Source organism: Heliomarina baculiformis (assembly GCF_019966545.1).
Classification (GTDB): domain Bacteria; phylum Pseudomonadota; class Alphaproteobacteria; order Rhodobacterales; family Rhodobacteraceae; genus Heliomarina; species Heliomarina baculiformis.
In genome coordinates this window covers 1-55,988 of record NZ_JAIMIC010000007.1, presented here as the reverse complement: position 1 = coordinate 55,988, position 55,988 = coordinate 1, and the positions used below count along the sequence as shown (strand labels likewise).

Annotated in this window: 54 protein-coding genes and 1 tRNA gene (1 of these 55 running past the window's edge); 22 read left to right on the top strand and 33 right to left on the bottom strand. The window is 60.4% G+C overall.

What is annotated here, in order from left to right; translation table 11 throughout:
* Nucleotides 1-182 carry the 5' portion of a Rossmann-fold NAD(P)-binding domain-containing protein gene (locus tag MF268_RS16565; RefSeq protein ID WP_238371982.1) on the bottom strand. It extends 724 nt beyond the left edge of the window, so only the first 182 of its 906 coding nucleotides appear in the window; the start codon lies at nucleotides 180-182; the stop codon falls past the left edge of the window.
* A 130-nt stretch (nucleotides 183-312) separates the two neighbouring features.
* Here MF268_RS16565 and MF268_RS16560 point away from each other — a divergent pair, with 130 nt between their 5' ends.
* The 6 genes from MF268_RS16560 (at nucleotide 313) to MF268_RS16535 (ending at nucleotide 6,809) form a co-directional block, all read left to right on the top strand.
* Entirely contained in the window at nucleotides 313-1,176 is an 864-nt protein-coding gene (locus MF268_RS16560; RefSeq protein ID WP_337926812.1) for a LysR family transcriptional regulator, read from the top strand.
* Between the two features lie 76 nt (nucleotides 1,177-1,252).
* The gene (locus tag MF268_RS16555; RefSeq protein WP_238371980.1) at nucleotides 1,253-1,651 is read left to right on the top strand and encodes a hypothetical protein; all 399 of its coding nucleotides are present in this window, start codon (nucleotides 1,253-1,255) and stop codon (nucleotides 1,649-1,651) included.
* Nucleotides 1,652-1,746: 95 nt separating this feature from the next.
* The gene (gene leuB, locus MF268_RS16550) at nucleotides 1,747-2,853 is read left to right on the top strand and encodes a 3-isopropylmalate dehydrogenase (RefSeq protein WP_238371979.1); all 1,107 of its coding nucleotides are present in this window, start codon (nucleotides 1,747-1,749) and stop codon (nucleotides 2,851-2,853) included.
* Nucleotides 2,854-2,962: 109 nt separating this feature from the next.
* Complete coding sequence (locus MF268_RS16545) at nucleotides 2,963-3,916, top strand: DMT family transporter (protein ID WP_238371978.1); 954 nt, start codon at nucleotides 2,963-2,965, stop codon at nucleotides 3,914-3,916.
* 56 nt (nucleotides 3,917-3,972) lie between these two features.
* Nucleotides 3,973-4,049: transfer RNA gene (locus tag MF268_RS16540), tRNA-Pro, on the top strand.
* A 684-nt stretch (nucleotides 4,050-4,733) separates the two neighbouring features.
* Nucleotides 4,734-6,809: an ATP-binding protein gene (locus MF268_RS16535; RefSeq protein ID WP_238371977.1), complete on the top strand. Its 2,076-nt coding sequence runs from the start codon at nucleotides 4,734-4,736 to the stop codon at nucleotides 6,807-6,809.
* A gap of 84 nt (nucleotides 6,810-6,893) precedes the next feature.
* Here MF268_RS16535 and MF268_RS16530 read toward each other — a convergent pair whose 3' ends face one another.
* The 11 genes from MF268_RS16530 to MF268_RS16480 all read right to left on the bottom strand — a co-directional run bounded on the left by MF268_RS16530 (nucleotide 6,894) and on the right by MF268_RS16480 (nucleotide 15,756).
* On the bottom strand, nucleotides 6,894-7,364 hold the full coding sequence (locus MF268_RS16530; protein ID WP_238371976.1) for a DsrE family protein: 471 nt from the start codon (nucleotides 7,362-7,364) through the stop codon (nucleotides 6,894-6,896).
* Between the two features lie 46 nt (nucleotides 7,365-7,410).
* Nucleotides 7,411-7,836, bottom strand: coding sequence for a DUF302 domain-containing protein (locus tag MF268_RS16525; protein WP_238371975.1), 426 nt, complete (start codon nucleotides 7,834-7,836; stop codon nucleotides 7,411-7,413).
* 93 nt (nucleotides 7,837-7,929) lie between these two features.
* Nucleotides 7,930-9,075 (bottom strand): c-type cytochrome, encoded by a 1,146-nt coding sequence (locus MF268_RS16520; protein WP_238371974.1) that lies wholly within the window; start codon nucleotides 9,073-9,075, stop codon nucleotides 7,930-7,932.
* Complete coding sequence (soxC, locus tag MF268_RS16515) at nucleotides 9,059-10,339, bottom strand: sulfite dehydrogenase (protein WP_238371973.1); 1,281 nt, start codon at nucleotides 10,337-10,339, stop codon at nucleotides 9,059-9,061. The genes MF268_RS16520 and soxC overlap by 17 nt, the downstream gene beginning before the upstream one ends.
* A gap of 25 nt (nucleotides 10,340-10,364) precedes the next feature.
* On the bottom strand, nucleotides 10,365-12,062 hold the full coding sequence (soxB, locus tag MF268_RS16510; RefSeq protein WP_238371972.1) for a thiosulfohydrolase SoxB: 1,698 nt from the start codon (nucleotides 12,060-12,062) through the stop codon (nucleotides 10,365-10,367).
* A gap of 99 nt (nucleotides 12,063-12,161) precedes the next feature.
* A complete protein-coding gene (soxA, locus tag MF268_RS16505; protein WP_238371971.1) occupies nucleotides 12,162-13,016 on the bottom strand; it encodes a sulfur oxidation c-type cytochrome SoxA in 855 nt (284 codons plus the stop codon).
* 53 nt (nucleotides 13,017-13,069) lie between these two features.
* Nucleotides 13,070-13,399, bottom strand: a complete 330-nt coding sequence (soxZ, locus tag MF268_RS16500; protein ID WP_088631557.1) for a thiosulfate oxidation carrier complex protein SoxZ — start codon at nucleotides 13,397-13,399, stop codon at nucleotides 13,070-13,072.
* A 16-nt stretch (nucleotides 13,400-13,415) separates the two neighbouring features.
* On the bottom strand, nucleotides 13,416-13,835 hold the full coding sequence (gene soxY, locus MF268_RS16495; protein WP_238371970.1) for a thiosulfate oxidation carrier protein SoxY: 420 nt from the start codon (nucleotides 13,833-13,835) through the stop codon (nucleotides 13,416-13,418).
* A 22-nt stretch (nucleotides 13,836-13,857) separates the two neighbouring features.
* Entirely contained in the window at nucleotides 13,858-14,334 is a 477-nt protein-coding gene (gene soxX, locus MF268_RS16490; RefSeq protein ID WP_238371969.1) for a sulfur oxidation c-type cytochrome SoxX, read from the bottom strand.
* Between the two features lie 99 nt (nucleotides 14,335-14,433).
* Nucleotides 14,434-14,997 carry a thioredoxin family protein gene (locus MF268_RS16485; protein WP_238371968.1) on the bottom strand — a complete coding sequence of 188 codons (564 nt, stop codon included), beginning with the start codon at nucleotides 14,995-14,997 and terminating at the stop codon, nucleotides 14,434-14,436.
* Between the two features lie 18 nt (nucleotides 14,998-15,015).
* A complete protein-coding gene (locus MF268_RS16480; RefSeq protein WP_238371967.1) occupies nucleotides 15,016-15,756 on the bottom strand; it encodes a cytochrome c biogenesis CcdA family protein in 741 nt (246 codons plus the stop codon).
* Nucleotides 15,757-16,027: 271 nt separating this feature from the next.
* On the opposite strand from MF268_RS16480, the gene MF268_RS16475 reads away from it, so the two are divergent.
* Both MF268_RS16475 and MF268_RS16470 read left to right on the top strand, forming a co-directional pair.
* The gene (locus tag MF268_RS16475; protein WP_238371966.1) at nucleotides 16,028-16,414 is read left to right on the top strand and encodes an ArsR/SmtB family transcription factor; all 387 of its coding nucleotides are present in this window, start codon (nucleotides 16,028-16,030) and stop codon (nucleotides 16,412-16,414) included.
* A 40-nt stretch (nucleotides 16,415-16,454) separates the two neighbouring features.
* Nucleotides 16,455-17,501 (top strand): YeeE/YedE family protein, encoded by a 1,047-nt coding sequence (locus MF268_RS16470; protein WP_238371965.1) that lies wholly within the window; start codon nucleotides 16,455-16,457, stop codon nucleotides 17,499-17,501.
* Between the two features lie 4 nt (nucleotides 17,502-17,505).
* On the opposite strand, the gene MF268_RS16465 is transcribed toward MF268_RS16470, so the two are convergent.
* The 3 genes from MF268_RS16465 to MF268_RS16455 form a co-directional block, all read right to left on the bottom strand.
* Nucleotides 17,506-17,856, bottom strand: a complete 351-nt coding sequence (locus MF268_RS16465; RefSeq protein WP_238371964.1) for a MerR family transcriptional regulator — start codon at nucleotides 17,854-17,856, stop codon at nucleotides 17,506-17,508.
* Complete coding sequence (locus MF268_RS16460) at nucleotides 17,853-18,779, bottom strand: DnaJ C-terminal domain-containing protein (RefSeq protein ID WP_238371963.1); 927 nt, start codon at nucleotides 18,777-18,779, stop codon at nucleotides 17,853-17,855. The genes MF268_RS16465 and MF268_RS16460 overlap by 4 nt, the downstream gene beginning before the upstream one ends.
* A gap of 139 nt (nucleotides 18,780-18,918) precedes the next feature.
* Nucleotides 18,919-19,221 (bottom strand): phasin family protein, encoded by a 303-nt coding sequence (locus MF268_RS16455; RefSeq protein WP_238371962.1) that lies wholly within the window; start codon nucleotides 19,219-19,221, stop codon nucleotides 18,919-18,921.
* Nucleotides 19,222-19,396: 175 nt separating this feature from the next.
* Here MF268_RS16455 and MF268_RS16450 point away from each other — a divergent pair, with 175 nt between their 5' ends.
* The 3 genes from MF268_RS16450 (at nucleotide 19,397) to MF268_RS16440 (ending at nucleotide 22,508) form a co-directional block, all read left to right on the top strand.
* Nucleotides 19,397-20,911, top strand: coding sequence for a bifunctional aminoglycoside phosphotransferase/ATP-binding protein (locus tag MF268_RS16450; RefSeq protein ID WP_238371961.1), 1,515 nt, complete (start codon nucleotides 19,397-19,399; stop codon nucleotides 20,909-20,911).
* 297 nt (nucleotides 20,912-21,208) lie between these two features.
* A complete protein-coding gene (locus MF268_RS16445; RefSeq protein ID WP_238371960.1) occupies nucleotides 21,209-21,574 on the top strand; it encodes a DoxX family protein in 366 nt (121 codons plus the stop codon).
* Nucleotides 21,575-21,758: 184 nt separating this feature from the next.
* Nucleotides 21,759-22,508 (top strand): META domain-containing protein, encoded by a 750-nt coding sequence (locus tag MF268_RS16440; protein ID WP_238371959.1) that lies wholly within the window; start codon nucleotides 21,759-21,761, stop codon nucleotides 22,506-22,508.
* 8 nt (nucleotides 22,509-22,516) lie between these two features.
* Here the strand turns inward: MF268_RS16440 and MF268_RS16435 are convergent, their stop codons facing one another.
* The 4 genes from MF268_RS16435 to MF268_RS16420 all read right to left on the bottom strand — a co-directional run bounded on the left by MF268_RS16435 (nucleotide 22,517) and on the right by MF268_RS16420 (nucleotide 28,005).
* Nucleotides 22,517-23,470 carry an ABC transporter ATP-binding protein gene (locus tag MF268_RS16435; protein ID WP_238371958.1) on the bottom strand — a complete coding sequence of 318 codons (954 nt, stop codon included), beginning with the start codon at nucleotides 23,468-23,470 and terminating at the stop codon, nucleotides 22,517-22,519.
* Nucleotides 23,467-25,350: a dipeptide/oligopeptide/nickel ABC transporter permease/ATP-binding protein gene (locus tag MF268_RS16430; protein WP_238371957.1), complete on the bottom strand. Its 1,884-nt coding sequence runs from the start codon at nucleotides 25,348-25,350 to the stop codon at nucleotides 23,467-23,469. Before MF268_RS16430 ends, MF268_RS16435 begins: the two co-directional genes overlap by 4 nt.
* Entirely contained in the window at nucleotides 25,347-26,294 is a 948-nt protein-coding gene (locus tag MF268_RS16425; protein WP_238371956.1) for an ABC transporter permease, read from the bottom strand. The genes MF268_RS16430 and MF268_RS16425 overlap by 4 nt, the downstream gene beginning before the upstream one ends.
* 133 nt (nucleotides 26,295-26,427) lie before the next feature.
* The gene (locus tag MF268_RS16420) at nucleotides 26,428-28,005 is read right to left on the bottom strand and encodes an ABC transporter substrate-binding protein (RefSeq protein WP_238371955.1); all 1,578 of its coding nucleotides are present in this window, start codon (nucleotides 28,003-28,005) and stop codon (nucleotides 26,428-26,430) included.
* Between the two features lie 99 nt (nucleotides 28,006-28,104).
* On the opposite strand from MF268_RS16420, the gene MF268_RS16415 reads away from it, so the two are divergent.
* Nucleotides 28,105-28,806 carry a DUF1028 domain-containing protein gene (locus tag MF268_RS16415; protein ID WP_238371954.1) on the top strand — a complete coding sequence of 234 codons (702 nt, stop codon included), beginning with the start codon at nucleotides 28,105-28,107 and terminating at the stop codon, nucleotides 28,804-28,806.
* A gap of 3 nt (nucleotides 28,807-28,809) precedes the next feature.
* Here MF268_RS16415 and MF268_RS16410 read toward each other — a convergent pair whose 3' ends face one another.
* Complete coding sequence (locus MF268_RS16410; RefSeq protein WP_238371953.1) at nucleotides 28,810-29,568, bottom strand: FadR/GntR family transcriptional regulator; 759 nt, start codon at nucleotides 29,566-29,568, stop codon at nucleotides 28,810-28,812.
* Between the two features lie 171 nt (nucleotides 29,569-29,739).
* Here MF268_RS16410 and gpmI point away from each other — a divergent pair, with 171 nt between their 5' ends.
* The 4 genes from gpmI (at nucleotide 29,740) to MF268_RS16390 (ending at nucleotide 35,062) form a co-directional block, all read left to right on the top strand.
* A complete protein-coding gene (gpmI, locus tag MF268_RS16405) occupies nucleotides 29,740-31,254 on the top strand; it encodes a 2,3-bisphosphoglycerate-independent phosphoglycerate mutase (protein WP_238371952.1) in 1,515 nt (504 codons plus the stop codon).
* Nucleotides 31,251-32,384, top strand: coding sequence for a murein hydrolase activator EnvC family protein (locus MF268_RS16400; protein ID WP_238371951.1), 1,134 nt, complete (start codon nucleotides 31,251-31,253; stop codon nucleotides 32,382-32,384). The genes gpmI and MF268_RS16400 overlap by 4 nt, the downstream gene beginning before the upstream one ends.
* A gap of 6 nt (nucleotides 32,385-32,390) precedes the next feature.
* Nucleotides 32,391-33,734 (top strand): S41 family peptidase, encoded by a 1,344-nt coding sequence (locus MF268_RS16395; protein WP_238371950.1) that lies wholly within the window; start codon nucleotides 32,391-32,393, stop codon nucleotides 33,732-33,734.
* Nucleotides 33,735-33,877: 143 nt separating this feature from the next.
* Nucleotides 33,878-35,062 (top strand): oxidoreductase, encoded by a 1,185-nt coding sequence (locus tag MF268_RS16390; RefSeq protein WP_238371949.1) that lies wholly within the window; start codon nucleotides 33,878-33,880, stop codon nucleotides 35,060-35,062.
* 48 nt (nucleotides 35,063-35,110) lie between these two features.
* Here MF268_RS16390 and MF268_RS16385 read toward each other — a convergent pair whose 3' ends face one another.
* From MF268_RS16385 to ilvD, 4 genes are all read right to left on the bottom strand, one after another.
* Nucleotides 35,111-35,482, bottom strand: a complete 372-nt coding sequence (locus MF268_RS16385; RefSeq protein WP_238371948.1) for a hypothetical protein — start codon at nucleotides 35,480-35,482, stop codon at nucleotides 35,111-35,113.
* Nucleotides 35,483-35,491: 9 nt separating this feature from the next.
* Nucleotides 35,492-36,253, bottom strand: a complete 762-nt coding sequence (locus MF268_RS16380; RefSeq protein WP_238371947.1) for a DUF6478 family protein — start codon at nucleotides 36,251-36,253, stop codon at nucleotides 35,492-35,494.
* A 125-nt stretch (nucleotides 36,254-36,378) separates the two neighbouring features.
* Complete coding sequence (locus MF268_RS16375; RefSeq protein ID WP_238371946.1) at nucleotides 36,379-37,041, bottom strand: hypothetical protein; 663 nt, start codon at nucleotides 37,039-37,041, stop codon at nucleotides 36,379-36,381.
* Entirely contained in the window at nucleotides 37,022-38,785 is a 1,764-nt protein-coding gene (gene ilvD / locus MF268_RS16370) for a dihydroxy-acid dehydratase (RefSeq protein ID WP_238371945.1), read from the bottom strand. Before ilvD ends, MF268_RS16375 begins: the two co-directional genes overlap by 20 nt.
* Nucleotides 38,786-38,970: 185 nt before the next feature.
* Here ilvD and MF268_RS16365 point away from each other — a divergent pair, with 185 nt between their 5' ends.
* The 4 genes from MF268_RS16365 to MF268_RS16350 all read left to right on the top strand — a co-directional run bounded on the left by MF268_RS16365 (nucleotide 38,971) and on the right by MF268_RS16350 (nucleotide 45,309).
* Complete coding sequence (locus tag MF268_RS16365) at nucleotides 38,971-42,084, top strand: ABC transporter transmembrane domain-containing protein (protein WP_238371944.1); 3,114 nt, start codon at nucleotides 38,971-38,973, stop codon at nucleotides 42,082-42,084.
* A complete protein-coding gene (locus MF268_RS16360) occupies nucleotides 42,071-42,976 on the top strand; it encodes a CPBP family intramembrane glutamic endopeptidase (protein WP_337926810.1) in 906 nt (301 codons plus the stop codon). The genes MF268_RS16365 and MF268_RS16360 overlap by 14 nt, the downstream gene beginning before the upstream one ends.
* Before the next feature lie 63 nt (nucleotides 42,977-43,039).
* Entirely contained in the window at nucleotides 43,040-44,032 is a 993-nt protein-coding gene (gene accD, locus MF268_RS16355) for an acetyl-CoA carboxylase, carboxyltransferase subunit beta (RefSeq protein WP_238371943.1), read from the top strand.
* Nucleotides 44,029-45,309: a bifunctional folylpolyglutamate synthase/dihydrofolate synthase gene (locus MF268_RS16350; protein WP_238371942.1), complete on the top strand. Its 1,281-nt coding sequence runs from the start codon at nucleotides 44,029-44,031 to the stop codon at nucleotides 45,307-45,309. The genes accD and MF268_RS16350 overlap by 4 nt, the downstream gene beginning before the upstream one ends.
* A 4-nt stretch (nucleotides 45,310-45,313) precedes the next feature.
* Here MF268_RS16350 and MF268_RS16345 read toward each other — a convergent pair whose 3' ends face one another.
* Together MF268_RS16345 and zapE are read right to left on the bottom strand one after the other, a co-directional pair.
* Nucleotides 45,314-46,447, bottom strand: coding sequence for a porin family protein (locus tag MF268_RS16345; protein WP_238371941.1), 1,134 nt, complete (start codon nucleotides 46,445-46,447; stop codon nucleotides 45,314-45,316).
* A 99-nt stretch (nucleotides 46,448-46,546) separates the two neighbouring features.
* The gene (zapE, locus tag MF268_RS16340; protein ID WP_238371940.1) at nucleotides 46,547-47,605 is read right to left on the bottom strand and encodes a cell division protein ZapE; all 1,059 of its coding nucleotides are present in this window, start codon (nucleotides 47,603-47,605) and stop codon (nucleotides 46,547-46,549) included.
* A gap of 159 nt (nucleotides 47,606-47,764) precedes the next feature.
* Between zapE and MF268_RS16335 the strand changes: the two genes are divergently transcribed.
* Complete coding sequence (locus MF268_RS16335; RefSeq protein ID WP_238371939.1) at nucleotides 47,765-49,006, top strand: MFS transporter; 1,242 nt, start codon at nucleotides 47,765-47,767, stop codon at nucleotides 49,004-49,006.
* On the opposite strand, the gene MF268_RS16330 is transcribed toward MF268_RS16335, so the two are convergent.
* The 6 genes from MF268_RS16330 to mbfA form a co-directional block, all read right to left on the bottom strand.
* Nucleotides 49,007-49,927, bottom strand: coding sequence for an ornithine cyclodeaminase family protein (locus tag MF268_RS16330; RefSeq protein ID WP_238371938.1), 921 nt, complete (start codon nucleotides 49,925-49,927; stop codon nucleotides 49,007-49,009). It abuts the gene before it with no gap.
* Entirely contained in the window at nucleotides 49,924-50,544 is a 621-nt protein-coding gene (locus tag MF268_RS16325) for an HAD family hydrolase (protein ID WP_238371937.1), read from the bottom strand. The genes MF268_RS16330 and MF268_RS16325 overlap by 4 nt, the downstream gene beginning before the upstream one ends.
* Before the next feature lie 69 nt (nucleotides 50,545-50,613).
* Entirely contained in the window at nucleotides 50,614-51,069 is a 456-nt protein-coding gene (locus tag MF268_RS16320) for a YaiI/YqxD family protein (protein ID WP_238371936.1), read from the bottom strand.
* A gap of 5 nt (nucleotides 51,070-51,074) precedes the next feature.
* A complete protein-coding gene (gene fghA, locus MF268_RS16315; RefSeq protein WP_238371935.1) occupies nucleotides 51,075-51,905 on the bottom strand; it encodes an S-formylglutathione hydrolase in 831 nt (276 codons plus the stop codon).
* 101 nt (nucleotides 51,906-52,006) lie between these two features.
* Nucleotides 52,007-52,933 (bottom strand): AEC family transporter, encoded by a 927-nt coding sequence (locus tag MF268_RS16310; protein ID WP_238371934.1) that lies wholly within the window; start codon nucleotides 52,931-52,933, stop codon nucleotides 52,007-52,009.
* 82 nt (nucleotides 52,934-53,015) lie between these two features.
* Nucleotides 53,016-53,990, bottom strand: a complete 975-nt coding sequence (mbfA, locus tag MF268_RS16305; RefSeq protein WP_238371933.1) for an iron exporter MbfA — start codon at nucleotides 53,988-53,990, stop codon at nucleotides 53,016-53,018.
* Nucleotides 53,991-54,123: 133 nt separating this feature from the next.
* Here mbfA and MF268_RS16300 point away from each other — a divergent pair, with 133 nt between their 5' ends.
* Entirely contained in the window at nucleotides 54,124-54,744 is a 621-nt protein-coding gene (locus MF268_RS16300; RefSeq protein WP_238371932.1) for a TetR/AcrR family transcriptional regulator, read from the top strand.
* Nucleotides 54,745-54,815: 71 nt separating this feature from the next.
* Here the strand turns inward: MF268_RS16300 and MF268_RS16295 are convergent, their stop codons facing one another.
* Nucleotides 54,816-55,547 (bottom strand): NYN domain-containing protein, encoded by a 732-nt coding sequence (locus MF268_RS16295; protein ID WP_238371931.1) that lies wholly within the window; start codon nucleotides 55,545-55,547, stop codon nucleotides 54,816-54,818.
* Between the last annotated feature and the right edge of the window lie 441 nt (nucleotides 55,548-55,988).

Genomic DNA, 55,988 nt, shown 5'->3' with positions numbered 1-55,988 from the left:
AACCAGTCGGGGTAGAGCGGGTTCCAAGCGTTCACGATCAGCTGCGTGCCCCAGGCCGCCTGTGTAAGATCCTGCGATTTCCGGTCGAACCGGCGGACGCTCCAGCCCGCTTTTTCGAAAGCATCGGCGCTGTTATGGCCAAAACGGCCGCTGGCACCCAGTATCAGAACTGAATTTTTCATCCTATTCTCCTGCGTTTTGATCGGTTGCAGGCATTATATGGGATGCCATAATATTATGGATATTGCCGGTATTCGTACATCATGTATTCATAAATGAATGGATGCGCATAGCAAAACTCCGGACTGGTCCTTGATTCAGGCGTTTCTGGCGGTGGCGGATTCCGGATCGCTCTCCGGCGCGGCCCGCGAATTGGGACGAAGCCAGCCGACCCTTGGCCGCCAGATACAACTTTTGGAGGACGACCTCGGTACCCGGCTTTTCGACCGGCATGCGCGGGGTCTCCGGCTGTCAGATACCGGAGCCGAACTCATGCCAATGGCGCGGCAGATGCGTGACGCGATGAATGCCCTGACCCTGAGCGCCGCCGGTCATGCTGAACGGCTGGAGGGTACTGTCCGCCTCACCGCAAGCGTCTTTGCATCGCATTTTGTTTTGCCCGCGATCATTGCAGACCTGCGCAGTCGCGAGCCGAGCATCGATATCGTTCTGATACCCTCGGACCGGGCCGAGAACCTGCTGTTCCGCGAGGCCGATATTGCCGTGCGCATGTATAGGCCGACCCAGCTCGACATCATAACGCGCCATGTTGCCGATCTTGAGCTGGGTGTCTTTGCCGCCAAGACATACGTCGCCCGAAATGGGCGTCCCGAACAGGCTGCGGATCTCTTTGATTTCGACGTCATAGGTTACGAAACGACGGACCTGATACTCCGCGTGATGCGCGACATGGGCTATGCGGTGACGCGGGAAAGCTTTGCCGTCCGGTGCGACGATCAGGCAGCCTGCTGGCAATTGATGCGCAATGGCTGCGGGATCGGCTTTGGTCAGGCAAAGGCGGGGCGGGACGATCCCTTGCTTGAAGAGCTGCATCTGGGCATCGAAATCCCTCCGCTCGAAGTCTGGCTGGCCGCGCATGAGGCCATGCGTCAGACGCCCCGGATTCGTCGCGTGTGGGATATCCTCGCGCAGGGCCTGCAATCTGTCTCCAGCTAAGCCAGCGCCGCAAAGAATGATCCGGAACGGCGCGGGGTGCGTATTCCCTACAAACGCAAAAGCAAAGGGGGATACCATGCCACCTGATAGACGCTTCAATATATCACTATTCGCGGCGGTGGCCATTGCGGCTTCTCCTGCCATTGCCGGAAATCAGTCGCGTGTCGAAAGCTATGCCTATGGCGACGGGTTGGTCGAAGTCGTTGCCGATTTTTCCGAAGACGCGATTTATTGGTGCGGCGCGGCCGAATACGCACGCAACAGCGCTGATGTACCAAGAAACAGCAATATATACGTCTGGCAGGGACCATCGGCCAGCGCTGCGCGGCCGGGCGAAAAATCTGTAAAGTTCGGCTTTGCACCGCCTCCGTCGGGCCAAACCGACAGCCTGACGGGCGATGTGGAAACAGTTGGTAATTTCATGTCGATCAATCAGGCCAGACAAACCTGTAACGAACGTACGGCGAGCGGCTGAATAAGGCCCCGCCGGGCCTGTCTGCCGTCCCGACACATTGACGCCCCCCGGACTCCGCGCTACGCCCACGGCGAAGCATTTTCAGGAGTCCGCACATGTCCAATCCTTCCCTTTTGATCCTGCCCGGCGATGGCATCGGCCCAGAGGTCATGGCCGAGGTCAGCCGCATCATCGAGTGGTTCGGCGACAAGCGCGGTCTCAAGTTCGACGTGAGCGAAGATCTTGTCGGCGGCTGTGCCTATGACAAGCACGGCACGCCGCTGCATGACGACACGATGGCCAAGGCGCAGGAAGTCGATGCCGTGCTGCTTGGGGCGGTCGGTGGCCCGAAATACGACAACCTCGATTTCAGCGTCAAACCCGAGCGTGGCCTGCTGCGCCTGCGCAAGGAAATGGACCTGTTTTCCAACCTGCGCCCGGCCCAGTGTTTCGACGCGCTGGCGGATTTTTCGTCTCTGAAGAAAGACGTTGTTGCAGGGCTCGACATCATGATCGTGCGCGAGCTGACCAGCGGTGTTTATTTCGGCGAGCCGCGCGGCATCTTTAAGGAAGGCAACGAACGGGTCGGAATCAACACCCAGCGTTACACCGAAAGCGAAATCGCCCGCGTCGCACGTTCGGCGTTTGAACTGGCCCGCAAGCGCGGCAACAAGGTCTGCTCGATGGAGAAGGCCAACGTGATGGAATCCGGTATCCTGTGGCGCGACGTGGTGAACGAAGTGCATCAGGCCGAATACAGCGACGTAGAACTGTCGCACATGTACGCCGATGCCGGTGCCATGCAGCTGACCCGCTGGCCCAAGCAGTTCGACGTGATCGTTACCGACAACCTGTTCGGCGACCTGCTGTCCGACCTCGCGGCCATGCTGACCGGTTCGCTTGGCATGCTGCCCTCGGCCAGCCTTGGCGCGCCGATGGAAAACGGCCGGCCCAAGGCGCTCTACGAGCCGGTGCACGGCTCGGCACCCGATATCGCCGGTCAGGGCAAGGCCAACCCGATTGCCTGCATCCTGTCCTTTGCGATGGCGCTGCGCTATTCCTTCAACAAGGGTGACGAAGCCACACGTCTCGAGAAAGCCGTCGAACAGGTTCTGGCCGATGGCAAGCGGACTGCTGATCTTTTGGGCGAAGAAGGCGTAACCCCCGTCAGCACAAGCGAAATGGGCGATGCGATCCTTGCCGCATTGGACGGCACACTCTGATCAAATCGGGCCGGGCAGCAGCTAAATGCCCGGTCCAACTTGATTTTCGGTCGCGATTGCCTGAGATTCCTGCATCAGGGGAGGAATAACAGGACTACAGGAGTCAGCTTTGACCTCCCAGACACGCGGCATTCTGCTTGCGTTGATGGCATTCGCTGTTTACGCGTTTCACGATACGATCATTAAATTTCTCGGCGGCGGCTATTCACCTTTTCAGGTGGTGTTCTTCACCATGCTGTATTCCTTTCCGCTGGGTACGGTGATGATGATGAGCGACCGCACGCCCGGTACGCTCAGACCTGTACACCCGTGGTGGACGATCATACGGGCCATCTCGATGGTCATCGCTTCGGGCGCCTGTTTTTACGCTTTCTCGGTGCTGCCACTGGCGGACACCTATGCGATTCTCTTCGCGACACCGATCCTGATCACCCTGCTGGCGATCCCGATCCTTGGGGAACAGGTGCGCCTGCGTCGGGGGCTGGCCATCTTCGTCGGTCTGATCGGCGTCGTGATCGTTCTCCAGCCGGGACAGTCCCCGCTCACGCTCGGCCATGGCGCGGCGCTGTTGGCCTCGGTCTGTGCAGCATTGGTGGCGACCATCGTGCGCAAGATTGGTCGTGAGGAACGCAGCGTCGTCATGCTGATCTACCCCTGGATTGCGACCCTTGTCGTGATGGGGGCGGCAATGCCTTTCGTTTATAAGCCGATGGAGGGTATCGATATGGGGATGAACGCGGGTATCGCCGTTCTGGCATTTATCGCGCTGCTTCTGATCATCGAGGCCTACAAGCGTGCCGAGGCGGCCCTCATCGCGCCGATGCAATATTCCCAGATGCTCTGGGCGATATTCTACGGCTGGCTTTTCTTCGACGAATGGCCGGGGCAGACTACATTTATTGGCGTGGCGCTGATCATCGCCTCGGGCCTCTATATCGTCTTCCGCGAAGCCAGCAGCGATGCCTCTGAAAACACGCCTGTCCTGCGGTCAAGATCGCGCCCGGGTGTCTCGGGGTCACCGGGGGTCGGTACCGCATTGCGTTCACTCAGATTGATACGCTGAATCTGCAGACCCCTATTGCCAAAGCGCGCGGATCGCTGTAACCCGCGCGCTACGGTCGGAGTGTAGCTCAGCCTGGTAGAGCACTGTCTTCGGGAGGCAGGGGCCGGAGGTTCGAATCCTCTCACTCCGACCAGAACTTCAAGGTAAATTGCAGCTCCCTTTGCTTTGCAGATTTCCCCGTTTCTGTGAGGGATCGCAGTTACATCGTTTCCAGAAACCTTATCTGTGACACGTTGGGTCTGAGGAAAGATCCGAGGCGCAACGTCCATTTGGAAACCGCCGTCGTGTGGAACGCTGTTTGGCAGCGAAACGGCAAATGTGACGCTCGGAAAGCTTCATCTGGCTTCGGACAAGGTCGGTGGAAGCACGGCGACGTGAGGGGCTAAGAGGTTTTGCCGGGCAGTATTCGACAAGATCGACTTTTCCAACGTCCACGTCGAAACCGCTCAGCGAAGCCACTCTTTAGGCGCTTACTCCTGAAGACGCGACGGGGACTGTGTTACGGGGGCAGATGACAGTCTCGAGAGGCTTATTTTAGCCGACTTCGAAAGGGATCGCGACCATAGCCCGCTGCGTTTCAGCCCGAATCACATCCATATGCCGACGAAGTCTGTGCCAGCGCCCGATGGGCGCAGAAGGCTTCAGCTTTCTCGACGGTGCATCTTAAAATAGCGCGGTTTGAACGGCCTGTAACCTCTGAGCAACAGTGTAGACAGCAAAGTCGTTAAGACGTTGCGCAGGGGGTGTCTATCTTGTGCGGCGAGGCGCGGATGAATAAGACAACGAAAGGTTGTTTGATCGTGATGCGGACCGTTAGTTGATAGACGAAACCTATACTCGAAAACACAGTTTTTCCGCCGACCGAAGAGCTGCTGCAGCGCTCGTGATCATCGTCATGGTCCTGCTTTTGCTGGGTGGCCGTCACTTCGAAAAACTAAGCAATCACAGTTATCTTCAGGACCTCAGGCTTTCAGAGACGCTCGAACTGATCGAAATTCGGGAAAAGCTTGAACTGTATATCTTTGGGCATTTCCTTCAGGTTGAGAAACTCGCGTCCTTCATCAAAAGCAATCCGGACATGACGCAGGAAGAATTCGCGGTCGTCGCAGCACGACTGCAAGAATCTATGCCTGACATAATCAATTTCGAAGCAGCACAGGGCCTGACGGTTAGCCATGTCTATCCATATGCCGAAAACAAACACCTGATCGGACTCAATTTCGCAGAATATCCAACGCTCCTGAAATATGCAGATCGGGTTAGTGCAAAAAAAACCGCTCTCTTGACCGGACCTGTCAAAGCGCCTTCTGGTGAGTATCTTGTGTTCTTCAAGACTCCGATTTTCCTTCCATCTTCCGATGGCGGAGCGACAGAAGAATTCTGGGGTTTTGCAACTGTCGTCGTACGGTTGGATGACATGTTGGGGCAAACCGGCTTTCGGGAACTGGCAGAAACCGCCGATTACGTAATTCTGTCCGAGAACGACGACCTTTCCGAACCACAAGTGGTTGCCGGCAACCCCGGCATTCAGGGAAGGGATCCCGTCAGCCTGGATGTCGATTTTCCCAACGGAGCTTGGGAGGTTCTGGCAACGCCGAAAGGTGGGTGGCCTGAAACGGCTCCGACACTTGTCCGCGATCGATTGATACTTTTGATGATAAGCCTCGTCTGTCTGTCGATACTTGGCTACATCCTTTACATTTCGAGAGCGAACCGTCGTGCCCGCGCGCGGCTGGCCGGCGCGATCAATGCAATGGATGATGGTTTCGCCCAATTCGATTCCGAACAACGTTTGGTGAAATACAATAAGAGATACGCAAGCTTCCTGAGCGGCGTATCAGACATCCTGCGCCACGGCGTGACCCTCACTGAACTTCTCGAAGAAGGTTTGAAACGGGGCAATTTCGTCGATGCTTTTGGCCAGGAAGAGGCATGGTACAAGGAGCGTAAAAAAGAGATCGACAGCGCGCAGGCGAAAAAGGAAATGCGGTTTTCGAACGGATTGACCGTACATGCCGCGATCCAGAAGACATCCGATGGCGGTAGCGTCGTGATCCTCAGCGATGTGACACAGCTCAAAAATGCCCTGGAACGATCACAGGCCGCGAGCGAGGCGAAATCCCAGTTCATTAGCGTCTTGTCCCACGAATTGCGCACGCCGCTGACCGTGGTGCTTGGGCTGGCCAAACTGACACACGAAATAGAACGCCAGCCTGCCTATGTTGCGCTTAAAACCGCGCTTCACAAGGACCCGGTTGATGTTGAAGAATGCCGCAAGGCCATGCGCGGGCTGGCGGATCATATCAAGTCGGTGACAGGCAAGCAGACGAACTCGGCTAGCTACCTGCTGGAATTGATCAACGAGATGCTCGATTTCTCCAAGATCGAATCCGGTAATCCGGATATCGACATGACGGAATGTGAAATCGGCGATCTCGTGACCACGGTTGAACAGCAGATGCGCCGCCTCATCGAAGACAAGCATCTGGAATTTGTCGTTGAATATGACGAAGGCAAAGTGCTTGCAGACTGCAAGCGAACCAGACAGATCCTGACCAATCTGCTGGGCAATGCCGCGAAATTCACGGAACGCGGATTTATTGCGCTGACCGTGACCCACAAAGAGGGCGAAGTCCATTTCAACGTCGAAGATTCCGGGCCGGGAATCGAAGAAGCCGACCGCCAGCGCATCTTCGAACCATTCGAGCAGGTAGATTCCTCTCTCACACGTTCGAAAACGGGCACCGGGCTTGGTCTGGCGATTTCCCGCAAGCTTGCACGCGCTCAATCCGGCGATCTGCTTGTGGAAAGCACACCGGGGAAGGGCAGCCTCTTTACCCTTGTTTTGAAGCCTGTCGAAAGCCGCGAAGAACAGGCAAGCCTTTCGGCCTAGGCGCTGGCTGCAATGGCCAGCGCGCCGAGCTTGGGCCTGCCAGCTCTACCCGATGAGGACTTGTTTAAGCGGACGCGAAAAGCATCACGGTTTAACGTAAGTATATCCCATCTGTTGCAGGCGAGAGAGCTCGGCCACCCCGGACGGCACGATGTCGGTATCCCAGACATCGTAAAGGTCCTTTTCATAATCGATATTCCGCCCCTTGAGCGTATTCGCACAGACGAGGAACTTGACACCCTGACCCTTGAGGCTCGCGACAGCTCCCTGAAGGTCGGTGTCTTTCATCGCCTCGGACAACATGCCGAGACCGTTGCCATGCATGACCACGGCTGCTTCCAGATGCTCCGCTCCTACGGCGTTGATGTGGTTTTGCAGGTTCCGCAGCCCGCCCTTGTAGGCCTTAATACCCTCACCTCCATTCCCGTTGAAATGGTAGACGACTTTCTGGTTGCCGAAATATTCCGCTGCATTGGCCGACTGCGCCTGTGCCATAGCGGGTGACACAACGGCAGCGCATGCTGCGATCATCGCGGCCTTCATAAACGTCTTCATCGGTTCTCCTCCCTTATTTCGCGGGGCTTCCACTCCCCGCTCTTCGTCACTGGCCGGTGGCTTCGGTGACAATCTCCTCAAGCATCGCCTCAACCTTCTTCATCGGGCCATCGGGATAGCTGCGATACCCCACTGTCACGCCATCAGCCGTTTCGGCCACGAAGATATTGTAGGGACAATGAACGATATTCATCGGGTCGGCTTCCATCACTTCGCGCGACACCACGGCCGAGCAGAACAGGAAGACATCGGCTGCCTTGAAAATCTCGATGTCGCTGCCGACATCCGCACCGGTGCGGTTCAGCATCTCGCCGACATGGCTGACGTAGTCGACCACCAGGCCATTGCCTACAATCGCGCTTTCAACGGCAAAGGTTGCGTCGTCAAAACTGCCGTCGAAAGGCGTGGTAACAGCGTCCTGCGCCACGACGGGCGCCGCGCAAAGCGTCAGGAGCGCGATCAGATGTTTCATGCAATGTCCTCCAAGCTGAACCTCCCAGTGAGCTGCGTGTAAGCGATGGCCGGGAGGCGGGCCACCGCGCTCAGATAGACGCCAAAGCCGTTGTCATTCTCCGTGCTGCTGAAGGTAAGCGAGCAGCGCCGCCACGTCTTCTTCTTTCTTGAGCCCGGCAAAGGACATCTTCGTACCCTTCATGAAAGCCCTTGGCTTGGCGAGGAATTCAGCCAGCACAGCCTCGTCCCAGACACGACCTTCGTCATGAGCTTCCTGAAATCCCTTGGAGTACCGGAAGTCTTCGGCAGATCCCATCACCCGGCCGACGATGCCGTTAAGCTGCGGGCCTGACTTGTTCTTGGCATCTGCTCCGACGTCATGGCAGGCCTTGCATTTCCGGAAGACCTTTTCGCCCGCGGCGATCAGTTCAGGATCGATGCTGGCGGTCTCCGTCTTTGCCTCGACCTCTGCCGGTGTTTCATCGGCTGCCGGTGCCTCTGCCTTGGCTTCCACCTCTGTCTCAATGCCGGGCGTCACGTCAAGGTTCGACGCCTGCATGGTGATCTTTACCTCGTCCTTGCAGTTCTCCATGCAGGGTTCGCCGGTCCATTTCGCATATTCCGTCTCGGGCCGGTCGTCGATCACGAACCCGTCAGCATTGGGCATCTCGACGTCAAGGAAGTTGTCCTTCGTCAGAACAAAGTCGTCTTCCACGAGGTAGTTGGAATAGAGGATATAGGCGACGATCGCGTAGACATCGTCGTTGGAAAGCGTCTGGGCGTTCCCATAGGGCATTGAGCGGTGGACATAGTCCCATGCCGTCGACAGGTATGGCCAGTAACTGCCCACCGTCTTGACCGGGTCGTCATCCGCCAGCGTCCCTTCACCCCCGGCCAGTTCTGGCCAGTTGTCGATACCTTCGGCAAATTCGCCGTGGCACACAGCGCAGTTTTCGGAAAACAGCACTTCGCCATCTTCGACCGAGCCCGACCCTTCGGGCAGGCCACTGGCATCCGGATGCACGTCGACATTCCAGGCCGCCAGTTCCTCGGGCAGTGCGGGCCGCCCAAGGCCAAGTCGCGTTCCGGTCAATTCGTCTGCGCGTGCGGCGGAGATGAACCAGCCGCTCGACCCTTCCCGGGAAGCTGCCGTTCCCGCGCCATTCATATGCACATCAGACACGCCAAGATAGGTCATGCCAAGCAGGCCAATGGTCCCCAGCCCGACGGCCACGCCAAAATCAGGAAACTTCGACATTTTCTGCCTCCCCGCTCGGTTTCACCCACCAGGTCTGGATGCAGTTGTTGTGATAGACCGAATTCAGTCCGCGCACCTCGCGCAGCTGTGTCTTGGTCGGCTGGACATAGCCGGTTTCATCAATGGCGCGGGATTGCAGGAACATCTCTTCTCCGTTCCATTCCGTGTCGAGGTAGAAACGGGTCAGCGCCCGGTTGCCGGGTTCACCGGCCAGCCTTGCGGTCTCCCATGTCATGCCGCCGTCCTTGGATACATCGACCCGCGCGATCTTGCCGTGACCGCTCCAAGCGAGCCCGGTGATGACCAGCGGCCCCGGACCATGCGTGATCGGCGATTGGGGCGAGGGCGAGGTGACGACAGATTTCGCGTCCATCACCCATGTCCACTTGCGAGCGGTGCCATCGGCCAGTGTGTCGGTGTATTTCGAGGTTTCTTCGCGGCTTTCCACGGGGCCGTCGCTTACCTCGATCCGGCGCAGCCATTTGACCCACATGTTGCCTTCCCAGCCTGGCACGACAAGCCGGACAGGGTAGCCATGTTCCTTTCTCAGCGCCTCACCATTCGCCTTGAATGCCACAAGCACATCATCCAGCGCCTTTTCCATGGGGATGGAACGTCCATTGGACGAGGCATCGCCCCCCTCGACATAGATCCACTTCTCTTTGAGGTCGCCCGCCGCGCTTAGCCCGGCCTCTTGCAGGATCGTGCGCAGCGGCACCCCGGAATATTCCATGTTGTGGATCATCCCATGGGTGAACTGCGCGCCGTTCAGCTGCGCCCCCGCCCATTCCATACCGGTATTCGCGGCGCATTCGCAGAAATAGACGTGGTTTTCGCGGGGAAAGCGTTCGAGGTCTTCGTAGGTAAAGATCAGTTCGCGGTCGACAAGGCCGTTCACCATCAGCCGGTAATCCGGCTTGGCAAGCTCGATGGCACCCGAATGGTGCCGTTCAAAGGCGCAGCCCTGCGGGGTAATGGTTCCGTCCAGCGCGTGGATCGGCGTGAAGTTGATCGAACTCGTCACATCCGCTGTCAGCCACGGCACGTTGCGCCGGATGACATCATCCTCGAACCGGATCGGCAGACCATAGGGGGTGGCATCTACGCCGTCGCCAAACTGTTGCGCCCATGGCTGGATTTCGGTGATCAACGGGTCGGGCGTCTGGGCCCGGGCCATGCCCGCTGCAACGCTCCCGGCGCCAAGCGCGGCGGCGCTGGTCAGGAACTGTCGGCGCGAGGGGCCTGTTCTGTTCTCTTCGCTCATGGTTCTTCCTCTTCAGTCGGCGGGGCTAGAGCCCCACCACGTCGACGGTTTCGCGGGTGGTGGTGCTCACCGTCCCCAGTTTGCGGATATGCGCTTCGACCACGTCCCAGATCGGCGGCCCTTCCGTGCCCTCGTTGACGCTTGCCCAACCGGCGACCTGATAGCTGCGGGCAGGGTCGATCTTTTCACCGGTTTTCAACAGCGTCATCTCGGAAATCCGCCCACCCTGCGGCCTGGAGATGTCGATACGGTAGCCAAGGCCGCCGGTCCGCACCATGTCACCGCCCTGCTGGTAATAGGGATCGGGGTTAAAGATGTTGTCCGCCACATCCTCGAGCACGACCTTCAGGAATTCGCCAGTCATTTCGGTGCGGTAGGCCTCCGGATAAGTCATCGAGGTGACGTTCCAGATGTCTTCCCGGGTGATCTCGGCCCCAGGCGTCAGGCTTGGCCCCCAGCGCACACCGGGGCTCAGCGCAATTTCCGCGTCGCGCTCAGAAAGCAACGCATCGCAGATCAGATCATCCCAGGAGCCATTGAAATTGCCGCGCCGGTAAAGCAGCGAGTCGGTCGTACCGATCACTTCCTCCAGTTCCGCCTTATATGGCGCGCGTTCCTCGTCAATCAGCGCGGCCATCTCGGCATCGGGTTCTATGACGTCCGAAAAGATCGGGATCAGCTTGTGACGGAACCCCATCATCTGACCGTCCCGCACATCCAGATCGACACGGCTGACAAACTTTCCGTTCGACCCCGACGCGATGATGATCGTGTCGCCCACCAGAACAGGCTCGGGCAGCGCGTCATGGGTATGGCCCGAAAGGATGACGTCGATACCTGTCACGACCGAGGCCATTTTCTTGTCCACGTCGAACCCGTTGTGCGACAGGCAAACGACCAGTTCGGCACCCTGTCCGCGCACCTCGTCGACCATCTCCTGCATATGCTGGTCCCGGATGCCAAACGAATACTCGGGGAACATCCAGCCGGGATTGGCGATCGGCATATAGGGGAACGCCTGTCCGATGACCGCAATCCTGACACCACCGCTCTCGAAGAACTTGTAAGGCGGGAAGAGTTCCGCCCGTTCGTCCCACTCCGCGTCAAAGATGTTCTGTCCCAGCGCGGCAAAGGGCAGCGCCTCGACAAGCTCGGCCACGCGGTCCGATCCAAGGGTGAATTCCCAGTGAAAGGTCATCGCGTCGGGTTTCAAGGCCGCCATGACATTGAACATGTCCTGCGCCTGCGTCTGGTAGCAGGTATAGGAACCGTGCCATGTGTCGCCACCATCCAGCAAAAGCGCGTCCGGTCGCGCGGCGCGGATCGCCTTGACCACGGTCGCAACCCGGTCAAGCCCTCCGACCTTGCCGTATGCCTGCGCCAGCGCCGAAAAATCGCCCGAGGACAAGGCGTAATGTGACGGGCTGCCATCCTCGATTCCATAGAGACGGCGGAAATCGGCACCGGTGACATGTGGCACCTTACCCTTGTTCGGGCCCACGCCGATGTTGACCGATGGTTCGCGAAACCAGATCGGCTTCAGCTGCGCGTGAATATCGGTGATGTGGATGAGCGAGACATTTCCGAAGGTCTCGAATTCCAGCAGCTGGTCCTGTGTCAGGCGCTGCTGAGCCGCCAGCCGCGCCCATGATCCAAAGCCAGAGGCTCCGGTCAGAGACGCAGCGGCCATGGAAACCTGCAAAAAATCGCGTCGAGAGATCATGTGCACTGCCTTCTTCGTCGGTTCACATATAAACATTCATTATTATGAATGTCTTTGGTGTGGTTATCCCCGCCCGGATTTGCCGGGCGGGGTTTTAACTCAGTTCCGGACCGAGGGTGCGGACACCGAAAGCCCATTGCCGCGCGAGGCAACGTACAGCTCCAGCGCGATGAACTCGGGGCTGCCGGGGCTGAAGGTCTCGGCGCGGGTGTCGCGGATGCACCCTTTGAAACGAGCCTGCACCTGGTTCAGCTTGGTGTTCTTGAGCCGGTAGGTCGGGAAGCCGTTGATCTGGCCCTGGCTGAGGTGATCGGCCCGGATGTGATTGCCATAGTTCTCCTCGTGGCAATTCGCGCAGCTCAGTTCAAGCTGACCATACCGGGTGTAATAGATCTCTTTGCCTTTTTCCCAGGTCTCCCGGGCCGGGCCGTCGATGGCCACGTTCACCGGAAGCCCCCGCGATTGGACGGAAATCAGGGCCTCCATCGCCGTCATTTTGGCGCTGGTATAGCCATAGGGTTCCGCGCCCATCTGGTTCTCGCGGCAATCGTTGATCTGCATCGCAAGGGTGCGGACCTCACCGGCATCGTCGTTCCATTTCGGATAGACCGCGCGAACGCCGGCCATGCTTTCGGCCGGGTCGTCACCGTGACAGGATGCGCAGGACTTGTTCTTGTCGCCCTCTACCGTCGCCCAGCGATCCATGGCCTGATCCACCGCGATCATGCCGGGATTGTCGAAATCATCCGCTTCCAGCGCCTGCGTCTCTTCCGACCGGAAACGCCAGCCGGAATAGATCGTGTCGATGTTTTCCATATGATCCGGGGCGGCCGCTTCGGTAACGATCTCGGTCTCGCCATTGATGACAAGCTGATTGTCATCGGCGTCCGGAAAGGCGGCTGTCCCGAACGCCGCGAACGTGACGGCAATGGCCGTCATCGATTTGTATTTCATGTCACTCCTCCCAAAGCTGCCTGCCCCGGACGGGTCCGGAGCAGGTGGCGCATTCAGCCGATCTCGACCGCCTTGCTTTCCTCGTAGACAGAGCCGTCATCGTCGTACCAGGTGAATTTGAACTCACCGGCTTCGGGCACCTTGGCCACGAATTCGAAATACGGGTTAGTCGAAATCGCCGGTTCCAGCGTGACGTCGATCACGTTCTGGCCGTTGAAGTCGCAGGTAAAGCGATTGATGATCGAGCGCGGTATCTTGTTGCCATCGCTATCTTTCCGCTGGCCGCTCTCCATCGGGTGGCTGATCAACGTCTTGATGACGATGTCCTCGCCCGCCGCCGCCGATTTCGGTACTTTCACGCGGGCTTTTACACCTTCTGCCATTTCTTGAGCTCCTCTCTCAGCCGCCGCAGCCGCCAATGGTGACCTTCACGGTCTTCGATGCCTTGGCGAAACTGCCGTCGGCAAGTTTTGCCACCGCCACCACGTCCTGCGTCCCGGCCAACCGGATACGCGTCGAGGCGCGCTGTTCCGAGGCAAGCGGACCAAAGTTGAAGGTCGCGACCGGCGGGGTGGGGTTACCCGTTGCCAGAACCATGATGGCCGTGGCGCCGGGGGCGCTGACATCGATTGGAACCGTGTTGCCGTTTTCCGCGATCTCTGGCGCAGTCAGGTCGACCCCGCCCTCTGCCAGATCCGCGCCGCCGGTAAATTCCGCGATCAGATCGTCCGTCGCCGCTGCGTTCACGCGGAACGGCAGGAATGTCATGGCCGCGGCGCCAAGCCCAAGGGCCAGGGTTTCGCGTCTCGTCAGTTGCATTGCACTCTCCTCATCATGCGGGTCATCCCTCCTTCAGCGTCTGGAGAAAGGCGACGACGTCTTCGATCTCCTGCGCCGACAGGATCGGTGGAAGGTCAGCCGGTGCGGCCTTGCCCGTGTAGGCATCGCCGGGCCGGATAAAACCGGTGGTCTTGTAAAAGGCCGGCATCACCGTCCCTTCAAACGTCTGTTTTGCGTTGGCCACGATCCCGCGCAGTTCGGCCGCGCTGCGATACTCGCCGACAAAGTCGAGCGGCGGGCCCACTTCGCCGTGGAACGGTGCGTCTTTCAACGCCGCCACGTCATGGCAGGCAATGCAGTTGCCCTTGCCACGCGATGTCATGATCTCCCTGCCGCGTGCCGGATCGCCCGGCGCATCGGTGAGCGGCGTTTCGATCGCTCCCTCGTTGAACTCTATGTTCGCAGGCAGCACTGTCTCAGCCACCGCCGCGGTCGCGCAGAGCGCGAGCGCCGACGGAATCAGAACCGTGATCCTCATGTCTCCTCCCGAATTGTAACGTCACGTTAGCAACGATATGCCGCAGAACACAACATCAAATTCATCTAGTTGAATATTATGATGTGATTCGCTCGCGATTCAGTTCCCACGCTCTTCGATCTTCCGGGCATGGTATTTCTGAAACGGCTCCTCCCCATCATAGCCCTTTTCCAGCACCCAGTTCAGCAGGTCGAAGGTGGTCTGTTTGCCAAAGGCACCCGGCATGACGGCAGCGGCTGCCTGCGTGGCCATCGCATCCTCGGGCACCTGTTCCTGCATGAAGATCATCGTCGGGGTGAACAGCAGGCCCCAGCGGCGCACCATCTCTTTTTCGGGCAACGCGGTGCCATCGAAATCGGTGACTTCTACATCGCCGAACATATTGATCTGGATGACAAAATACTTGTCGTTCAGCAGGGTCCCGATTTCAGGCTGGATAAAGACTTCCTCGTGCATCTTGCTGCAGTAAATGCAGCCCCTTTGCTCGATCAGCAGCATCAGCCGCTTGCCTTCCGCCTGTGCTTCGCCAAGGTCTTCGCGCAGGTCTTTAAAGGTGTCGTGCATCCACGGTGCCTTGTGCAGACCGTCATCACCCAACCCGGTCGCATGAACCGGCGCTGCCACCGTCAGCGCGACGGCCAGTGTTCCTAATAGTTGCTTCATTTTCTCCTCCCGGGGGCCTTACCCCACATTCTGGAACCACGGCACGTGTTCCAGCATCCATTGCGCAATAAGGTTCACCGAATCCGTTGCGATCAGCACCGCGAACAGGATGAGCAGCACGCCCATGGCCTTTTCGACCAGGCCAAGATGCTTTCGGAATCGCTTCATCCACTGCATGAACGGGCCGACGAACAGCGCCGCGACCACGAATGGCGCGGTCATCCCGACCCCGTAGATGAACAGGAGGAGCCCGCCCCGCAGGGCAGATTCCTCTCCGGCAGCGGTGAACAGGATCGCGGCTAATACCGGACCCACACAGGGTGTCCAGCCAAAGGCAAAAGCCAGACCGATCACATAGGCGCCCACAAGGCTGACGTTCTGTACATCGCCCGCATCGGCCCGCCATTCGCGGTAGAGCAGGGGAATTTTCACCACCCCCAGAAAATGCAGCCCCATGGCAAAGATGATCGCTGCAGCCGCCCATTTGAGGATATCGAAATAGTCCCGCACCATCTGGCCAAACAATGACGCCGATGCTCCCAGAGCGACAAAGATCGTGATCACGCCAAGCGCGAACAGGGCCGAGGCCAGAACCGCCCGTCGCCTGACAGTCGCTGGGACGGCGCCGTCTTCCGCAAGGTTCTGCACCCCCGTCCCCGCCAGGTAGCCAAGGTAGAATGGCACCATCGGCAGGATGCAGGGCGACACAAAGGACAGCAGCCCCGCGACCAAAGCGCCCAGAAAAGTGACATCCAGCATCGGAAGCTTCCATTCATCTTGATAAATTCGAATATTACATTATGATTTTGTATGACCTTGGGTCAATCTGGCAAAGTGAAGATTACAAAACGAATATCTCCCGCCGTCTTGGCAGTGGACCCGCAATTCTGTCGGGCCGATACCCGCGTCCTTAATGGCGTCGGGTCGAAACGGTTTGCCTGCCGACCGGGTAAAGACTTTTTTCGCATCCCATTGAGCCCTATGCTAACAACCGACGACATGGGCTTGAGCGAGACAGGACGGATGAACGATGACGCTTGAAAGCGGCAGTACTGATAATCAAAACGCCGAACCTGTTGCCGCGCGCCTTCCGGTCTTTGACGCGGATACAAGCCCAGAGGAAATGGACCGGATGATGCGCAATGCCACGCGCGCGTCGAATTTCCTCAAGACGATCGGACACGAAGGCCGGATGATGATCCTGTGCCATCTCGTCTCGGGCGAAAAGTCGGTGATGGAACTCGAAGAACTGTTGTCGGCACGACAGGCGGCGGTCTCGCAACAGCTGTCGCGGCTCAGGCTCGAAGGGCTGGTGACGCCGCGCCGCGAAGGCAAGACGATCTACTACGCCTTGACAGATGACCGTCCGCGCAAAATCATGGAAGTTGTCTACGACCTGTTCTGTCGGGAGGAGTGACCGCGCGGCCCGCCGCGCGGTTAAGGCACAGGACGATGAAATGCTTGACTATCTGTCCGAGGCGCAGGCTGTTGCGCTGATCGGCCTATTGGGTGGTATCGCTCTTGGCCTTGCCGCGCGTGTCGGCCGTTTCTGCACGCTCGGCGCCATCGAGGATGCGCTCTATGGCGGCGATGAACGTCGCCTTCGCATGTGGGGAATCGCCATCGGCACGGCCGTGATCGCGGCCCATCTCGCCATGCCTTTCCACCTGATCGCTGCCGAAGACACCGCCTATGTCGCCCTGACCTGGAACCCGGTCGGCGCGGTACTCGGCGGGCTGACTTTCGGTTACGGCATGGCGCTCAGCGGCAACTGTGGCTACGGCGCGCTGGCGCGTCTGGGTGGAGGCGACCTCCGTTCATTGATGATAGTGCTGGTAATGGGCATTTCGGCATATATCGTGATGTCCGGTCCGCTCGCGACCCTGCGCCTGACGCTCTTTCCGGTCGATACGGCCCCTGATCCGCAAAGCATGTCCCTCGCCATCGAGGCTTTGACAGGCGTGCCACGCTGGATCACCGGTGTCGCCATCGGCGCGATCATCCTTGGCGCGACCTTTGCCCATCAGTGGGAACCCATGACTGTCCGGCATATCTTCTGGGGCGCGGTGGTCGGGCTTGCTGTGGTTTCCGGCTGGATCGGCACAGAGTGGGTCTCTGTGCATGGCTTCTCGGCCGAGATTCCCCGCACCCATACCTTTGCCGCACCGATCGGAGAAACCACGCTCTTTCTCATGACAGCCTCCGGCACGCCGCTGACCTTCGGTGTCGGTTCTATCGCGGGCGTGCTCGCCGGATCATGGATCGGCTCTTGCCTGCGGGGTGAATTCCGCTGGGAAGCCTGCGACGATTCCCGCGAGCTAAAGCGCCAGATGGTTGGCGCCGCGCTCATGGGCGGCGGTGCGATACTGGCGGTCGGCTGCAGCATCGGGCAGGGGGTTTCGGCATTCTCGCTGCTGGCCTATTCCGCCGTGCCGACGCTGCTGTCGATCTTTGCCGGCGCGGCGCTGGGCCTGCGTCACCTGCTTCTGGGCTATTCCCAGTAAACGATCACGCTTCGTTCGCCGGTTCCGTCTCTCTCGTCGCGCGGTAGACGGCCACGATGTCCCGCCGAACTTCATCGGGCTGTTTTTCCACCGCCTTGGCAAGATATTTCAATTCCCGCCGCGCGCTGTGAAGGTTGTCGAGCAACGACAGGACGACCGGGATCGCATCGGTGGGCAGAGACATCTCCTTGCGCAGATCGCACACCAGCCGGATTCGCGCGATGTCCAGATCATCGAAGACCGGGCCGTTGTCGCCTTGCGCGGGGCGCACCCAGCCTTCCCCGACCCAGATCCGCAGATCCCTCAGACTCAGGCGCCGGATACGGGCAACGACAGCACTTTCGTCATAACTCATGTTTTCCTCCGCAGCTCCTCGCGCGGGTCGAAATTCACGTGATCCCGCCAGCGCTTTGCGATCTCTTCCATTTGCGCATCTGTATGCTTGGGTATGTCGATCCTTAGCCGCACGATCTGGTCGCCCGCACCGCCGCCGCTCTTGGCGATGCCTTTTCCCTTCAGCCGCAGCCGTCGGCCCGAGGACGCGCCCTTGGGAATCGACATCGACACGGGCCCGTCAATCGTTGGCACCTCGACCTTTGCGCCCAGAACCGCTTCGTCGAAGCTGATCGGCAGTTCGACCTCGATATCATCGCCCTCCCGCTGAAACACCGGGTGGGGTCGAATCGAAATCGTGACCAGCGCATCGCCTGCCGGTCCCTTGCCATGACCCGGCCCGCCCTTGCCGCGAAGCCTCAGGGTCTGCCCCTCGCGAAGCCCCTTAGGGATCGATATGTCGAGCCTTTTGCCGTCGGGCATCGTCACCGCATGTTTACCGCCACGGGCCACATCCAGAAAATCGACCTCGAGATTATAGCGCAGATCTTGCCCGCGGGCATCGAAGCTCTGCCGATAACCGCCCGACCCGCGCCGACCGAAGAGATCGGAAAACAGGTCGGACATGTCCTCGAACCCTTCCTGCCCGGTGCCGGGATCGTACCGCCTGCCTTCATTGCCACCGGCATACTGGTGATAAAAGTTTCGCTCCGGGCGTTCCTGCCCCGAGGCGTCTATCTCGCCCGCGTCGAACTGCCGGCGTTTTTCCGGGTCGCCAAGCAGATCATAGGCCGCCGAAACCGCCTGAAACTCGGCCTGCTTTCCGCTGTCGCCGGGATGCAGGTCGGGGTGCAGCTTCTTGGCAAGCTTGCGATAGGCCTTCTTAATTTCGTCCTGCTTTGCGGTCTTGGCCACACCCAGAACCTTGTAAGGATCATCACTCATCAGTCGGTGTCTCGTGTCAGTTAATGACGTATGTTATTGTTACATATATGATCGATTTTTCGAGATCCGAGATTGAATATCAAATCAGTCCACCGCTTCGGGTAATTCGCAGATACTTTCCGACCGTGACGAACCGCCGTCAATTCGGTGGGGTCATCAGCTTGTTGCCCAGTTCCACCAGCCTGCCGGTTTTTTCGGCGTAATCGTCCATCGCCTTTTGCACGTATTCTGCCTGAATATGCTTGAGTTCGCCCGGCGTATGGGAATGCAGGATGCGATGCTGGGTCAGGACGTCTTCGCGGATGCGCTCGGCGACAAAATCCTGAAGTTCACTGCCGATATCCAACCATGTTTCCAGATAGTCCCTGCCGTTCCACTTGGAAAAATCCCAGCGCAGTTTGATCATCTTTTCGACGGGTGCCTTTTCTTTGGTATTCACCATGATTCGGTCTCCGATATCTGAAAGAGTTGATTGCCGTATTCTGCGCATCCGCCGCATTTCTACCTTGATCGAAGTCAACGTAACTTGTCTTTGCGATGCCTAGGCTGCGGCCCGAATTGTATGTTCCGTTGTAAACGCAGGGGGCGGTGACGACAGAATAGGGAAGGGCGCAAAAATGTCCGACGAACAGGACGAGGTCATCCAATTTCTGCTGAACCCGGCGCATCACGGTGGGGCGCCCGTCGACCACGTGGAAACCCATGGCGCGCATATCTTTCTTGCCGGAGACGAGGCGTTGAAAATCAAGCGCGCGGTCAGCTATGACTACATGGATTTTTCGACGCTCGACATCCGCGAAAAGATGCTGCGGCGCGAATTGGAGTTGAACCAGCCCGCCGCGCCCGAGATCTATCGCGACGTCATCCCCGTTACGCGGAACGAAGATGGGCTGAACCTTGGCGGAAGCGGTGAGCCGGTCGAATGGGTCCTGCGCATGTGGCGTTTCCCCCAAGAGGCAGAGCTGTCTCAGGTCGTCGCGCGCTGTGAAATGACGGACCGGCTGGCCGAAGACCTCGGTCAGGCGGTTGCAAGATATCATGCGCAATCGTCCCGACGTGACGCAGATGGTGCGCGTTTGATCGGCGAGATCATCGAAGAACTCGAAACCGCCTTTTCCGGCATGGGGCAGCAATTGGGTGACGCCCGCGTAGCGCAGTTTTCGTCGCGCGCCTGGAGAGCTTTCGACCGGGTCTCGCCGCTTTTGACCGACCGCAGCGCAGCGGGCCGCGTGCGCCGCTGCCACGGCGATCTGCACCTCCGCAATCTCGTTCTGATCGACGGGCGACCGGTGCCGTTCGATGCGCTGGAATTCGATGAAACGCTCGGCACATGCGACATTCTCTACGACCTCGCCTTTCTGGTGATGGACTTGCAGCACCAGACTCTACACCGCGCGGCGAATATAGTCCTGAACGCATGGCTTTTTGAACAAGGCGGCGCAGAAGACGGCTCGCTTGCCGCGCTGCCGCTGTTCCTTGCAATCCGCGCCGGTATCCGCGCGATGGTGGATGTCCAGACGGACGCCGCCGCGCACCGCGAAGGCCAATCCAACAAGGATGCACAATCCTACATGGATTACGCGGGAAGGGCGCTCGACGATGCGCCGCCGCGCCTGATTGCGGTGGGCGGGCTGTCAGGCACCGGTAAGACAACGCTGGCGCGATGTCTGGCCCCCGAGATCGGGCGCTTTCCGGGCGCGGTACACCTTCGCAGCGATCTTGAGCGTAAGGCGCTGGCCGGTGTGGACCCGCTGGAACATCTCCCCGAGGACGCCTATTCGGCCGCATCTGCGCAGGACGTTTATGACCGGCTTCAGGAGAGGGCCGAAACCATTCTCGCCGCGGGTCAGTCCGTCATCCTCGATGCGACCTTCATGGCGCCAGCAGAACGGGAGACCGTTGCATCGCTGGCGCAACGTGCCGGGGTTGATTTCACGGGAATTTGGCTCGAAGCCCCGGAAAAGACCCTGACAAACCGCGTCACAAATCGCCGGGAGGATGCCTCCGACGCAGATGCCTCGGTGGTCGCGAAGCAATCAAAACGCGATGTCGGAGATATTGCCTGGACCCGCCTCGATACCAACGGAGAACTAAACGACCTGGTTACCCGGGCGTTCGACATCGTCCGATAAGCCAATACTGGCGTCACCCGGTAATCGAATGGACTTAACTCGAGCAGTTTTCTGGATCACGTAGGAACAGAGTCGCACGCACGATGCACTCGATGCTGATCGACTTGCCAAGTAGCGATTGGACCACATTCTTTTTTCCGGGCACGCGCGGGATATGGTCCAGGGTCTCGACCGCGCACCGCTGGTGTGGCACGACCCGCGCTATGGTTCGGTTGTCTCTCGATGGCAACAGGTCCGAAATGCTCTGATGGTCGGCCCATCCGCTCGACGGAGCACCAGAAATGAAAGTGACGAATAATGAAGAATATCCCGTGGCGCTCTATTTTCGCGTGGTTGCTGGTCGCCTTCTTTGCCCTTGGCGGCACGATGAACATTTTCGCCACGCCTGAAATCCTCATGGATTACGAACGTTGGGGCTATCCAAGCGGGTTCAACTATCTCACCGGTCTTCTGGAATGGTTCTCGGCGATCCTAATCGCGATGCCGCGCACCCGCCTGATCGGAAGCCTGCTCGCAGCCGGCGTCATGGCGGCAGCGGCCGGAACGGTTCTGCTGGCGGGGGAGTATTCCCACGCGATTCCGCCCCTGATCGTTCTCGCGCTGGTCCTGTTGAACGCTGCGTTGACTGTGCGGGTGGCCTCAGCGAAAGCGGTCCGCCAGTAACGAACCTTGCAAGCGCAGCTCGCGCGGGCGGACTGCGAGCAATCCGCCACAGGATAAACCTGTCGCTCCGCTGCTTACCGAATGGTAGAGAGGGACTCGCCCATAGATTGATCGGGTCTATTTACTTTGCCCTTCGCATTCGGATCGGGCACCGGGCATGATACGGCAAAGACGGAGTGTGACGATGATCGGAAACCTCGTGAGCAAGCCTCTGATATGGCAGTTTGGCGCGCTTTTCATCACCGTCGCGCCTCCCCTCTCGGCTGAACCGGATATGATCACCATTTCAGGCAGTCTTGAGTACCGAGAACGGATCGCCCTGCCACCGGAGTCCATGGCCCGCATTACTCTGATCGATGCCAGCCGGATGGACGTCGGCGCGACACGGCTGGCCTTGCTCGAAATCCCCGCAGGGCAGGTGCCTGTCCCCTTTGCCTTCTCCCTACGGCGTGAAATGATTGGAACCGACAGGATGCTGGCGCTCAGGGGCACGATCCATGCGCCCGATGGTGCGCTGATCTGGACAACGACGGAAACCATCCCCGTGGACCCGGCGCTGCAAGAGGTCAAGCTTGGCCGGTTGCTCCTGTCGCAAGTCTCGGGCACGCCTGAAATCACAGGCCGCGAATGGCTGGTCGAGGATATCGACGGCAAGGGTGTAATCGACAATGCCCGCACCACTCTGACCTTTGACGGTGAGGGCCGTGTTTACGGCTCAGGCGGCTGCAACACCTACACTGGCTCTTACGAAATCGGTGGTGACAAACTGTCTCTCGGCCCCGTCGCGAGCACCCGCAAGGCCTGCGTACCCGCCCTCGGAGATCAGGAGGCGAATCTTTTTGCCGTGCTAAAACACGTCGAGCGTTTCGAAATCTCGCCAACCGGGGCGCTCATCCTGTCCGGTCCCGGCGGGCGCAGTATCACGGCCCGCTAAATGCAACCTCACGCCAGAGGATGGAAACAGGCCGCGCCCGATTGTCCGCTCCCGGGCAGTTCCGGCGTCTCGCTCCGGCAAATCTCTGTCGCATGCGGGCAACGGGCCGCAAAGGCGCATCCCGGCGGCGGGTTCAACGGATCGGGAAGCTCGCTGCCTTTCGCCTCCGGCGCGGTCAGCGGACGGCCAACCACCGGCGCGCTCTTGGCCAGCAGACGCGTATAGGGATGGCGTGGCGCGCGAAACACCTCTTCCGCAGGGCCGATTTCCACTACCGATCCAAAATAAAGCACGGCGATACGGTCGCTAACCGCTTCCACCACGGCTAGGTCGTGGCTGATGAACAGGTAGGTCAGGTCCAACTCGGCCTTTAGATCGGCCAGCAGGTTCAGCACCTGCGCCTGCACGGAAACATCCAACGCGGAAACCGGCTCGTCAAGGATCAGGATACTGGCTTCGGCGGCCAGCGCCCGCGCGATCCCGATGCGCTGGGCCTGCCCCCCGGAAAATTCGTGCGGATAGCGATCAAGGAATTCTTCCCGCAGGTTCACGCTGTCGAAGATCTCTGCGATCCGCCGGTTGCGTTCAGCCTTCTTCATGCCGTGCAGCCGTTTCAGCGGCGCTTCCATCACCTGCCGGATCGTCTTGCGAGGGTTGAGCGAGGAAATCGGGTCCTGAAACACGTACTGGATCCGCTTCCCGAAAATCGCTGGGTCCGCATTGTCGAGCGCTGCACCCTCGATTTCGATCTGGCCCGTGGTCGGCTCAAGCAATCCCACCAGCATCCGTGCAAGGGTGGATTTGCCGCATCCGGATTCACCCACGATGCCAAGGGTTTCGCCCTTCTCGACCGTAAGCGAGATCGGATGCACCGCGCGCACCACGCCCTTTGGTGCGCCGAACAGGCGGCGCCCGACCGGAAAGGATTTCGACAGGTTATCGAGCTGAAGCGCAATCGTCATTCGGCAGCCTCCCGCAGCGGCGTTTCCGGGTGGATGCAGCGCACCGCCCGCGCGCCTTCGCGTTCAAGGTGGATTTCTCCCACCCGGCAATCCTCGCGCGCCTTGGTGCACCGGTCGGCAAAGGCGCAGCCTTCGGGCAGCCTGTCGACAACCGGTGGCAGGCCCGGGATCGCCTCAAGCCGACGCTTGCCCCCGCCCAGTTCCGGCACGCAGGCCATCAGCCGCGCGGTATAGGGATGCAGCGGCGTTTCAAGCATGCCCCGCGTCGGCCCTTCTTCGACAATCCGCCCCGCATACATCACGGCGACCCGGTCACAAAGCTGCGCGACAACGCCGAAATCATGAGTGATAAAAACAATCGCCAGCCCGCGTGACCGCCGCAGATCGTCCAGCAGCGACAGGATCTGTGCCTGCACGGTGACATCCAGCGCGGTGGTTGGTTCATCCGCGATGATGATATCCGGATCATTCGCCAGCGCCATCGCGATGCCGACCCGCTGCCGCATCCCACCAGACATCTCGTGGGGGTAATCCGATACGCGTTTTTCCGGGTTCGGTATCCGCACCGCCTTGAGCAGTTCGATGGCCTTCGTGCGGTCCTCCTGCTTGCCGATGGGCCGGTGCGCGCGGATCGCCTCGATCAACTGGTCGCCGACGCGATAGAGCGGATGCAGCGTTGCCAGCGGGTCCTGAAAGATATAGGCCACGTTGCGCCCCCGCATCTCGCGCAACCGCCGGTAGGGCGCTCCGATCAGGTCCTTTCCGTCATAGCGCACGGCGCCGCCCGCGATCACGCCCGGCGGTGACGCGACAAGGCCCATGACGCTTAGCGCGGTCACCGACTTGCCCGAACCGCTTTCGCCGATGATGCCGAGACATTCGCCCGGCTTCACATGCAGGGACACACCGCCCACCGCCCTGTAGTTCCGGCCACGCACGTGAAACTCGGTCTGCAGGTTCTGCACTTCCAGCAGCCCTGCGCCGATAGCTTCCGGCACCGGCGCGCGCCGGTCGACCCGCGTGGCCGCCATGGGCCGCGACAGGGCACCGGATTTCAGGCGCGGATCAAGCGCGTCACGCACACCGTCGCCCAGCAGGTTGATCGACATCACGATGATCAGGATCATCACTCCCGGCACAACCGAGGTATGCGGATTGGTGATCAGGGCCGACCGCGCTTCGCCCAGCATCGATCCGAGATCGGCCTGTGGCGGCTGCGAGCCCAGACCGAGAAAGCTGAGCCCAGCGGTTTCAAGGATCATCCAGCCGATGGTGGTGGACATGGCGATGACGATCACCGGGATCACGTTGGGCAGGATCTCTGTCAGGATGATCCGCGCGTTGGTCAGTCCCGCCAGCCGCGCCGCATCCACGAATTCCTTATGCGCCAGCCCTACCGTGATGCCGCGGATGTTGCGGGCAAAAAACGGCACGTTCACCGCCGCCACGGCGATCAGCGCGTTCAACAGCCCCGGGCCGAGCGCCGCGACAATCGCCAGCGCCAGCAGGATATAGGGAAAAGCCATCAGCATATCGACGCCACGCATGATGACGTTGTCGACCCGCCCGCCGTAATAACCCGAAATGATCCCGATGGCCGCACCGATCGTCGCCGCGACGATGGCAGCGGCAAACCCCACCGCCAGCGACAGCCGCGTCCCCCACAGCAGCCGCGACAGCATGTCCCGGCCCAGATGGTCGGTTCCCAGCAACGCCCCCTCGCTGAACGGCAGCCTGAACCGGTTCGCCGTATCCGTCACGTCCGGGTCCGCCAGCGGCAAAATCGGCGTGACCAGCGCCAGCAAGATCACCAGCGCCATGACAATCGCCCCGGCCAATGCCAGCCGGTTCCGCGCCAGCAGTTTGAGAAAACCGGTCATGTCTTGATCCTCGGATCAAGCAGGCTCTGCGCCACGTCCACCGCGATGTTGAACAACACGTAGCAGGCCGCGACAAAAACGACGCCGCCCTGCACCAGCAGGATATCCCGTTTCAGGATCGCATCGACCAGCATCCGGCCCACGCCGGGCCACTGGAAGACAATCTCGATGTAAACCGCGCCCGACAACACGAACCCGGCCTGAATGCCCAGCACCGGGATGATCGACACCATCGCCGCCTTGAGCGCATGGCGCCAGATCACCCCGCGCTCATGCACGCCCTTGGCTCGCGCGGTGCGTATGAAATCCTGCCGCAGCACTTCGAGCATGGCCGAGCGGGACAGCCGCGCGATTACCCCGGTCGCCACGACGGCCAACGCAATGGCAGGCAGGGTCAGGTGACTGATCAGAGCGGAAAGATCGCGCGCGCCATAGATCGGCCACATGCCCGACACCGGGAACCAGCGCAGGTTCACCGCGAAAAACAGGATCATCATCATGCCAAGAAAAAAGGACGGGATCGAAATCCCCAGAAGTACCGCAAAGGTGATGATCTTGTCGCCCGAGCCATACTGGTTCGCGGCGGAAACAACCCCTGCGATGACGCCAAAGATGGAACAGAGCACAAAGGCGGTCCCGGCCAGCACCAGCGTCCCGTTGAACCGTTCCAGCACCTCGTCGATCACCGGCCGGTTCAGCGCGAAAGAGGTACCGAAATCACCGGTCAGCATATTGCCGAGCCAGATGAAATACTGCTGCACCAATGGCTTATCCAGCCCAAGATCGCGGTTCAGCTTCTCGACGTTGTCCGGCGTGGCATAGGATCCAAGGATCGCGGTGGCCGGATCGCCGGGGATCATCGCCATTATCAGGAAAACGATGACCGTGATCCCGAGCAATACCGGGATGGCCGACAACAATCGTTTGACGATATAGCTTCCCATCCTTGCCCTCCCCGGGCTGGTCCGGACAAGGGGCACCACACCCCTCTTCTTCTTGCCGAAAATACTTCCGCCGGAGGCCCGCGCCGGCCACCGGCCGGCGCGTCGGTCGGGCCGGCACCGCCGGCCCGAAGCCTCAGTTCTTCACGACATCATCCAGCAGCAGGAAAAACGACGGCTGAAGCGAGAAATTCTCGACCCGGTCGCTGGTCACTGCGTTCTGCTTCCAGTTCGCGACGAAAACCCAGGGCGCGTCTTCCTGCACGATCACCTGCATCTCTTTGTACAGCTTCGCGCGTTCTTCCTGATCGGTGGCAACGCGGGCCGCTTCCAGCAGCTCGTCCACCTTCGGGTTGGAATAATAACCCGAGTTGAACCCGCCCTTGTCCGGCCATGCGTCGGTGCGCAGCGCGAGAAAGGGCAGGGTATCCGGGTCATTCGTCATCCATGCCATCTCGGCCATGTCCGCCTTGCCTTCCAGACCGGGGTTCACCTCGCCAAGGAAGGTGTTCCATTCGTAGGTCTCGATGGTCACATCGAACCCGACCGCTTCCAGATCGGCCTGCATCGCGGTGCCCATGGCAATCGGGTCCAGCATGCCCGACCCGCCTTCGGTCACATAAAAGGTCAGCGACGCACCTTCCGCCCCGGCTTCGGCAAGCAGTTCCTTGGCCTTTTCCGGGTCATAAGGATAAGGTTCGAGATCCGGGTTATACGCCCAGGCGAAAGCGGGCGGAGTCGGCCCGGCAGCGACCTCAGCCGTGCCCTCGAGCACGTTGTTTACCAGCGCTTCCTTGTTGATCGCGTAATTCGCGGCCTGACGCACCAGCTTGTCGGCAAAGGGGCCTTCCTTGGCGTTCAGGATCAGGAACCAGACATGCGGCCCGGCCTGTTCGAACACGGAATACTGTTCGCCCTGGAACTCGCTCAGCGCGACGGGCGGCACTTCCACCATCAGGTCGATCCCTCCGGCCAGCATCTCGGCGGTGCGGGTATTTGCATCCGTGATCGGACGGAAAACAACCGCCTGCAGTTCGGGCGCGCCGTCCCAGTAGTCCGGGTTGGCTTCGATCACCACCGCCTCGTTCGACCGCCATTCGCCGAATTTGAACGGCCCGGTGCCCGAGGGGTTGCGCCCGAAATCGGCCCCACCCGCTTCGACGGCGGCGGGCGACACGATCAGCCCGGTCGGATAGGCAAGGTTCGACAGGAACGGCGCATAGGGCGCATTCAGCGTGAATTTCACCGTCAGCGGGTCCACCACTTCGACGTTTTCGACAGCCGAAAAGAAAAAGGCCAGCGGGAAGGGCCCGGTGTCATGGAAAGGATGGCTCTCATCCAGCATCCGGTCGAAATTGAACTTTACCGCCTCGGCGTCAAAGGCGCTGCCATCGTGAAAACTCACCCCGTCGCGCAGGGTAAAGGTGTATTCGGTCCCGTCTTCCGAGATCGTCCAGTCCGTGGCCAGCGCCGGTTCCACTTCCAGTGTGCCGTCCTTGTAGCGCACCAACCCGTCATAGACGTTCATCAGGATCCGGAAATCGTTCACCGCGGTCACGGCTGCCGGATCAAGCGACTTTGGCTCGGCGATCTGGCCGACGATCAGGACGCCGGGCGGGGTCTGTGCCTGCGCCAGCGATGCGGCCCCCAGCATCAAGGCCAGCGTGGTGCCAGCAGCCAGCACACCCCGGCGTGAGAAAGAAACAAGCGACATGGCCGCACCTCCACTGAAATTTGTTTTATTTATCATGATAAATTGCATGAGGCCAAATTTTCATGATAAATTCAACCCCATGATAAGAGAGCCACTGAAATGACAATTTCGATACTCGCCTTCGACGAAAAAACGGGCAGTTACGGCGGCGCGGCCACGACAGGCAGTCTTTGCGTTGGCGGCTGGGTTCTGCGCGGCGACGCCGAATCGGGGATGTCCGCCTCCCAGGGGTCCCTGCCTTCGACACTCTGGGGCACAGGCGCGCTCGATCTGATGAAACAGGGCCTGACTGCCGTGCAAACCGTAGCAAAGCTGACCGGCGAGGACAGCGGTCGCGATCATCGCCAGATGTCGGCGCTCGACCTTAACGGCAATACGGCCGCCTTCACCGGTCAGGAAAGTATCGCCTTTGCCGGATCTCGCGAAGCGCCCCACGTCGTGGTCGCCGGCAACCTGCTGTCTTCCGCCTCGGTGCTGGATTCATGCATTGAAGCTTACACCCGCTCCGAGTCATCTTTTGAACTGCGCCTCATCGAGGCGCTAGAGGCAGCGGCCAGCACCGGCGGCGACAGCCGTGGTCTGCTTTCGGCGGCGATCCTCATCGTCAACCGCGATGCCGCACCGCTGTCGCTGCGCATAGATTACTCCGAGCAGCCTCTGCGCGACCTTCGCGCACTGTACCGCCGCGCCATGTCCACGCCCTATGCAGTTTGGGCCGATCTCGTGCCAACCCTGAACGATCCGCACCGGGCGACCGCGCCTAGCGGTGCCATCGACCTGCGTAAATCGCCGGTGAAATAGGCTCTATTCCGCGATGAAACGCTTCATAACCACGGCTTCCTGATCCTCCATCAGCCGCCGTGCCATCTGCATGTGATCGCGCATGATCGCGCGCGCTGTGTCAGCATCCTCAGCCCGCAACGCGCCAAGCAGGTCAAGCTGGTGACGCCGTCCCTCGCGCCATAATTCATGGTTCGGTTTGGAGTAGAGCCGCTTGTAGACGGTCAGATCGGTCAAGATCTGTGCCATGAAGCCAATGAAAAATCCCAGCAGCACGTTGTCTGCGAACCCCGCCAATGTCGCGTGAAACCGCAGCGATGCGACGTGCTGCAGGCGTTCGCTCTCGGCATCCTCGGCGGGGTGCTCATAGGCAGTCATGATCGCTGAAAGCTCGGCATACTGGCTCTCGTCCAGCTTCCCCGCCAGCGATGCGGCCGCTTCGGGTTCAAGCGCGATCCGCACCTGGTAGATGTCGTCGATCGAGACGTTCTGAAAATAGAAATAGTTCGCCAGCAGCGCCCTGGCGCGGTCCTGCGAGACCTCGCCAACGAAACTGCCGCCGCCGGGGCCGGTCTTGGTGACAACAAGCCCCTGTGCCTGCAACAGCCGCATGGCTTCGCGGATCGTTCCCTTGGACATGGCGAAACGTGCGATCAGTTCGGCCTCGCCCGGCAGCCTGTCGCCCGGGGCCAGTCCTTTTTCCACCACCCACTCCTTGATCGCCTCGGCAACGCGCACAGGTCGCGAACGCCGGACGGTTTCAGCGCGGGTATGATTAGTCATCGTCACGTCTCATGATTGCGGTTTCTGAAATGCCGGTCCAATGGACAATATTCATCATGATAAATTCAAGGCGAAATTGCTGGCGGCATTTGAACGCCTCTTCAAGAAACCGGTTCACCCTGCCTGTCGCACGCGATAGAACGCGGACGAAACTGCAAACGGAGCCAATCTATGAATGCCGTGAAACCCGTTGTCCTGTGCATTCTCGACGGCTGGGGACTTTCGGAGCAGACCGAAGCCAATGCGGCCTATCTTGCTCGAACGCCCAATTTTGATGCGATCATGCAAGGACCGCACGCGACGCTGACCACCTTTGGTCCTGACGTGGGCCTGCCGACCGGGCAGATGGGCAACTCTGAAGTCGGTCACACCAATATCGGTGCCGGACGCGTGGTGGCGATGGATCTCGGCCAGATCGACCTTGCCATCGAAGATGGCAGTTTCTTTGAAAACGCCGCGCTTCAAGCGTTCATCGCCGGTCTTAAAGAAAGCGGGGGGACCGCGCATCTGATGGGTGTCGTTTCCGATGGCGGCGTGCACGGTCATCTCGACCACATGGTCGCCGCTGCCAAGGCCATCACCGATGCAGGCGTGCCGGTGGCAATCCACGCCATCACCGACGGGCGCGATGTCGCCCCGAAATCGGCGGACGGTTTTATCGACGAACTGCAGGGCAAACTGCCCGCCAACGCGCATGTCGTCACGGTGATTGGGCGCTATTTCGCGATGGATCGCGACAATCGCTGGGACCGCGTGTCCCGCGCTTACGAGGCGATGATCCATGGCAAGGGCGAGGCCGCCACCACTGCAGCCGAGGCGGTCTCCGCAGCTTACGGTCGCGGTGAAACCGATGAATTCATCGCCCCGACGATCATCGGCGATTATGCGGGTCTCTCGACCGGTGACGGTTTCTTCTGCCTCAACTTCCGCGCCGACCGCGCCCGCGAAATCCTTGCCGCGATCGGTCAGCCGGATTTTGACGCGTTCGAGACCGGCGCCCGCCCCGAACTGGCGGGTCTGCTTGGGATGGTCGAATATTCCGACAAGCATAACCAGTACATGACCGTTGCCTATCCCAAGGCCAAAATCGTCAATACGCTCGGCGAATGGGTTGCCAGCAAGCGCTTGCGCCAGTTCCGCCTCGCTGAGACCGAGAAATATCCGCACGTGACATTTTTCCTGAACGGCGGCGAGGAAACCGCCGAGACCGGCGAAGACCGCTTCATGCCCAAATCCCCGAATGTTGCCACCTACGACCTGCAGCCAGAGATGTCGGCGCATGAGGTCACCGACAAGTTCGTCGAGGCCATAGAGGCCGGGTATGACCTGATCGTCACCAACTATGCCAACCCGGACATGGTCGGCCATACTGGCGATCTTCAGGCCGCCATCCGCGCCTGCGAGGCCGTCGATCAGGGACTGGGCCGCGTGCTCGAGGCGTTGAAAAAAGCAGGCGGCGCGATGATCGTCACCGCCGACCACGGCAATTGCGAGGTGATGGTCGATCCGGACACCGGCGGCCCCCATACCGCACATACGCTCAATCCCGTGCCGGTGGCGCTGGTTGGCGGACCCGATGGGGCGACGCTCTCCAAGGGGAGGCTCGCCGATCTCGCGCCCACGTTGCTTGAACTGATGGGCCTGGAAAAACCGTCGGAAATGACCGGGAAAAGCCTGCTGGGATGAAACGCGTTGTCGCTCTGGTAACGGCGCTGCTGCTGGCCGGATTCGCTCAGGCGCAGGGCGACCCTGCCGCCGATGCCCGCGAAGCCGCGCAGCAGTTGGAACAGGCATCCATCGCCCTGCAAGAGGCGGTCGAGGCCCGCGACCGGGTGCGCGCGCTTACCGAAACCGTCCGCGCCTTCGAGGCCGGGCTTGGCGCGATGCGCGAAGGTTTGCGGCAGGTAGCCACCCGCGAAGCGACCCTGACGCGGCGGCTCGAGGCGCGCGACGGCGAAATCGCCCAGCTTCTCGGTGTCATCCAGACCATCGAAATTTCGCCACCACCGGTGCTGATGCTGCATCCCTCAGGTCCCGTCGGCAGCGCGCGTTCCGGCATGATGCTGGCCGATGTCACCCCAGGCCTTGCCCGTAAGGCGCAGGAATTGCGCAGCGATCTCGAAGAGGTCCAGACCCTCCGTCTCTTGCAACAAAGCGCGCTCGACAAGATGGAGCAGGGGCTTGCCGGCATCCAGAAGGCCCGCGCCGAACTCAGCCAGGCCATCGCCGACCGGACCGACCTGCCAACCCGTTTCACCGAAGATCCGGTGCGAACGGCAATCCTGATTTCCTCGACCGAGACCCTCGGCGGCTTTGCCAGCGGTCTCAGCCTGATCGGCGTCGAAGAGATCGAGGATACCGATATCGACATTAGCGAGCAGAAAGGGGATATCGACCTGCCTGTACAGGGCGTGATCCTCCATCGCGCGGGCGACGCCGACGCGGCCGGAATCCACCGCGACGGCATAATCGTCGCCACTCGGCCCCGCGCGCTTGTCGTTTCGCCTGTTTCCGCGACAATTCGCTACCGTGGACCGTTACTCGATCTGGGTAATGTGGTCATTCTGGAGCCGCAGGCAGAGACGTTGTTTGTGTTATCCGGACTGGATGAGGTATATGGCGACACCGGGCAAGTCATCCCGGCAGGAACGCCAGTAGGGATCATGGGCGGAACGACACCAAATCTGGGCACAATCCTTTCACTAAGCAGTGAAGGCTCTGGCACTGATCGTTCAGAAACGCTCTACATTGAAGTAAGAGAGGGCGGAAGCCCGGTGGACCCCGAAGATTGGTTCCGAACGGACAAGGATGGATAACAACGCATGAAGAAATTCGTGATGGCCGCTCTTGGCGGCACATTGGCAGGTATCATCGCCACAACGCAGGTCGCCGGTCCGCTGGTTGCTCAAGAAAATTCCCGGAATGCAAATGTTTACGAGCAGCTTGACCTGTTCGGAGACATTTTCGAACGGATCCGTGCGCAATACGTGGAAAAGGTCGATGAATCCGAACTGATCGAAGCGGCGATCAACGGGATGCTGACCTCACTTGACCCGCATTCCAGCTATCTCTCGCCCGAGGACGCCACCGCGATGCGGGTCCAGACCCGTGGCGAATTCGGTGGTCTCGGTATCGAGGTCACGCAGGAAGAAGGTTTCGTCAAGGTCGTCTCGCCGATCGACGGCACGCCTGCTGACGATGCAGGCATCGAATCGGGCGACTTCATCACCCATGTGGATGGCGAATCCGTTCTTGGCCTGACGCTCGACAAGGCGGTCGAGATGATGCGCGGCCCAGTTGGGTCGGAAATCATCATCACCGTGGTTCGGGAAGGCGAAGACGAACCCTTTGACGTCTCGATCATCCGCGATACGATCAAGCTGACCGCCGTGCGCACCCGCACCGAAGGTCAGACCGTCGTGCTGCGTGTCACGACCTTCAACGATCAGACCACGCCCAATCTTGAAGCGGGCATGAAGGAACAGATCGAACTGGCCGGTGGCATGGAGAATGTGAACGGCTTCGTGCTCGATCTGCGCAACAACCCCGGCGGCCTGCTGAATCAGGCGATCAACGTGTCGGATTCCTTCCTTGAATCTGGGGAAATCGTCAGCACACGTGGCCGCAACCCCGAAGACGGCGAGCGCTTCAACGCGACGCCCGGCGACTTGGCCGAGGGCAAACCGATTGTCGTTCTGATCAACGGCGGTTCGGCATCGGCGTCGGAAATCGTCGCGGGCGCGCTGCAGGATCACCGCCGGGCCATCGTTGTCGGCACGAAATCCTTCGGCAAGGGCTCGGTGCAGACGGTCATGCCCCTGCGCGGCGACGGTGCGATGCGCCTGACCACGGCCCGCTATTACACGCCGTCGGGTCGCTCGATTCAGGCGCTGGGCGTCTCCCCCGACATCGTCGTGGAACAGCCGCGCCGGGCACCCGAAACCGAGGAAGAGGACGAACCCAAAAGCGCAGTGAACCGCTCGCGCTCCGAAGCCGACTTGCGCGGCCGTCTGAACAACGACAGCCTGTCCGAGGATGAGATCCGCCAGATCGAGGAAGACCGCGCCAAGGCCGAAGCATCGGCAAAGCTGCGCGAAGAGGATTACCAGCTCGCTTATGCGATCGATATTCTCAAGGGTCTTTCGGCCATCGAACACAAGGAATGACCTTGTGTAAAAGTTCAGGAATCGGGCGGCCTTGGCCGCCCGTTTTCGTTTGAGGTACCTTCCTGACTGGCCAGAGGTTGTGATGTGCTGGCCGTCTTGTTTGTGTCGGGATCGAAACTCTGCACGACAACAAGGAATGCCGCATGTCCCCTCCTTCGCTTTTCGATCCGCTCGAACTGCCCTGCGGAACCGTGCTCAGGAACCGGATCGTGAAATCGGCGATGTCGGATTCCCTCGGCGACGGGCAGGGCAATCCAACAGCGGAACAGATGCGTCTCTACCAGCGCTGGGCCGAGGGCGGCGTGGCCGCGACGATCATCGGCGAAGTGCAGGGGCGGCCGGATACCGCCGAAAAGCCGGGAAACCTCGTTCTGAGTGCCGACAGCCCGAAACCGCTGTTTGGTGACCTCGCGATGTACGGGGGGTGTACAGGTTGTGTACCGTTTGTGCAGCTCGGTCACGCTGGTGCTATGGCCTATCCGCCCATTTCCCGACCGGTGGGACCAAGCGCGCTGGATCTGCCCGGCGTGCAGTGTGAGGCGCTGACGGTCGATGAAATCCTCGCCCTGCCGGAGGCCTTTGCCGCGACCGCGCGACTGGCCCGCGATATGGGCTTTGGCGGGGTGCAGATCCATGCGGCGCATGGCTTTCTGCTCAGCCAGTTTCTCTCGCCGCTGTTCAACAAGCGCACCGATAATTGGGGAGGTGTGCTGGAAAACCGCATGCGGCTGCTGATGGATACGATCACGGCAACGCGGCATGCGGTCGGGCCGGATTTCCCGATTGCGGTCAAGCTGAACGCCACCGACCAGTTGCAGGGCGGCCTGACCGAGGCAGAGTCTATCCGGATTGTCTCAACGCTCGACACAACCAGCGTCGACCTGATCGACATCAGCGGTGGCACCTATTTTCCGGGCGCTGCTTCTGCATCGGACGCCAAGCCGGGGCAGCCCTATTTCATCGAGTTTTCGCGCCGCGCCAAGCAGGCCACGGCTATCCCGATCATGCTGACCGGCGGCATCAAGACCCGCGCTCAGGCGCTGCACGTGCTGGAAAGCGGGGCCGCAGACGTGGTGGGAATGGCCCGCGCCCTCGTGCTTGATCCCGATCTGCCGCTGCACTGGCAAGAGGCAGGCAATGACCCGGTTTTCCCACGTTTCGCGGACACTCCCGAAGGTGGTGTAACCGCTTGGTTTACCGAACAGATCGCCGCCTTGGGCCGATGTGGAAAGCTGGACCCGGACCTTGGTGTTCACGAAGCGCTTGCTAGCTATACCAACCGGGACGAGGCGCGTATCCCGCTATGGAACGCTGCCTTTACGCAGTAAAAGCGCTCAAATAACCGACATCGGTCGGTCATCCGATGACGGGTCGCCTTACGAGGTTTCGCGACAATGGTGGCGAAAGGCCCGCTTGAGCATATCCAGCTCGGCCCGCAGCAGTTCAACCTGTCCACGCAGATCCGCTGCCCCGATATCGCCCGCGATGAACGCGAAATCGCCAAGCTTGGTGCCTTCGATCTTGTCGGTGATGACAAAGCAATGAACCCCGTCGGCCACCGCTTCCATCGGAATCGGGATCTGCACAGCCCAGGTGTCTTTGGTTCCCGACTTACTGACCTGCACGCCGGTCAGTGGCCGGTCGCGGTACGTAACATGCAACTGCGGCGTCACATCATGCGGGGCGGCCAATTCGCCCTCCCAAATGCCGTCGCGCATTCGGATCTTGGTCAGGGGCTGTTCACTCATCCCATTCTCCTAAATGGCTGCACGGCGATACCGGGCAAAGGTCAGGTCTTTCAGCACAATCTGGTTCATCGCCGGTTCGTCAAGGATCAGGTCAAGCCAGATCTTCTCGATCCGGTTCTCGTTGATCTTGCCGTAGGCAAGGTCGAACTCGACCATGACCGACTTGTCCTGTTTTGGCAGTTCCCGCACCAGTTGCTCGGTATTCGGACCGTGGCGAATGTTGAGTCTTGCGAAGATGTCGATCGGGTTCTCGGTCTCGATGATCGCATCCATCCGGACGAGATGCGATTTCGTCAGGCCCTTGGCGAGTGCCGGCGGCATGTCGATCACCAAGGATAGGAACGTGCCGTCAAAGTGAAACACGTCCATCCGCAGCCCAAAGGGAGCAAGGTCGCCTTCGCGGGTATTGCGTACCTGGCGCAGGCTCAACTCCGAGAGGGGGCAGTCGTGGAACAGCGTGACCTCTTCGCCGAGCGCGGTCTTGCTTGGCATCGCGGCCACGCCCGACTTGGCCAGAGGACCGCGCCATAGGTCAGGCCGCCATGACCAGTCGGTGCCATGCGGTCGCGGGAAGGATGTGGACCCGATGTGCGGCAGCGCAAGCCTCCCATCGGCCACGTGGATCAACTGGCTGATCTGCGCGCGAAGTTGGCGGGCATAGCCGCGTTGTTCGCGCAGGACGGGAAGCGGCGTCTCGGATGCGGCGCGCGCCGCACGCCGCCAGCGTCTCAGGACCCGTTTCTGGAACAGCCGGTCGAGTATCCCGCTCATCGTTCTCCCTGCCGCGGGCCCGCGGCATTCTTTCCAAGTGAAACCGTTGGGCCATCTAACAAAAGCGGAAAGTTCAGGGGAACCGACAATTGCGCCCGCTAGCCCATATCGCCGGGAATTTGCGTCTAATTTGACTCAGTTTCGTTAGGGCTGGGCGTGCGCGAATTGGCAACGGTGCGCGGCAGGCTGGATTTACGGGTTCGGCTGACAAGGTCGGTAACGATCCCTGCCCCCGGTTTCCCAAGTGCTTCGCTGCCATCGGGCGCGTAAAGGCCGATACTGACCAGGTGATCGTTCAGCACAAACGCACCGCGCCAGTGGACCGGGCTGACGCCATCTAGCGGGGGGTACTTGTCGCTTAAGCGTACCAGGGCCAGCCCGTCGCGCTTGTGGTTATCCAGCACCCGCGAGGTATCTGCCGCGCGTGCAAGGTCATGCCGGGTCGGGGCGGGGGCGCCCTTGCCATGAGCGGCGGTCGTCACGGTTATGATCGCAAGATCGTAGCCGTTGAAATAGCCCCGGACGCCGACGGTATCGCAGCGGGCCAACATCGCGAAACCGGTGCGCCCAAGGCGGCGAACGGTGCGTCGGTCAATGCAATAGCCATCAGGTGCTGTGAGGATGACATTGCCATCGGCAAGTTCGACCTTCGCCATTCGCGCATGACCGGAGGATTCCGCGGGCTCGTTCATTCCGGACGCGAAGGGCAGCCCGGTCGCCTGATCGCAACCGGTCACGAGTAGTGCGGCGAAGATCGCCGAACAGGCTTTATAGATCCATGTAGACATGTTTCTCCGCCTTGCCGCCCGGATGGGTGACAGCGCCTTTGTGGGTCGCGCCGACCAGCTGGGCATATTTCCACAACGCGCCCGAGGCATAGATCGTTTCACGCGGGCCTTTCCAGTCTGCCTTGCGTTGCGCCAGTTCCTCGTCGCTCAGATCGACCGATATTTCACCTTTAACGGCGTCGATGGTGATCATGTCGCCGTTGCGGACAAGCGCGATGGGCCCGCCATGGGCAGCCTCGGGGCCGACATGTCCGACGCAGAAGCCGCGGGTCGCGCCCGAGAACCGACCATCGGTGATCAGTGCGATCTTCTTTCCCATACCCTGTCCGGACAAGGCCGCCGTGGTGGCGAGCATTTCGCGCATGCCGGGGCCGCCTGCGGGGCCTTCGTTGCGGATAACGATGACTTCGCCCTCGGTGTAGTCGCGCTTTTGCACGGCCTCGAAAGCCTCTTCCTCGCATTCAAAGACATGCGCCGGGCCAGTGAAGACCTGATCTTCGGCCGCGATGCCCGCGACCTTTACGATGGCGCCTTCGGGAGCAAGGTTGCCCCTGAGCCCGACAACGCCGCCGGTCTTGGTGATCGGCGTTGCGACCGGATGGATCACCTTGCCGTCGGCCTCGCGGGTTACACGGTCGAGTTCTTCGCCAATGCTGCGGCCGCTGGCGGTCATGCAGTCCTCGTGGATCAACCCGGCCTTGCGCAATTCCTTGAGCACGACAGGCACGCCACCGGCCTCGTATAGATCCTTGGCAACGTAGTCGCCGCCCGGCTTGAGGTTCACGAAATAAGGCGTGTCGCGAAAAATATCGCAGACATCCATGAGGTCGAAATCAATGCCGGCCTCATGGGCGATGGCGGGCAGGTGCAATCCGCCATTGGTCGAGCCGCCGGTGCAGGCAACCACGCGGGCCGCGTTTTCAAGGGATTGGCGCGTTACGACGTCCCGGGCGCGGATGTTCTTTTCCAGCAGGTTCATGACCGCCTGACCAGAAGCCTCGCCATACTGGTCACGGGATTCATAAGGCGCGGGCATGCCAGAAGAATTGAACAGCGCCAGCCCGATCGCCTCGGATACGCAGGCCATCGTGTTCGCGGTAAACTGACCGCCACAGGCCCCGGCAGAGGGGCAGGCAACGCGTTCAAGCACATCCAGCGCTGCGTCCGAAAGGGTGCCGTTCTGGTGGCGGCCCACCGCCTCGAACATGTCCTGCACCGTCAGATCACGGCTTGCGAAATCTTCAGGGACGTCGGCACCCACCGGCGCCTTGCCCGGCAGGATCGACCCGCCATAGATGAACACCGACGGCACGTTCAGACGTACCATCGCCATCATCATGCCGGGCAAAGATTTGTCGCACCCGGCCAGACCGACAAGCGCGTCATAGCAATGGCCCCGCATGGTCAGTTCAACCGTGTCGGCAATCGCCTCACGCGAGGCGAGAGAGGAGCGCATGCCCTCATGGCCCATCGCGATGCCATCGGTGACGGTGATCGTGGTGAATTCGCGCGGCGTTCCGGCGGCAGCCTTTACGCCCATCTTGACCGACTGGGCCTGTCGGTTCAGCGCGATGTTACAGGGCGCGGCCTCGTTCCAGCAGGTTGCAACGCCAACCAGCGGCTGGTGAATTTCGGTATCGCTAACGCCCATCGCATACATGTAGGATCGGTGCGGCGCGCGCTCCGGTCCTTCGGTTACATGGCGGCTGGGTAGTTTCGACTTGTCAAAAGGTCGATTCAGCATGGCTTTGCTCCCCGGATTCGTTGCAATTCCGCAATAAAGCGCTGTTTCGCTCTCTACAAGTATCTAGCGATCTGTGCATCAATGCACCTTGTTTTCAAACCTGCAATGATTAGCCTTACGTGCCTGCTGCAGAAATTTTATTTCGGCATTTTCGGCACACCCTCGGCACGAACGGAAGGACGGGCATGGACCGTACCCTGTTTTCTTTCATCTGGAAGCATTCCAAGCGCCAGCAGATACTCCTGCTGTTTTTCACGCTGGTTTCCTTTCCCTTCCTTTATGCCTCGCTGGAACTGCCCAAGCGGATCATCAACGATGCAATCGGCGCACCCAGCGGCACAGTCGAGGCCTTCGGTCTGACCATGACGCAGGTCGAATACCTGCTGTTGCTCTGTTTTGCCTTCCTTGCCGCCGTCCTTTTGAGCGGCATGATGAAGATGCGCATCAACACCATGAAAGGTGTCTTGTCCGAACGGATGCTGCGGCGGCTGCGATACCAGCTGATTTCGCGCATGATGCGCTTTCCGGTGCCATATTTCCGCACCACCAGTCAGGGCGAACTGGTGTCGATGATCACCTCCGAGGCGGAACCGATGGGCGGGCTGATGGGCGACGCGGTCGCACAGCCTGCCTTTCAGTTCGGCCAGATGATGACGATCCTGATCTTCCTGTTTGCCCAGAGCATCTGGTTCGGCCTTGCTTCTGTCGCGCTGATCCCGCTTCAGGCATGGCTGATCCCGCGCCTGCAACGTCAGATCAACCTGCTGAACAAGGACCGGATTCAGGAAATCCGCGCCTTCAGTTCCGAGATCGGCGAAACCGCCGCCGGGATCAGTGACCTGCGCGCGAATGGCGGCTGGCGTTATCGGCTTGCCCAGTTCACCGACCGGCTGGGGCGGTTGTTCGATATCCGCTTTCAGATCTACCAAAAGAAATTCTTTATGAAGTTCCTGAACAACATGATCGGGCATCTCACGCCGTTTTTCTTTTATTCCGTAGGTGGTTATCTAGCGATTCAGGGCGATATTACCGTCGGCGCCCTGGTGGCTGGTCTTGCGGCCTACAAGGATCTGAGCGCGCCGTGGAAAGAGCTTTTGACCTATTATAACCAGGTTCAGGATATGTCGCTGCGCTGGAAGGTCGTGACAGAACGCTTTGCCCCGAAAAACATGATCGCCCCCGAGCTCTTCGACGGTGAGCCGGACATGATTCCGCATCTGAACGGCGATATAGAATTCCACAAGGTCTCGGTTCAGGACGAAGACGGTAATGCCGTGCTCGAAGACGTGAGCCTAACAATCCCTGCCGGCGGTCGTGTCGCAATCCAAAGTACCGGAGAAAACGAGAGGGCTGCCATAGCCCGGCTTCTGACCCGCGAGATCACGCCAACCCGTGGCTGGATCACCGTGTCCGGCTATCCGCTCGAGTCTCTGCACCAGTCGATCATCGCGACGCGTATCGGTTATGCACATTCACGGCCTTACATTTTCGAGGGTACGCTGGCCGATAACCTGTTGATGCCGCTTCGGATCAAACCGCAGTCGGTGATATGGGATCCGCAGGGCAAAGACCGCAAGCTGAGCGAAGCACAGCGGTCGGGGAACAGCACCGATCCGCTTGATGTGAAGTGGATCGATCCCGATTTGGCCGGGCTTTCGAACGCGACCGAAATCCGGGACTGGTGGTTCCAGTTGCTCGAGGCAATGGGGATTGATGAGCAGATGTTCCGCCGCACCCTGCGCACCACCTTCGATCCCGAGATTCACAAGAATCTCGCAGCGGATATCGTGGCCCTGCGCCCCGAAATCGCCGAAAGGCTGCGGGCCAGAGGGCTAAGCGACGTTGTCTACCGGTTCGACCCGGATGCGTTTAACCCGGCGATGCCGCTGGGCGGCAACCTGTTCTTTGCGACGCCAACACAGGACATCCCGCCGGAGAAACTGGCGCGAAATCCGCGTTTCGTCGAAATGCTGCGAGAAGAAAGGCTCGACGGCGAAGCTTTGAATGTCGCGCAGGCGGTTATCGAGACTCTGCGCCAGACCTTCGGACTCGACGGCACCGATCACCCGCTATTCCGCCGTCTTGGCATCAGCGACGAAGTCTACGCGCGCCTGAATGACATCGCGATAAAGCGCGCTGCACGGGGCAATGGTGCTCTGTCGGCCGAGGAAAGGGCGCTGATGCTGACTGTTCCCTTCCTGCTCACGGCCGAGCAGATCGGCCCGAGCTTTCCCGATCAGTACAAGCAGGAAATCCTCGAAATCCGTCGCGCCAAGGTCGACGAGTTGCGCAATTACGTCAGCGATCTCTTTGAACCGATCCGGGCCGACACCTATATGCAAAGACTGACGGTCATCGAGAACGCGATCTTTGGCAGGGTCTCGATCATGGCAGGGGCCAAGGCCGATGCCGTCGAAGAGGTGGTGGCCGAAGTGATGAGTGAGCATGACATGCGCAAACGCGCCGCGGCGATCATCTACGACATGCACATCGGGCTGGGCGGTGCGAACCTGCCGACCCTGCTTCAGGAACGATCGGCCTTTACCCGCGCTGCCATCAAACGTCCGGATATCCTGTTGATGGATCACGCGCTGGCGAGCCACGATTCCGAAAGCCGGGCGCAGACAAGAGCCAAGCTGCGCGATCTTCTGCCTAATACCACCATCCTGTTTCTCGAAGACCGGTTCGAGAACCCGGGCGAGTATGACTTTTTCGTCGAGATCGTGGATGGTAGGGTCGCCGGGACCGATTGCTCGGGCCAGAAAAAGATGTCGGAAAAGGCAACGGCCGATCTTCAGCGCAAGATCAGGGCGCTTGCCAAAACCGAACTCTTTGCAAAACTCAGCCCGCGCAACCTGCGGCTGCTGGCCTTTTCGGCCAAGTGGTACGAGGCTGACACCGAGCAGGTTGTCTTTTCTACCGGCGAGAAACCCGATGCCGCCTATCTCTGCCTGTCCGGTCAGGCCGAATTGCGCTGGCCCCATGGGGATGCGGATACACCGCCGCTTACTGTGATCAATCCCGGGCGTCTCATCGGCGACCTGTCGGTGATAACTGGACAGGTGCGCCAGACGGATCTCGTCGCGACGGAGCCAAGCATGTTTCTGCGGATCGGGGCCGAGGAATTCCGCACGGTCATCGAAACGGATCCGTCGGTGGCGGTACAATTGCTTGAAACCATGGGTGGGCACCTGAGTTCTGCCGCCAGTCGCCTGCGTGCGCAAAACCTCGACAACGACCAGATGTCATCGATGACCAGCTTCAGCACCAAGAGCTACGGCGGACATGCGGATGCCTGAAGGCGCCTATCGCCCGCACGAGAACCTCGTCGCAACGGCCCGCGAAAAACCGCAGATCTGGCGGCTTTTGCTAGGTTTGATCGTCGCGGGCTTTGTCACGTTTTTCGCAGGGTTCGCGATGCGGACCGTTCTTGGCGTGGTCTCGCCGGACTTCCAGCGCGAGTTGCTCAATCCCGCCAACGGTGAAGGCAACACGCCACTGACCCTGCTTTTGCTGCTGTTCAGCTTTGGTTTCGTGATCCTTGGCATTTTCGTCGCGGCCCGGCTGGTGCAGCAAAGATCGCCCCTGTCGATGATCGGGCCGCTGCCACTGGCGATCCGGCAATTCCTGCGGGTTGCGGTGCTGGTCGTCATGCTTGGCATTCTGGTGATGATCCTGCCGCCCTATGACATGGGCGAACCGCTGGAGTCCAACCTGCCGGTTGGTATTTGGCTGGCGCTGTTGCCGATTTCGCTGCTGGCGGTGCTGACACAGGTCGCAAGCGAGGAAATCCTGTTTCGCGGCTATATCCAGCAGTCGCTCGCGGCGCGGTTCCGCTCTCCGCTCGTATGGATGGTAGTGCCGGCGATTCTCTTTGGTATCGGCCACTATGTCCCGGCACAGGCAGGGGCGAATGCGGCCCTCATCGCGGTCTGGGCTTTTGGTTTCGGTGTCATGGCTGCGGACATAACGGCGCGGGCCGGAACGCTGGGACCGGCGATTGCGCTGCACATGATAAACAATGTCACCGCCATCCTGATCGTGTCTGTGCCGGATTCGCTCAGCGGTCTGGCCCTTGCCACGACACCGTTCAGCCTGTCTGAAACGGAAAACCTGCGCAGTTGGATGCTCGTCGACTTTGGCTTTATCGTCGTCAGCTGGCTTGCCGCGCGGCTTGCCATTCGCCGCTGATTGCAATTCACCGGGGCGGGGCTTATCTGGGGGCCACGACCTCGCCAGCAAAAGGCCGACTGCATGAACTGGATTACCAACTACGTCCGCCCGCGGATAAATTCGATCTTTTCGCGCCGGGAAACGCCCGAGAATCTTTGGCAGAAATGCGACGAATGTGGCACCATGCTGTTCCATCGCGAGCTGACGGAAAACCTTAACGTCTGCACCAATTGCGGTCACCACATGAACATCACGCCGCGCGACCGGTTCAAGGCGTTGTTCGATGGCGGCGTGTTCAATGAGGTGAAAGTTCCCGAACCGCTGGCCGATCCACTGCAATTTCGCGACCAGAAACGCTATCCCGACCGTATGCGCACCGCGCAGAAGACCACTGGCGAAAAAGAGGCGATGCTGGTCGCTTCGGGTGAAATCGGACGTACCCCGATCATCGCCGCCGCGCAGGACTTTTCCTTTATGGGCGGGTCGATGGGTATGTACGTCGGCAACGCGATCCTTGCCGCCGCAGAAGAGGCGGTTAAGCTCAAGCGCCCGTTGATCCTGTTCTCGGCAGCCGGCGGCGCGCGCATGCAGGAAGGCATCCTGAGCCTGATGCAAATGCCGCGCACCACGGTTGCGGTCCAGATGCTGAAAGAGGCGGGTCTTCCCTATATCGTCGTGTTGACCCACCCGACCACGGGCGGTGTGACGGCGTCTTACGCGATGCTGGGCGATGTGCATATCGCCGAACCCAACGCGCTGATCTGTTTCGCAGGGCCGCGCGTAATTGAGCAAACCATCCGCGAAAAGCTGCCCGATGGGTTCCAGCGTGCGGAATACCTGCTGGATCATGGCATGCTCGACCGTGTGACCCCGCGCACCGAGATGCGTGAAGAACTGATCACCATCACCCGGATGCTGCTTGGCATGCCGCCTGCCGTGCGCGGTGATCTTCCGGCCCCGGAAAAGACGGAAAAAGTCGACCCGGTCGCTGCCGCAACCGCACCTGTTGCCGAACCCGGTGCATCCGCGGCGAAGCCTGCACCGGCGCCGACGCCGCAAAAACCGCTCAAATGACCACGGCAGGTTCCGACGTCATCCTGCAACGGATGATGGCGCTGCACCCGAAGATCATCGATCTGACGCTGGACCGGGTCTGGCGTCTGCTCGGTGCGCTGGGCAATCCGGAACGGTCACTGCCGCCAGTGATCCATGTCGCGGGGACCAATGGCAAGGGATCGACCCTTGCGATGATCCGTGCCGGGATCGAGGGCGCGGGCCAGAGCGCCCATGTCTATACCTCACCGCATCTTGCCCGGTTTCACGAACGCATCCGCCTGGCCGGGGATCTGATCTCCGAAGAGGAACTGAAGAAGGTTCTCGATGAATGCTATCGGGCCAATGGCGATGGCGCGATCACCTATTTCGAGATTACGACCTGCGCCGCGCTGCTGGCCTTTGCCCGGTCGCAGGCGGATTACACCCTGCTCGAAGTCGGGCTTGGTGGGCGTCTCGACGCGACCAATGTCATCGAAAAGCCTGCGCTTTGCGTGATCACGCCCGTTTCCGTCGACCACCAGCAGTTCCTTGGCGAAACCTTGGAAGAGATCGCTTTTGAAAAGGCGGGTATCCTAAAGCGTGGCGTAACCTGTGTGGTCGGTCCGCAAGAGGACGCGGCGCTTGAGGTGATCGAACGGCAGGCGGCCCGGGTCGGCGCGCCACTGCTGGTTCACGGCCAGCATTGGCACGTGCAGGAAGAACGCGGGCGGCTTGTTTACACCGATGACACCGGTCTGCGTGACCTGTCCCTTCCAAATCTGCCGGGGGCGCATCAGATCGACAACGCCGGGGCTGCCTTGGCCGCGCTGCGATATCTTGACCTTGGCGATGCCGCTTATGAGGCTGCCGTGAGCCGGGCAGAATGGCCCGCCAGGATGCAACGCCTGAGCAAGGGACCGCTTGCGGATCAGGCACCAGAGGCCGAGCTCTGGCTTGACGGAGGCCATAACCCCGCCGCCGGTATCGCGCTGGCACGGGTGCTGGCGGGTCTGCCCAAGCGTCCGACGCATTTGATCTGCGGGATGCTCAACACCAAGGACATCACCGGCTACCTGCGCCCGCTGGCGGCAGAGGTCGAAAGCCTGACCGCGATTTCCATCCCCGGCGAGGCGAATACCCTGCCAGCCGAACAGACCGCGCAGGCCGCGACCGATGTCGGAATGTCTTCGAGTTGCGCGGAATCGGTCGAGACCGCGCTTGCCTCGATTCTCGACCGGGAACCCCATGCCCGGGTGCTGATCTGTGGCTCGCTTTATCTGGCCGGTGCTGTTCTGCGCGACGGAAACGCGTCCTGACCGCTCAGAACTTGAAGCGGGCACCTGCGAAAAAGGCGGTCACGTCCTCGAAACCGGTCGTGCCCGCGTCCTCCATCGCGTAACGCCGCAAAAGCACGAATGCTTCAATCCCATAGCGGTCGATGTCCTGAACTACGGCAACCCCGACTGACTGCGACTCGGAATTGGTGAACAGCAGATCCCGCCCGGCATAATAATCGACGGACAGACGTGTTTCGCCCAAGATGAACCAGTCCTTCCGGTACCCGAGCTTGAGGTAATCGTAGGACCCCGCCGAGCCCCGCTGCTGCGCGCCGGTGGCCAGCGTCACGCTGATACCCGAAGGTTTATGCCAGGCCGATGCCGAGGCAAGCAGCGCTTCGGACACGGCGCCAGCCGGTGTCTCGATCCGCCCGTAGCCCACCGCGACACTGGTTTCGATCTCTCCAAAAGCACCGCTGTGGCGGACGGAAAAGTCGCTGTAGGTGTTGTCGTCGTTCGGATTTACGACCTCTTTGCCAAGCGCCGCACCGATGCTGAAGCCCCGATATTCTGGCGTGTCATAGCGAATCCGCAGCCGCCGCCCGCCGTCAAAGTTCCGAAACACGCCGGATACGATGATAGGGGTCAAGGTGCCGGACTGGTCGCGAAAGCTATAGCCGCCCCCTGCGCCGCTGACAAAGGAATAGGCCGCAAGGCTGGTACCGGAAAAGTCGATCTCGGCAACCCCATCTGTGGCCATGCTGCCCTGTCCGATTGCATAATGCCCCAGCGGACCTTGGTATTTCACCTCGAGAAACCGCAGCGTCCGCCTTCCGAGAATGGAATCCGTCGGAACGCTGGTCTGGCCGATCTGCGATGAGCCCCGCGTGCCCAACGCGGTCTCAAAGGTAAAGCTGACGATACCGGTGCCGATGTCACGCTCGCCGGTGATGCCGATGCGGGTGCCGGAATTTCCATTGTCCACAAGGGCCTGATCTGTTTCGAAACCATCGTCGATGGACATGAACCCGCCAGAGATCTGTCCGTAAAGCTTCCAGCTTACGCCCAGCGGTCCCTCAAACTCAGTCCAGCCCCGCAGCGACTGGGCGCAGGCTGGGCCAGCCATCGCGAGGCCCGCAAAAGCCAGAGCCTTCCAGATACCGGATCGGTCGAACATCCTGCAGCCCCCTCACGCGGATGCACCGCCTGACGTGGTGACAACTTGGGGTGGTGCGTCGAATATACATCCCACCCCGAGTAGGGTGAATACGCCGTATCAGCGTGCCCAGTCCTCGGCCTGCATTTCGCGCAGTCGTGAGGCTGTTCGCTCGAATTCGAACTTTCCTTCGCCTTCGAGGTAGAGCCATTCAGGTTCCGCCGCGGCAGAAGCGATCAACCGGACCCGTGCTTCGTACAGCGCGTCGATCAGGGTCACGAAGCGTTTGGCCTCGTTGAAATTGGATCGCGACAGGGTGGGGATGTTTTCCAGTACCAGCACCCGGACGGCCTCGGCGATGGCAAGGTAATCCGCCGGTCCAAGCTGTTTGCCGCAAAGGTCGTAAAAGCTCGCCCGCGCCACGCCGTTGCGAAAGGCGGGCAGGGTGACTTCGCGTTTCTGCACGACAAGGGTCAGCGGTTCCGCCGGTCCGCCCGTCAGATCCTCCCATACAGCCTGAATCGCGGCGCGGCTTTCGGCGTTGATGGGCGTGAAATAGACCTGCGAGCCTTGCAGCCTGTCCTGGCGGTAATCGCGCGGGCTGGCCAGTTCCTTGACGACCATCTTGTCCTTGATGATCTCGATAAAGGGCAGGAAGAGCTGCCTGTTCAGCCCATTCTGGTAGAGATCGTCCGGCACCCGGTTTGATGTTGTGACGACAACGACGCCCCTGTCGAAAAGCGCCTCGAACAGCCGTCCCACTATCATAGCATCGGTGATGTCGGTGATCTGCATTTCGTCGAAGGCCAGCACGCGGGTCGACTCCACCACCTTGGCGACCACGGGTTTCAGCGCGTCTTCGGTGTTGGCCTTGCGGGCATCGTGCATCCCGGCGTGGATTTCCTGCATGAAGGCATGGAAATGCACCCGCCGCGCGGGGATGTCGTCAAGGCTTTCAACGAAAAGATCCATCAGCATGGACTTGCCGCGCCCGACGCCACCCCAAAGGTACAGCCCCTTTGGCGGTTCCGGCGCCTTGCGGAACAGACCGCGCTTGGCAGGCTGATCCAGAGCCTCCCGGATACGTTCGAATTCCTCCAGAACGCCCTCTTGTCCGGGGTCTGCCTGCAAGTCGCCAGCTTTAACGCGGGCATCGTAGATTTCTTTGATGCTGCTCATGCCCCGCGTTTATAGGGCGCGCATGCGCTTGGAAAGAGTCAAGCGGGCCTGCGACTTACCGATCGATCCGTCACGGTGATGAACAATGCAACAATTTCTGATTTGATGTTCCGCGCGTCATGGCTAAAAACGGGGCTTGTCCGGCAGAAAGAACCCGCCATGCCCAGATCCGCCCCTCTTCTTACGCCGGTCCTCATCACCGGCTGCCTGATCATCCTGCTCAGCTTTGCGGTCAGATCCTCTTTCGGCGTGTTCCAGATTCCGATTGCCGAGGAATTCGGCTGGCTGCGGACCGAATTTTCGCTGGCAATCGCGATCCAGAACCTCGCCTGGGGCATCGGACAGCCGATTTTTGGCGCCATCGCGGAAAAGATCGGGGACCGCAAGGCGATCCTGATCGGCGCGCTGATCTATGCGGCGGGTATGGTTCTGTCGGCGGGATCGACCTCGCCGATCGAGCATCAGCTTTATGCATGGCTGGTCGGGTTCGGCATTGCGGGTACCGGGTTCGGCGTGATCCTTGCGGTCGTTGGGCGCGCCGCCTCGGATGAGAATCGATCCATGTCGCTGGCCATTGTGTCGGCGGCGGGCAGCGGTGGCCAGATCGTCGGCGCACCGGTGGCGGAATGGATGCTCGGGTTCCTGACCTGGCAAAGCACCTTCCTCGTCTTTGCCGCGGTCATGGTCGCATCGATCCTGCTTTTGCCCTTCATGCGGGCACCGGTCAGCGCCGGAAAGGCCGAGCTGGAAGAGAGCATGGGCACGGTGGTCCTGCGCGCCTTTCGCGACCCGTCTTTCGCGATGATCTTTATGGGTTTCTTTTCCTGCGGCTACCAGCTTGGCTTTGTCACCGCCCATTTCCCGGCCTTCGTGACCGAGCTGTGCGGGCCGATCCTGCCGGGCGGGGTGCTCCATTCGGTCGGGGTCACCACGACCTCGGCGCTGGGCGCGGTGTCGCTGTCGCTGATCGGGGCGGCCAATGTGGCCGGGACGCTGCTTGCCGGTTGGCTTGGGCAGCGGTATTCTAAGAAATACCTGCTGGCGGCGATCTATACGGGGCGGACCATCGCGGCAGGGCTGTTCATCATCATGCCGATCACACCCATAACCGTCATCCTGTTTTCAATCGTCATGGGCTCGCTCTGGCTGGCCACTGTGCCGCTGACCTCGGGTCTGGTCGCGCATATCTACGGTCTACGCTACATGGGCACGCTTTACGGGTTCGTCTTTCTAAGCCACCAGCTTGGCAGTTTTCTCGGTGTCTGGCTTGGCGGGCGGCTTTACGACGTCTACGGCGATTACACGCTTGTCTGGTGGATCGGTGTCGGCATCGGGGCGTTCAGCGCGATCATCCACCTCCCGGTGCGGGAAAAGCCGCTGGCCCGGCCGCTGACAGCCTGATCAGGCCTGCGACGCGATCCAGCGGTCAAGGATGTGGCGGCTGGTCATCAGGTCCAGATGCGCACCGCCGCCGTTCTTGAACAGGGTGATGTCTTTGTCAGTGCCCCGTTCGAACCGGTCGATGCTGTAGAAATCGGCCAGAACCTGTTCGCGCTTCAGTGCTCCCTCTGCCAGCGGGATCTTGAATTCGCCGATATGGTCCAGCGTGGTGTCGAAGCTGTCGGCGTAGATCCGGGCGCGTTGCAGCGCCGCGTCGTCGGTCTCGCGCATATCCGGGCGGTAGGCGCCTATCAGGTTGAGATGCTGGCCGGGACGCAGCCATTCGCCCCGGATCACCGGGCTGGTGGCCATCGTGGCGGTGACGATGATATCGGCAGTCTCCACGGCAGACGGCAGGTCCTCGGCCACGTCGACCCCGTCAAGATTGCGGGCCAGTTCTTCGGCCTTGCTCGTGGTCCGGTTCCAGAGCACTTGCTTTGCATTGGGGAATCCAGCGCCAAAAGCCTCGCAGAGCGACCGCCCGACGGTGCCAGCGCCAACGATCAGAATGTTCCTGCTGTCGGCGCGGGCAAGTTTCATCGCGCCAAGCAGGCTGTCCCCGGCGGTTTTCCACTTGGTCACAAGGTGAAAATCGACAATCGCGTCAAGCGTCCCATCGCCATCGGCATAGAGGCTGACGCCGCCATTGACGACCGGTTTGCCCTGATCGGGATTGTCCGGGAACACGGTCGCCGATTTGACCGCGATGCCGAGGCCGTCGATCCACGCGGCGCGCGATAAGAGCGTATCCTTGCCACGGTAGAGGAAGGTATCGCCGATCTCGGCCTTGGGCAGCTTGTGTCCTTCCTTGAGTGCCTGCGTGAAAGAAACCCAGTCAAGCAATGCCTCGCCCTGATCGAAGGTGATGAATGGCGTGTTCATGCGGCTTCCTCCCGGCTCAGCAGTCCGGTTTCGACGAGCTTGTCCGCCCAGCCCTCGGGACCGGTGAAAAGGTGAGTCTGCCAGCCGCGCGAATTGGCGACCCGGATATTGTCTTCGCGGTCGTCGGTGAACAGCAGCGCTTCGGGGGCGACGCCGCAATCCTGTTCCACCATCGCGTAGATTTGCGGTTCGGGTTTCACCGTCTTCATATGTCCGGAAATGTAGGGGCGGTCGAATTCCAGCAGGAAGGGGTAATGCGACGCGGCAAGGTCAAAGCTCTGGATGCCGAAATTCGTGAGCGAGAATACAGGAATACCCTTGCCACGCAGGGCTTGCATCAGGCGGACGGAATGATCGATCACCGGTGCTGCCATCTCGATCCAGCGATCGTGCCACATGCGGATCTCCGCGCGCCAGTCGGGGTTCGCCTCTGCGGTTGCATAGACGGTTTCGGTAAAATGGTGGCCGCGATCCACGTCGTTGTTCATTTCATGCAGATCGACGGAGCCGAACAGGGCGCGTCGCCGTTCCTCACCGATTTCGCTGTCGTAGAAGCGCTCCGGTTGCCATTCGATCAGAACGTTGCCGATATCGAATATCACGGCCTCTGGTTTCATTCCTGCCGACTCCCTAAGGCGCCAAAAAATCTTGAAGATTTTCGACATTTTTTCAAAAAATTGGCCGCGTCAGGGACGGCCGGCGGCCCGGACTTCGCGTTCGAGCGCATCCAGAAAACGGGAGCGGTCGGCCTTTGTAAAGCCTTTCCCGCTGCCGCCCGCGCCCAGCGGGTTCGCGGCACGCATATCCGCCATCAGATCGCGCATCGCCAGTTGCTGGCCGATATTCGCCTCGGTGAAGGCTTCACCATTATGGCGCAGCACCCGGGCGCCCGCTGCGACGCATTTGGCTGCCAGCGGGATATCTCCGGTCACGACCACGTCGCCCTTACCGCAGCGCTCCGCGATCCACATGTCGGCCTCGTCCGCACCGCTGGCGACGATCACGTTTTCCACCAGCGGATTCTGCGAGGGGCGCAGACCGCCGTTGGAAACCACGAACATTTTCAGCCGATGGCGCGTCGCTACACGTTCCGCCTCTGCCTTGACCGGGCAGGCATCCGCGTCGATGTAGATCGCGCTCATCGGGCTCAGGCCCAGAGCGCGTTGGCGTGAAAGGTCACGTGGTCTTCCATGAAGGTGGACACGAAAAAGTAGCTGTGATCATACCCCGGCTGCAGGCGCATGATGATCTGCTGGCGTCGCTTGGCTGCGGCAGCGGCAAGGGTTTCGGGACGCAGCAGGTCGATGAACTGGTCATTCGCGCCCTGATCGATGAGGACCGGGCCATCAAAGCCTTTTTCCGCCATCAGCAAAGAGGCGTCATGCGCTTCCCATGTGGTGGCGTCGTCCCCCAGGTAGGCCGAGAGTTGCTTGCGTCCCCAGTCGGCGCCCGTGGGGTTCGAGATTGGCGCAAAGGCGGAGACGGATTTGTAGCGATCCGGATAGGTCATCGCGAGGGTCAACGCCCCGTGCCCGCCCATGGAATGGCCAGTGATAGACTGACGCTCGGGGTCGATGGAAAAGTTCCGCTCGAGCAGGGTCGGCAGTTCTTCTGCCACGTAATCCCACATCCGGTAATGCGGGGCCCAGGGGTCACGCGTGGCGTTCACGTAGAAACCGGCGCCCTTGCCCAGATCATAGGCGTCGTCATCTGCCACGTCGTCGCCCCTTGGCGAGGTGTCGGGAAAGACCAGACCGATACCCTGTTCCGCCGCCCAAGCCTGGGCACCGGCCTTGGTCATGGCGTTTTCATGGGTGCATGTCAGCCCGGAGAGGTACCAGAGCAGCGGCACGGGGCCGTCCCGCGCTTCTTCGGGGAGGAAGAGGCCGAAGGTCATGTCGCAGGCGCAACTGGTCGAGCGATGGGTGTAGACGCCCTGAACGCCTCCGAAACAGGTATTTTCCGAAACTGTTTCCATTTGTCTTCTCCTGATTGGACGTCACCGCATCGCTAGCTGTCCTTGGCGCGGGGGTAAAGGGCGGGAGCCTCCGGCGGGGATATTTTAAGACCCAAAGAAGATCAGCCTTGTACCCACGAAATGACCAGCGGCACACTGAGGATGCTGAGGGCCGTGGAGAACAGGATTGCAGCAGAGACCCTATGCGGGGCGATTCCATAGTGCTGGGCGAGCATGAAGACATTGCCGGCGACCGGCAGGGCTGCAGCCGAGATGACCGTCGTTGCCGAGAACCTGTCGATGGGAAACAGCAGCAGGACGCCGATGCCGACGAAGAGCGGGTGCAGCACAAGCTTACAGCAAGTGAGCCATGCGGCGATCCGGATACGCTCGGCTGATTTTCCGGCCAGCGAGGCTCCGATGGCGAAGAGCGCGCCGGGAGTCGCGGCGCCGCCGAGGATATTCAGAAAATCGTTGAAAGGCAGCGGGATCGGCATCTTGAGCGCGGACCAGATCAGACCTGCCGAGATCGACAGGATCATCGGGTTGCGCAGCAGTCCCATGCCAATCGTCTTGAGGATGGCCGGGCTCATCCGGCGATCGCGGGCGCTGTGGATGATGATGACGATCAGGCTGGAAAAGACGATCAGGTCGGTCGCGAGAACCAGCACCAATGGGCCGATGGCTTCCTCGCCGAAGAGCATCACGAACATGGGCAGGCCCAGAAAGCCCGTGTTGCCGATCACGGCGCATTGCGCCTCGATCGCGGCGGTCTGGACGTCGACCCTTCGCACCAGGGCTACGGTGGTCGCGATGGCGTAAACCACCGCGCAGCCGAAAAGATAGCCCGCGATCAGGCGGCCGTCGAAGACCTCGGCGAAATCGAGATTTGCGGCAAAACGGAAGAGCATCGCAGAGAGTGCGAAGTAAAAGACGAAACGGGTTATGTAGGCGGTCGCTTCGGCGCTGAAAAATTGGATGCGGGCCGCCCAGAAGCCAAGGCCGATGATTGCGAAGAACGGCAGGGTACGCAGGAATATTTCAACCATGAAGACGGCTTATCGGCATGGCTCGCGTGCTGCAAGCGGTCATGCGTGGCGCGACGACTGAGGCTGGCGCGGGAGGCGAATTCTACCCGCTGCCGATCAGGATGCCGGCAGCCAGCACCAGAGCCCCGCCAAGCACCACCTGAAAGGCCGCCCGGAAGAAAGGCGTTTCCATGTATCGGTTCTGGATCCAGGCGATGGCCCAGAGTTCGACAAAGACCACGGCAAATGCGATCAGGGTGGCCGTCCAGAAATGCGGGATCAAATAGGGCAGGGCATGGCCGAGCCCGCCGACCGTCGTCATTATACCCGAGGCAATGCCGCGTTTCATTGGAGAGCCCCGCCCGGACAGTTCGCCATCGTCCGAGGCTGCTTCTGTGAAACCCATGGAAATGCCTGCCCCAACCGACGCTGCCACGCCGACGAGGAAAGTGGTCCAGGGATCCTGGGTGGCAAAGGCGGTGGCAAAGATGGGGGCGAGGGTCGACACCGAACCGTCCATCAGCCCGGCGAGACCCGGCTGAACCCAGGTCAACAGGAACTGTCGGTGGGCGGTGGCATCTTCCTCGGACCGCGCGTCGCCGTTGAGGTGCTCCTCGGCTAGATCGGCGGCGATGGTCTGGTGGCCGGCTTCGGCGGCGGCGAGATCGCCCAGCAGCTTGCGGGTGCTGGCGTCGCTCACGTGGCGCATGGCATTGAGGTAGAACTGCTCGGCTTCGTGTTCCATGGCATCGGCCTCGGCACGGATACGGTCGATCCCGAGGTTCTCGACTAGCCAGACCGGTCGCCGGTTGTAGTACCCGGCCACGTGTTCACGGCGGATCAGGGGCACGGTCGGTCCGAAACGGCTCTGGTGCAGGTCCAGCAGGCGGGCGCGATGATTGTCTTCTTCAGCGGCCATGCCGTCAAAAACAGCCGCGCTCGCCGGATAATCGGCGCGCAGCGACTCGGCGTAGCCACGATAGATGCGGGCGTCGTCTTCTTCCGAGGAAATCGCAAGCGCGATGATTTCCTGTTCGGTCAAGTCCTTGAATCTCTTGCGTTGCGTAAGGAATCGCATCTTGTTACCCAGTGAATTAGAATGGTTCTAAATATGGCTTGTTCGAAAGGAATTGCAAGCTGCGAACGACAGGAGTTGTTGGAAGTGAACCAATCAGTTTACACTTGCATATTCCCCACGCCGAAAGCCCGCCATGACCCATTCCGCCGATATCGTTCGCACCGGTCGAAAATTCGAACAGGTCCTTGAGGGCGCGCGCGAGATCTTTATGGCCGAAGGATTCGAAGGGGCCAGTGTGGATGAGATCGCCAAGGCGGCGGGGGTTTCGAAAGCAACGCTTTACAGCTATTTCCCGGACAAACGGTTGCTTTTTGTCGAGGTGGTGCGGGCGCAATGTGACCGCATGGCGGACCGGGCCATCGAGCTGATCTCGGAATGCGCCCCGCCACGTCAGATCCTGACCGTTGCTGCCGGTCACATCGTGCGATTTCTTTTGTCGGATTTCGCGCAGCGAATTTTCCGGATCTGCGTGGCCGAGCGCGACAGGTTCCCTGAACTGGGGCAGTCCTTTTATGCCAACGGGCCGCAGATGGGAAAGGCCCGGCTGGCCGAATACCTGAGCGACGCCGTGACGCGCGGCGAATTACGTATCGAGGACATCGAGCTTGCTGCCGAGCAGTTTCAGGAGCTGTGCAAGACGCGGCTCTGGCTGCGGGCCGCCTTCGGGATTCAAGAGGTTTTTAGCGAAGCCGAAATCGATTATGTGATCGATAACGCGGTGGAAACCTTCATGGCGCGCTACGGGGCGAAATAGCCGAAAATCGCTGTGCACAACCCGTACAGCACCTGTAAACCTCCTTTATGACAAACATGCACCAGCCGAGGTCAGTCGATGCGGCGCACCACCAGCTGGTTGCCTTCGCCGCGACGGGTTTCAAACCGTTTCATTTCCTTCACCAGATCGCTCAGCTTTTTCTTGCCGTAGCTGCGGGTGTCGAAATCCGGGTTCGAGGCGGTGATGTACTGGCCGATCTGGCCAAGGGAAAACCACTCTTCTTCCTGATCTATGGCGTCCATCGCCCGGATAACCAGTTTTGAGGGATCTTCCAGTTCGGCGGGCGCCTCGCTGTCATCATTGGCCTTTTCGGGTCGGGGTTTGGATTTGATCGGATCGTTGACGAGATTCTCCACATAAATGAACCGCTTGCATGCCTTCACAAAGGCAGCGGGCGTTTTTCGCATGCCCATGCCATAGACATCCAGCCCCTGTTCCCGGATACGGCTTGCCAGCCGGGTGAAATCGCTGTCCGAGGAGATCAGGACGAACCCGTCGAACCGGCCCGAATGCAGGATATCCATCGCGTCGATCACCAGCGCGATGTCGCTCGCATTCTTGCCGGTGGTATTGGCGAATTGTTGATGCGGCACGATGGCAAGCGTTGCCAACTTGTCCTTGCTCCAGCCCTGCGGCCCGCCCCCGGCGAAATCGCCATATATCCGGCGGATGCTGGCCTCCCCCAGCGAGGCGATCTCTTCGAACATGGCCTCGGCGAACTTGGCCGAGATATTGTCGGCGTCGATCAGTACGGCGAGCAGTTTGCGGTTGGCGTCGGGCATGGTGGTATTTTCCTTCTCGTCCGGTCGGGACTTGAGCCCGCCCTTTGCGCGGCTTGCCGGTTACCCCGCTGACATAGCCCGGATTGCTCCGTGTTCCAAGGATGGCCTTGCCACGGCTATCTTCGGGTCTGGGCGAAAATACAACGGTTGCGAGCGGGTTTTCACACGCTGATGACAATGCACCCGAGTACGTATGGCCATCAAAAGAGCGCCATCGATCAGGGTCACAATAAAGTGCCCGGATTGTCTAACTGGGGAAAAGATATTTAAGGCGTCGCGTACGCACCCGGAGGCGAGCGCTATTGTGATAGGCACCGGCTCACGCGGCCGGTGCCTGTTTTCTTCAGACCCTTGCGATCAGAATTCCACCACGGCCCTGATGGACTTGCCCTCGTGCATGAGGTCGAAGCCCTTGTTGATGTCTTCGAGCTTGAGCTTGTG

Excerpts from the sequence above, each read along its gene's own strand:
- MF268_RS16555 (WP_238371980.1), top strand. The coding sequence starts at position 1,253 with ATGCCACCTGATAGACGCTTCAATATATCACTATTCGCGGCGGTGGCC.
- leuB (WP_238371979.1), top strand. The coding sequence starts at position 1,747 with ATGTCCAATCCTTCCCTTTTGATCCTGCCCGGCGATGGCATCGGCCCA.
- MF268_RS16530 (WP_238371976.1), bottom strand. The coding sequence starts at position 7,364 with ATGAAGACGTTTATGAAGGCCGCGATGATCGCAGCATGCGCTGCCGTT.
- MF268_RS16525 (WP_238371975.1), bottom strand. The coding sequence starts at position 7,836 with ATGAAACATCTGATCGCGCTCCTGACGCTTTGCGCGGCGCCCGTCGTG.
- MF268_RS16520 (WP_238371974.1), bottom strand. The coding sequence starts at position 9,075 with ATGTCGAAGTTTCCTGATTTTGGCGTGGCCGTCGGGCTGGGGACCATT.
- soxC (WP_238371973.1), bottom strand. The coding sequence starts at position 10,339 with ATGAGCGAAGAGAACAGAACAGGCCCCTCGCGCCGACAGTTCCTGACC.
- soxB (WP_238371972.1), bottom strand. The coding sequence starts at position 12,062 with ATGATCTCTCGACGCGATTTTTTGCAGGTTTCCATGGCCGCTGCGTCT.
- soxA (WP_238371971.1), bottom strand. The coding sequence starts at position 13,016 with ATGAAATACAAATCGATGACGGCCATTGCCGTCACGTTCGCGGCGTTC.
- soxZ (WP_088631557.1), bottom strand. The coding sequence starts at position 13,399 with ATGGCAGAAGGTGTAAAAGCCCGCGTGAAAGTACCGAAATCGGCGGCG.
- soxY (WP_238371970.1), bottom strand. The coding sequence starts at position 13,835 with ATGCAACTGACGAGACGCGAAACCCTGGCCCTTGGGCTTGGCGCCGCG.
- soxX (WP_238371969.1), bottom strand. The coding sequence starts at position 14,334 with ATGAGGATCACGGTTCTGATTCCGTCGGCGCTCGCGCTCTGCGCGACC.
- MF268_RS16485 (WP_238371968.1), bottom strand. The coding sequence starts at position 14,997 with ATGAAGCAACTATTAGGAACACTGGCCGTCGCGCTGACGGTGGCAGCG.
- MF268_RS16480 (WP_238371967.1), bottom strand. The coding sequence starts at position 15,756 with ATGCTGGATGTCACTTTTCTGGGCGCTTTGGTCGCGGGGCTGCTGTCC.
- MF268_RS16475 (WP_238371966.1), top strand. The coding sequence starts at position 16,028 with ATGACGCTTGAAAGCGGCAGTACTGATAATCAAAACGCCGAACCTGTT.
- MF268_RS16470 (WP_238371965.1), top strand. The coding sequence starts at position 16,455 with ATGCTTGACTATCTGTCCGAGGCGCAGGCTGTTGCGCTGATCGGCCTA.
- MF268_RS16465 (WP_238371964.1), bottom strand. The coding sequence starts at position 17,856 with ATGAGTTATGACGAAAGTGCTGTCGTTGCCCGTATCCGGCGCCTGAGT.
- MF268_RS16460 (WP_238371963.1), bottom strand. The coding sequence starts at position 18,779 with ATGAGTGATGATCCTTACAAGGTTCTGGGTGTGGCCAAGACCGCAAAG.
- MF268_RS16455 (WP_238371962.1), bottom strand. The coding sequence starts at position 19,221 with ATGGTGAATACCAAAGAAAAGGCACCCGTCGAAAAGATGATCAAACTG.
- MF268_RS16450 (WP_238371961.1), top strand. The coding sequence starts at position 19,397 with ATGTCCGACGAACAGGACGAGGTCATCCAATTTCTGCTGAACCCGGCG.
- MF268_RS16445 (WP_238371960.1), top strand. The coding sequence starts at position 21,209 with ATGAAGAATATCCCGTGGCGCTCTATTTTCGCGTGGTTGCTGGTCGCC.
- MF268_RS16440 (WP_238371959.1), top strand. The coding sequence starts at position 21,759 with ATGATCGGAAACCTCGTGAGCAAGCCTCTGATATGGCAGTTTGGCGCG.
- MF268_RS16435 (WP_238371958.1), bottom strand. The coding sequence starts at position 23,470 with ATGACGATTGCGCTTCAGCTCGATAACCTGTCGAAATCCTTTCCGGTC.
- MF268_RS16430 (WP_238371957.1), bottom strand. The coding sequence starts at position 25,350 with ATGACCGGTTTTCTCAAACTGCTGGCGCGGAACCGGCTGGCATTGGCC.
- MF268_RS16425 (WP_238371956.1), bottom strand. The coding sequence starts at position 26,294 with ATGGGAAGCTATATCGTCAAACGATTGTTGTCGGCCATCCCGGTATTG.
- MF268_RS16420 (WP_238371955.1), bottom strand. The coding sequence starts at position 28,005 with ATGTCGCTTGTTTCTTTCTCACGCCGGGGTGTGCTGGCTGCTGGCACC.
- MF268_RS16415 (WP_238371954.1), top strand. The coding sequence starts at position 28,105 with ATGACAATTTCGATACTCGCCTTCGACGAAAAAACGGGCAGTTACGGC.
- MF268_RS16410 (WP_238371953.1), bottom strand. The coding sequence starts at position 29,568 with ATGACTAATCATACCCGCGCTGAAACCGTCCGGCGTTCGCGACCTGTG.
- gpmI (WP_238371952.1), top strand. The coding sequence starts at position 29,740 with ATGAATGCCGTGAAACCCGTTGTCCTGTGCATTCTCGACGGCTGGGGA.
- MF268_RS16400 (WP_238371951.1), top strand. The coding sequence starts at position 31,251 with ATGAAACGCGTTGTCGCTCTGGTAACGGCGCTGCTGCTGGCCGGATTC.
- MF268_RS16395 (WP_238371950.1), top strand. The coding sequence starts at position 32,391 with ATGAAGAAATTCGTGATGGCCGCTCTTGGCGGCACATTGGCAGGTATC.
- MF268_RS16390 (WP_238371949.1), top strand. The coding sequence starts at position 33,878 with ATGTCCCCTCCTTCGCTTTTCGATCCGCTCGAACTGCCCTGCGGAACC.
- MF268_RS16385 (WP_238371948.1), bottom strand. The coding sequence starts at position 35,482 with ATGAGTGAACAGCCCCTGACCAAGATCCGAATGCGCGACGGCATTTGG.
- MF268_RS16380 (WP_238371947.1), bottom strand. The coding sequence starts at position 36,253 with ATGAGCGGGATACTCGACCGGCTGTTCCAGAAACGGGTCCTGAGACGC.
- MF268_RS16375 (WP_238371946.1), bottom strand. The coding sequence starts at position 37,041 with ATGTCTACATGGATCTATAAAGCCTGTTCGGCGATCTTCGCCGCACTA.
- ilvD (WP_238371945.1), bottom strand. The coding sequence starts at position 38,785 with ATGCTGAATCGACCTTTTGACAAGTCGAAACTACCCAGCCGCCATGTA.
- MF268_RS16365 (WP_238371944.1), top strand. The coding sequence starts at position 38,971 with ATGGACCGTACCCTGTTTTCTTTCATCTGGAAGCATTCCAAGCGCCAG.
- MF268_RS16360 (WP_337926810.1), top strand. The coding sequence starts at position 42,071 with ATGCGGATGCCTGAAGGCGCCTATCGCCCGCACGAGAACCTCGTCGCA.
- accD (WP_238371943.1), top strand. The coding sequence starts at position 43,040 with ATGAACTGGATTACCAACTACGTCCGCCCGCGGATAAATTCGATCTTT.
- MF268_RS16350 (WP_238371942.1), top strand. The coding sequence starts at position 44,029 with ATGACCACGGCAGGTTCCGACGTCATCCTGCAACGGATGATGGCGCTG.
- MF268_RS16345 (WP_238371941.1), bottom strand. The coding sequence starts at position 46,447 with ATGTTCGACCGATCCGGTATCTGGAAGGCTCTGGCTTTTGCGGGCCTC.
- zapE (WP_238371940.1), bottom strand. The coding sequence starts at position 47,605 with ATGAGCAGCATCAAAGAAATCTACGATGCCCGCGTTAAAGCTGGCGAC.
- MF268_RS16335 (WP_238371939.1), top strand. The coding sequence starts at position 47,765 with ATGCCCAGATCCGCCCCTCTTCTTACGCCGGTCCTCATCACCGGCTGC.
- MF268_RS16330 (WP_238371938.1), bottom strand. The coding sequence starts at position 49,927 with ATGAACACGCCATTCATCACCTTCGATCAGGGCGAGGCATTGCTTGAC.
- MF268_RS16325 (WP_238371937.1), bottom strand. The coding sequence starts at position 50,544 with ATGAAACCAGAGGCCGTGATATTCGATATCGGCAACGTTCTGATCGAA.
- MF268_RS16320 (WP_238371936.1), bottom strand. The coding sequence starts at position 51,069 with ATGAGCGCGATCTACATCGACGCGGATGCCTGCCCGGTCAAGGCAGAG.
- fghA (WP_238371935.1), bottom strand. The coding sequence starts at position 51,905 with ATGGAAACAGTTTCGGAAAATACCTGTTTCGGAGGCGTTCAGGGCGTC.
- MF268_RS16310 (WP_238371934.1), bottom strand. The coding sequence starts at position 52,933 with ATGGTTGAAATATTCCTGCGTACCCTGCCGTTCTTCGCAATCATCGGC.
- mbfA (WP_238371933.1), bottom strand. The coding sequence starts at position 53,990 with ATGCGATTCCTTACGCAACGCAAGAGATTCAAGGACTTGACCGAACAG.
- MF268_RS16300 (WP_238371932.1), top strand. The coding sequence starts at position 54,124 with ATGACCCATTCCGCCGATATCGTTCGCACCGGTCGAAAATTCGAACAG.
- MF268_RS16295 (WP_238371931.1), bottom strand. The coding sequence starts at position 55,547 with ATGCCCGACGCCAACCGCAAACTGCTCGCCGTACTGATCGACGCCGAC.